The sequence below is a fragment of the Streptomyces sp. NPDC044704 genome (genome assembly GCF_056433525.1).
The window spans coordinates 113,673-171,343 of the sequence record NZ_JBWKGY010000003.1 but is presented as its reverse complement, the minus strand read 5'-3'; the positions used below and the strand labels follow the sequence as shown (position 1 = coordinate 171,343).

Here is a 57,671-nt window from a genome sequence, read left to right as displayed (position 1 = left end):
CACCCGTACGGGACGACCTGCCGCCCGCGCTCTTCGTGCACGGACTCGGCGGCTCCTCCCAGAACTGGTCCGTGCTCATGGAGCAGCTCGCCGGCACCGTCGACGGCGAGGCGGTCGACCTCCCCGGCTTCGGCTGGTCCCCGCCGCCCGCCGACCGCGACTACTCGGTGACCGCGCTCGCCCGGGCCGTCATCCGTCACCTCGACGCCGCCGGGCGCGGGCCGGTCCACCTGTTCGGGAACTCCCTCGGCGGGGCCGTCTCCACCCGGGTCGCGGCGGTCCGGCCCGACCTGGTGCGGACCCTGACGCTGGTCTCCCCGGCGCTGCCGGAGCTGCGCGTGCAGAGATCGGCCGTCCCCACCGCCCTGCTGGCGGTGCCCGGCATGGCCCCCCTGCTCGTGCGGCTCACCCGCGGGCTGACCGCCGAGCAGCGCACCCGGGGGGTGACGGGCCTCTGTTACGGAGACCCCTCCCGGGTGACACCGGAGGGGTTCGCGCACGCCGTCGAGGAGATGGAACGGCGGATGGCCCTGCCGTACTTCTGGGAGGCGATGACCCGCTCGTCACGGGGGATCGTCGACGCCTACACCCTCGGCGGGCAGCACGGGCTGTGGCGGCAGGCGCAGCGCGTGCTCGCGCCGACCCTGCTGGTCTACGGTGGCCGCGACCAACTGGTCTCGTACCGTATGGCGCGCAAGGCCGCCGCGGCCTTCCGGGGTTCGCGGCTGCTGTGCCTGCCCGAGGCCGGGCACGTGGCGATGATGGAGTACCCCGAGGTGGTGGCCGCCGCCTTCCGGGAGCTGCTGCACGACACCGACCGAGACGCCGAAGACGGCAAGGGCTGAGGACCGTGGGACGACATAGTCGCAAGGCCCCTTCCCCCGCCCCTGCCGCCGCCCGGCCGGAGCCCGCGCCGTACGAGGACCCGTACGAGGATCCGTACGGACCTCCCCCCGGCGCCCTCTACGAACCGCCGCCCTACGATCCGGCGCCGTACGATCCGCCGCCCTACGGGGCGCCCGCCCCCCACGACCGGGCCCAGGACCGCTACGCGCCGCCCCCCGCGTCCTACGAGGATCCGCCCGCCCCGCGCCGGGCGCCCGAACCCACCGTCATCCACCGGGGATACGCCCCCGCGGCCCGCCCCGGAGCGCGGCCCGGCGGCCGGCCCGAGCAGCGCGAACCGGGCGGGGCCTGGGGCGCGAACCCCTCGCCGGAGCCGGTGCGGGGCGCCGTGTACGGGGACTGGCGGGGGGTCCCGCGGACCACCGCGTACGCCCCGCCGCCGGTCCGGGACACCGACACCCCGCCCTTCGGTACGCCCGCCGCCGGCTTCCCCCGGGTCACGGCCCCGCCGCCGCGTGCGGCCGGGGCGCCGCTCGTGCCCGGGCCGAGGGAGCCCGGGCCGACCGAGTCCGAGGCGGCGCCGGAGTCCGGGGCGACCGCCGGGGACCGCCCCGGACCCGGGCGCGGCGCGAAGATCCGTACGTACACGGGGATGGCCGCCGCGGCCGTCACCACCGTCCTGGCCGTCGTCGTCGCGGGGCAGGTGGCCCTCGACGGCGAGTCCGCGGGCGGGGCGGCCGCGGCCGGCGACGACACTCCCGACCGCGTGAGCGAGTCGGCGGCCTCCCGCTCGGACGGCCGCCCGACGCCCGCCTCCCCGCCGCCGGTCGTGGCCGCGCCCGCGCCGCAGCTGACGTTCGAGCAGCAGATGGCGCTGCAACTGCCCATCGACGCCCAGCTGAAGGGCCCGGGCGCCTTCGACACCGTGCCCGGTGTGGTCAAGGCGCCCGGCAAGGGCAAGGTGGTGCGCTACCGGGTCGACGTCGAGCAGGGGCTGGGCCTGGACCACCAGCTCTTCGCGGAGGCCGTGCAGCGCACCCTCAACGACCCGCGCAGCTGGGCCCACAACGGCGCGATGACCTTCGAGCGGGTGCCGGGCGGCGAGGCCGAGTTCGTGATCACCCTGGCCAGCCCGGGGACCACCGGCGTCTGGTGCGCCAAGTCCGGTCTGGACACCACCGTCGACAACGTCTCCTGCGACTCCGCCTCCACCGAACGCGTGATGATCAACGCGTTCCGCTGGGCGCAGGGCTCGCCGACCTACGGCGCGGACCAGATGCTCGCGTACCGGCAGATGCTCATCAACCACGAGGTCGGGCACCGCCTCGGGCACGGGCACGTGAGCTGCCAGACGCCGGGCGCGCTCGCGCCGATCATGCAGCAGCAGACGAAATCCCTCGACATCAACAACATTCAGTGCAAGGCCAATCCCTGGGTTTTCCCCGGGGGTTGACGGGAACCGGCGGATCGGCGGCCGGTTCTTTCGTTGACAAGGTGTCCGCTGATCGGTAATTGTTCTCCGCATGTCGCACCACCACACCGTCTCCGCGAGCGCCGCCATCGAGCTGGCGCTCCTCGGTGTGGCCGCGCACAGCGTGGCCGACATCTTCTGTCGCTGACGCCTGCCTGAGCGCGCGACCCCGTCTCTGACCGTCCCGTCATCGACCGTCTCGCCGCGCCCGGGCCTTCCGCCCGCGGGCGCGGCCGCCTCGTTCCCTCCGGTTCCCGAACCTTTCGCCGACCGGTGACAGCTGCCCTCGCGTGGCCCTTTCCGCATTCCACTCCACGCCGAGAGGTACCCCTTTCCCATGCTTTCCGTCGGTCCAGCCCGTCAGTCCCAGATATCGCGCCGTGTGGCCGCGGTCGCCGTCAGCCTCGTACTGGCCGGGGGCGCCGCGGCGTGCGGGCCCAAGGACGCCGCGGAGAAGACCGGCGCCGGTGACAAGCCGGGCGCCACCGGGGGCGCCCCGCAGAAGGGCGGCACCCTGAGCGTCCTCAACAACGAGCCGCAGAGCGACTTCGACCCGGCCCGCCTCTACACCTCGGGCGGCGGAAACGTTCCCTCGCTGGTGTTCCGCACGCTGACCACCCGCAACCGCGAGGACGGACCGGCCGGCGCCAAGGTCGTCCCCGACCTCGCCACCGACCTCGGCAAGCCCAACGCCGACGCCACCGAGTGGACGTACACGCTCAAGGACGGACTCAAGTACGAGGACGGCTCCCCGATCACCACCGCCGACATCAAGTACGGCATCGAGCGCTCCTTCGCCGCCGAACTCTCCGGCGGCGCCCCCTACCTGCGGGACTGGCTCGTCGGCGGCGAGAGCTACGAGGGCCCCTACAAGGACGGCGGAAAGGGACTCGACTCCATCGTGGTGCCGGACGCGAAGACGATCGTCTTCAAACTCCGCAAGCCCGAGGGCGAGTTCCCCTTCCTCGCCACCCAGACGCAGTTCGCCCCCGTGCCCAAGGGCAAGGACACCGGAGTCAAGTACGAGGAGCACCCGGTCTCCTCCGGCCCGTACAAGGTCGTCAAGAACGAGGGCGACGGCGAGCACCTCACCCTGGAGCGCAACGAACACTGGGACGAGAAGACCGACGAGGAGCGCAAGGCCTACCCGGACAAGATCGACGTCCGCTCCGGCCTCGACGCGGCGGTCATCAACCAGCGGCTGTCCACCAGCTCCGGCCCGGACGCGGCCGCCGTCACCACCGACACCAACCTCGGACCCGCCGAACTCGCACAGATCGGCGACAACAAGGAGCTGGCCTCCCGCGTCGGCACCGGCCACTTCGGCTACGTCAACTACCTGGCCTTCAACCCGAAGGTCGCCCCCTTCGACAACCCGAAGGTCCGCCAGGCGATCTCGTACGCCGTCAACCGCACCAGCGTCATCAACGCGGCCGGCGGCTCCGCCCTCGCCGAGCCCGCCACCACCTTCCTCCCCGAGCGGGAAGCCTTCGGGTACGCGCCCTACGACCACTTCCCGGCGGGCAAGACCGGCGACCCGGCCAAGGCCAAGGAGCTCCTCAAGGAAGCGGGCTTCCCCGACGGCCTCACCATCACCCTGACCCACTCCACCGCCCAGAACCGGCAGACCAGCCCCGAGGTCGCCACCGCCGTCCAGCAGGCCCTCGCCGCCGCCGGGATCACCGTCAAGCTGGAGGGCCTGGAGAACAACGCCTTCAACGAGAAGCGCTGGGACGTCAAGAACACCCCCGGCTTCTTCCTCTCCCGCTGGGGCGCCGACTGGCCCTCCGGCGCCCCCTTCCTGGCCCCGATCTTCGACGGCCGGCAGATCGTCACCAACGGCTCGAACTACAACCACGCCCAGCTCGACGACCCGGCCGTGAACACCGAGATCGACGAGATCGCCAAGCTGACCGACCTCGCGGCCGCCGGCAAGCGCTGGGGCGCCCTCGACAAGAAGATCGGCGAGCAGGCCCTCGACGTGCCCCTGTTCCACCCGGTCTACAAGCGCCTCGTGGGCAAGGACGTCAAGAACGTCGTCATCAGCGACTGGACCGGCGTCCTCGACATCTCGCAGGTCTCCGTCAAGTGAGCGTCCTGATCGAAAAGCCGGTGTCCGCCGCCGGGGCCGTCACCCCGGCGGCGGGCGCCGCGCGCCAGGTCGTACGGCGCCTGCTGCGCCGCCCCGCGGCCCTCGCGGCCGCCGCCGTCCTGGCCCTGCTCGTCCTGCTCGCCCTCACCGCACCCCTGTTCGCCCAGCTCACCGGCCAGGACCCGAACGCCTACCACGACGAACTCGTCGACTCCGCACGCGGCGGCGTCCCCCTCGGCTCCTTCGGCGGCGTCTCCGCCGACCACTGGCTCGGCGTCGAACCGGGAACCGGCCGCGACCTGTTCACCCGCCTCCTCTACGGAGCGCGGGTCTCGCTGCTCGTGGCCCTCGGCGCCACCGCCGTGCAGATCGCCGTCGGCGTGGGCGTCGGCCTCGCCGCCGCCCTCGGCAACCGCTTCGTCAGCCAGCTCATCGGCCGCTTCACCGACGTGATGATCGCGCTGCCCATGCTGGTGATCGGCATCGCCCTCACCGCCGTCGTCCCGCCCGACTTCCCCCGCCCGCTGCTGCTCATCCTGATCATCGGGCTGCTCGACTGGGGCGGCACCGCCCGCATGGTGCGCGCCCAGACCCTCGCCCTGAACGGCCTCGACTTCGTCGAATCCGCCCGGCTCTCCGGCAACGGCACCCTGCGGATCGCCCGCCGCGAGCTGCTGCCCTCACTGGCCGCGCCCGTCATCACCCTCGCGGCGATCAAGGTCCCCACCGCCATGGTGGCGGAGGCCTCGCTGTCCTTCCTCGGGGTCGGCGTCAAGCCCCCCACCCCCTCCTGGGGGCAGATGCTGTCCAGCGCGCAGACCTGGTTCCGCGCCGACCCCACCTACGTCCTGCTCCCCGCCGGGCTGCTCTTCGTCACCGTGCTGGCCTTCACCGTCCTCGGCGACGCCGTCCGCACGGCCCTCGACCCGCGCGAAGGCTCGCGCCTGCGGGTCGGCACCAGAAAGGAGCGCAGGGCGTGACCCGCTTCGTGCTCAAACGGACCGGCGGCGCCCTGCTCGTCCTGCTCGCCCTGTCCGTCCTCATCTACGCCCTCTTCTACGTCGCCCCCGGCGACCCCGCCCGCCTCGCCTGCGGCGAGCGCTGCAGCCCGCAGCAGATCGCCCAGGTCCGCGAACAGCTCGGGCTCAACGACTCCGTGATCGTGCAGTACCTGCACTTCCTCCAGGGACTGCTGGCGGGCCGTGACTACTCCGGCGGCGCCGGACTGCTGCTGCACTGCGACGCGCCCTGCCTCGGCTTCTCCTACCAGAACGACCGGCAGGTCACCGAGCTGCTCCTGGAGCGGCTCCCCGCGACCCTGTCCCTCGCGCTCGGCGCGCTGGTCATCTGGCTCGTCGTCGGCGTCGGCACCGGGCTGCTCTCCGCGCTCCGCCGCGGCGGCCTCACCGAACGCGCCCTGACCGTCCTCACCCTGGCCGGGACCGGAACCCCGGTGTTCATCCTGGGCCTGCTGCTGCTCATGACGGTGTGCGCCTACCTCCAGTGGCTGCCGTTCCCGACCTACGTGCCGCTGACCGAGGACCCCGAACAGTGGGCCTGGAACATGCTGCTGCCCTGGGTCACGCTCGGCTTCTTCGAAAGCGCCAAGTACGCCCGGCTGACCAGGAGCTCCACCCTGGAGACGCTCGCCGAGGACCACATCCGCACCTTCCGCGCCTACGGCGTGGGCGAGCGGGCGATCGTCACCCGGCACGCCGTGCGCGGGGCCGTGGCCCCCGTGATCGCCCTGAGCGCCGTCGACTTCGGCACGATGATCGGCGGCGCGGTGCTCACCGAGTCCCTCTTCGGCATACCCGGCCTCGGCAAGACGCTGATCGACGGAGTGCGGGTCGTCGACCTGCCCGTGGTCGTGGGCGTCGTCCTCGCCATCGGAGCGGCGGTCGTCATCGCGGGCGCCGTCGCCGACCTGCTCTACGCCGTCGCGGACCGAAGGGTGGCCCTCGCATGACGGAACTCCTCGTCGAAGTGGACGACCTCGTCGTCGACTTCCCGGTCGGCGGACCCGGCGCACACGTACGGGCCGTCGACGGCGTCTCCTTCACCCTGGAGGCCGGCCGCGCCCTCGGCATCGTCGGCGAATCCGGCAGCGGCAAGTCCACCGTGGCCGCCGCCCTGCTCGGGCTGCACCACGGCACGGGCGCCCGCCTCTCCGGGACCGTCCGCGTCGACGGCACCGACGTGGCCACCGCCACCACCGCCGAACTGCGCCGGCTGCGCGGCGGCGCCGCCGCGATGGTCTTCCAGGACCCGCTGAGCGCCCTCGACCCGTACTACGCCATCGGCGACCAGATCGCCGAGGTCCACCGGATCCACGCCGGCGTCTCCCGGCGGGCCGCCCGGGCCCGGGCCGTCGAGGTCCTGGACCGGGTGGGCATCCCGGACGCCGTCCGGCGCGCCCGCGCCCGGCCCCACGAGTTCAGCGGCGGCATGCGCCAGCGCGCCCTCATCGCGATGGCCCTGGCCTGCGAGCCGAAGCTGCTCATCGCCGACGAGCCGACCACCGCCCTCGACGTCACCGTCCAGGCCCAGATCCTGGACCTGCTGCACGGGCTGCGCGAGGAACGCGGCCTCGGCCTGCTGCTCGTCACCCACGACGTGGGCGTCGCCGCGGAGAACGTGGACGACCTGCTCGTCATGCGCGACGGCGCCGCCGTCGAACGGGGCCCGGTCACCGAGGTCCTCTCGGCCCCCGAAGCCCCCTACACCCGGACCCTGCTGGCCGCCGTGCCCCGGCTGGACACCCCGCGCCCGACCCGGCTGCGGCCCGCCGACACCGAGGCCGCGCCCGTCGTCGAGGCCTTCGCGCTGAGCCGGGAGTTCGGCCGCGGCAAGCGCCGGATCGCCGCCGTCGGAGGCGTCTCGCTCGCCGTGCGCGCCGGGGAGACCCTCGGCATCGTCGGGGAGAGCGGCAGCGGCAAGAGCACCCTCGGACGGATGCTCGTCGGCCTGCTGCCGCCCAGCTCGGGCCAGGTCCGGCACGCGGGCACCGAGATCACCGGCATCGCCGCCGGCGCCCAGATGGTCTTCCAGGACCCGGTGTCCTCCCTCAATCCGCGCCGCTCCGTCGGCGAGTCCGTCGCCGACCCGCTGCGCGCCGCCGGGGAACGCGACGAGAAGGCCATCCGCTCCCGGGTCGGCGAACTCCTCGCCCGCGTCGGTCTGGAGGCCGGGCACTACGACCGCTACCCGCACGAGTTCAGCGGCGGCCAGCGCCAGCGCGTCGGCATCGCCCGCGCGCTCGCGCCCCGGCCCCGGCTGATCGTCTGCGACGAACCCGTCTCCGCCCTCGACGTCACCACCCAGGCGCAGGTCACGGCGCTGCTGGCCGAACTCCAGCGGGAGCTGGGCATCGCCCTCGTCTTCATCGCGCACGACCTCGCGGTGGTCCGGCAGGTCAGCGACCGGGTCGCCGTCATGCGCGGCGGCCTGATCGTCGAGGAGGGCCCCGTGGACCGCGTCTACGACCGGCCCGCCCACCCGTACACGCGCCGGCTGCTCGACGCCGTACCGGCCCTGGACCCCGCGCTGGCGGCCGGCCGGCGCTCCGCGCGGCAGGAGGCCTTCGCCTAGGGCGCCCGGGCGCCGGGAAGACACCCTTTCCTAGCGTGCTCGAACGCGAACCGTACGGGAAAGTTACGACTCTTCACCCCTTCCGGTGGCGCGACGGACAACCGTCCGTCGCGCCTTCGGCATATCCGCTTGAGTTCTTCCGCGGCGGGTCGCCGGGCCAACGGCGACCTCCTGAACGGGAGATCGGGGGTGCCACTCGTGCGGATCGCACTGCTCACGGAAGGCGGATATCCGTATGCGGCCGGAGAGGCGAGGCTGTGGTGCGACCGGCTCGTGCGCGGGCTCCCGCAGCACGAGTTCGAGCTCTACGCGCTGAGCCGCAGCGCCGGCCAGGAAGAGCGCGGCCGCGTCCCGCTCCCCGACCACGTCACCCGGGTACGGACCGCACCGCTGTGGGCCCCCGCCGACGACGGGCGCACCCACTCCCGGCGCGAGCGGCGCCGCTTCGCCGAAGCCTTGGGGGACCTCGTCCGGGGCGTCTGCGCCGGCCAGGCCGACCCCTTCGCCACCGGGCTCTACGCCCTCGCCGAACTCGCCCGCGAACAGGGCGGGATGTACGCGGCGCTGCGCTCGGAGACGGCCGTGCGCACCGTCGAGTCGGCCTGCCGGGCACCCGGCGCGGGCCGCGCCGTACGTGCGGCGCAGGTACCCGACCTGCTGGAGTTCGTCGACGAACTGGAGCGCGCGCTGCGCCCGTTGTCCCTCGACTGGTACGAGGACTGCGGCTCCGGACTCGGCACGGCCGACGTCTGCCACGCCGCGGCCGGCGGGGTCGCGGCCATCCCCGGCCTCCTGGCCAAACGCTTCTTCGGGGTCCCGCTGCTGGTCACCGAGTACGGGGTCCAGCTCCGCGCCCACTACCTGGCCGACCCCGACGGCGCCCGGCCCGCGCTGCGCGCCCTCCTCGCCGCCTTCCACACCCGCCTCGCCGGCGAGATCTACGCCCGGGCCGACCTGCTCACCCCCGGCAACGCCCACGCCCGCCGCTGGCAGGAACGCTGCGGCGCACCCCGGGAACGGCTGCGGACCGTGTACCCGGGGATGGAGGCGGAGCGATTCGCCGCCGTCGGCGAGGACACGGAATCCGGCGACCCCGACACCCTGGTGTGGGTCGGCAGGATCGAGCCGGCCAAGGACCTCATCGCCCTGCTGCACGCCTTCGCCGAGGTCCGCAAGGCCGCCCCGCGGACCCGGCTGCGGATCTTCGCCACCTCCGTGGCCCCCGGCGCCGTGTCCGTCGACTACCTCGCCGACTGCCGCTCCCTGGCCGCGCAGCTCTTCCCCGACGAGGCCGCCGACGCCCGCACGGTGGGGGAGAGCCCCGTCACCTTCGAGGAGGTCGGCGGTCCCGAGGCCCCCTCCCCGGCCGACGCCTACGCCGCCGGGCGGATCGTGGTGCTGTCCTCGGTGATCGAGGGCTTCCCCATCACCCTCGCCGAAGCCATGTTCTGCGGCCGGGCCACCGTCTCCACCGACGTCGGCGCCGTCTGCGAGGTCATCGGCGGCACCGGACTCGTCGTCCCGCCCCGCAACCCCCGCGCCCTCGCCGACGCCTGCCTCGCGCTGCTGGGGGAACCCGAACGGGCCCAGCGGCTCGGCGCGGCCGCCCGGGCCCGGGCCCTGGAACTGTTCACCGTCGAGCAGAACGTCACCGCCTTCCAGGACATCTACCTCCGGCTCCTGGCCCGCGGCTCCGCACGGCCCGACGGGGAGATCCCCTTCGAGCAGCCCGCCGAAGCCCGGGTCCCGGGGCACTGGACCACCCCCACCTGGGCGGCCCCCGGCTCCACGGGCGGCCCCTCCGGGATCACGGAGGCCGCCGTATGACCGCCCTCGACCCCGGCCCCGCCCCAGCGCCCGGCCCCGCCGCCGCCCCCGCCCCCGCCGAGGAGGCCGGGCCGTCCCCGCGGACGGACCCCGCCGGCTCCGCCGCCCCGTCCCTCCGCGGCGGCCCCGCCGGCTCCGCCCCGCAGGCCCCCCGCCGGCGGACCGCCGGCGGTGACCCCGTCAAAACCCTGCTGCACCGGCACCGGGAGCTCTGCGAACGGGCCGTCGACCCGCTGGAGATCGCCGCCGGGCTCGAAGCGCACGGCATCACCGACCGCACCGCCGCCCGGTTCCGGCACCGCGACGTCTTCTCCCTCGCGGAGGAGCTGTACGCCCGCACCCCGCGCGACGACGACCGCCCCGCCCCGCCCGCCCGGATGCCGGCCGGCCCCCGCGCGCTGCGCGGCTTCGGGTACTCCCTGCTGCCCGGGGCCCTCGCGGTCGGCGCGGCCGCCGCCGGGACGCCGTGGGCGGGACCCCTCGCGGCGCTCGTCACCGCCGGGGCCCTCGTGTGGCCCGGGCGCAGCGCCGGCGGACGGTTCCCCTACGCCGCCCACCTGCTCGCGGCCGCCGCCGTCGGCTGGGCCGCGCACCTGCACGGACCGGCCCTCGGCGCCGGCCTCGCCCTGGCCGTCGCCCCCGGGTACCTGGCCGGAGTCCTCTTCGCCGCCCGGGCCCGGCGCCGGCTCGCCGCGAGCCGGGCCCTGGAGGACTTCGCCGACGGGGCGCGGCCCCTGCTCGCCGGGACCCTCCTGCTGTTCACCGCGGCCGCCACGGGGGCGGCCGCGGTGACCGGAGCCCCCCTCGCGCAGGCCGTGCCGCTCGCGGTGCTGCTGTTCCTGGCCCGCCTGCTGCTCGGCCACGGCGCCCACCGCGCGCCCGTGGCCGCGGCCCTGGTCCTCGCCCTGGTCCCGTCCCCGGCGGTGGTGTCCGCCGCCGCCGCGGGACTCCTCGTACACGCCTTCCTCGCGCTGTCCCGTGCCTCGGCACACGCGCGTCCCTGAGCCTTCGGAACCGACGCCGGAGCGCCGTACCCCGATACCGACCCCACCAGCCAAGGAGAAACAGGATGACCGGCCAGCCAAACAACCAAGGGGCGGCGCGATGAGGGTGCTGCTGATCGGAGCCAACGGTTACCTCGGACGCTACGTCGCGGACCGGCTGCTCGCCGACCCCGCCGTCCAGCTCACCGCGCTCGGCCGCGGCGACGACGCCGACGTCCGCTTCGACCTCGCCACGGGCAGCCCCGGCGCGCTCACCCGCTTCCTCGACGCCGTCCACCCGGGCGTCGTCATCAACTGCGCGGGCGCCACCCGCGGCGGCGCCCGCGAACTCACCCGGCACAACACCGTCGCCGTCGCCACCATCTGCGAGTCGCTGCGCCGCAGCGGCTGCGGGGCCCGGCTCGTCCAGCTCGGCTGCGCCGCCGAGTACGGGCCCAGCCAGCCCGGCTCGTCCACGGCCGAGGACGCCGTCCCGAGACCCGGCGGACCGTACGGCGTCAGCAAGCTCGCCGCCACCGAACTCGTCCTCGGATCGGGCCTGGACGCCGTCGTCCTGCGGATCTTCTCGCCCGTCGGCCCCGGCACCCCCGCCGGCTCCCCGCTCGGCCGGCTCGCCGAGGCCATGCGGCGCGCCATGCAGTCGGGGGACGGCGAGCTCAAGCTGAGCGGCCTCGGCGTGCAGCGGGACTTCGTGGACGTACGGGACGTCGCCCGGGCGGTGCACGCCGCCTCCCTCTCCGCCGCCCAGGGCGTCGTCAACATCGGCACCGGCCGCGCGGTCCGGCTGCGCGACGCGGCGGCCGTCCTCGCCCGGGTCGCCGGGTACGGGGGCGCCCTGCACGAGCTCGACCTGCCCCAGCAGCACGCGCACCCCGGCCGGCCGCCGGGCCTGGCCGCCATCGGCTCGCCCCGCTCCGAGGCGACCCCCGAGCAGCTCGCCGGCAGCGCCCCGCAGCCCTACCCGTACCCGGACGGCTGCGGCGCCTGGCAGCAGGCCGACGTCCGCACCGCCCGCGACCGGCTCGGCTGGCGGCCCCGGATCAACCTGGAGGAATCCCTCGCGGACATCTGGATGGAGGCGGCGTGCCGCATCTGACCACGCCGCCGGGAACCCCGGCGGACGCCGCGACCGGGGCCGGCCGCCTCGGTCTCGGCGCCCCCGGCTACGCACATCCCCTGCTCGCCCCCGTCGAATGGGCCGAGCTGACCCGCCCCGGGACCCCCCTGCACTGGGCCGTCCTCAACGTCACCGACGGCCCGGGCGGCCGGCCCGACCCGCACTGCTCCGAGGCCTCCGCGAAGCTGCGCGGTCCGGGCGGCGACGGACCCCGGCTCCTCGGACATCTCGCCCTGCGGGGCGGAAGCCGGTCGTTCGGGGAGCTGGTCTCCGACGCCCACCGCTTCCGCGACTGGTACGGGGTCGGCGGCTTCTACCTCGCCGACGCCCCCGCCGACCGGTCGGAACTCGCCTCCGTGCGCCGGGTCGTGGAGACCCTGCGGGGGCTGGGCGAGGACCTGCGGATCGTCCTCGGGCACGGCACCCACCCCTGCGAGGGCTACGCCGAGGCCGCCGACCAGCTGGTCACCTTCTCCGGGGCCTGGGCCGACTACCGCTGGTCGCAGGTCGCGGAGTGGACGGCCGAGTACCCGCCGGAGCGGTTCTGCCACCTCGTCCACGGCGTGCCCCGCACCCACCTGGAGGAGGCCGTCCGGATCGCCCGCTGGCAGGGCGCCGGGACCATCTGGTTCACGGACCGGCGGGGTGCCGGGGACCGGGACCCCTGGGCCTCGATGCCCGGGTACTGGGACGAAATCGTCTCGCGGATCGGACCGGGTGTCTCGGAATGAAGAGGGGCGTGGCAGTGTTACGGGGAGAACAACCGTTGAGACATACCCATCTACGGAGTCCCCGTGTCGCTGCCACCCCTGGTAGAGCCAGCTGCTGAGCTCACCGTTGACGAGGTCCGTCGGTACTCCCGCCACCTGATCATCCCGGATGTCGGGATGGACGGCCAGAAGCGCCTGAAGAACGCCAAGGTGCTGGCCGTGGGCGCGGGCGGCCTCGGCTCGCCCGCCCTCATGTACCTGGCCGCGGCCGGCGTCGGCACGCTGGGCATCGTGGAGTTCGACGAGGTCGACGAGTCGAACCTGCAGCGCCAGATCATCCACAGCCAGGCGGACATCGGCCGTTCCAAGGCCGAGTCGGCGCGCGACAGCGTGCTGGGCATCAACCCGTACGTCAACGTGGTCCTTCACGAAGAGCGGCTCGAAGCCGAGAACGTGATGGAGATCTTCAGCCAGTACGACCTCATCGTCGACGGCACGGACAACTTCGCCACCCGTTACCTGGTCAACGACGCCTGCGTGCTGCTGAACAAGCCGTACGTGTGGGGTTCGATCTACCGCTTCGACGGCCAGGCCTCGGTCTTCTGGTCCGAGCACGGACCCTGCTACCGCTGCCTCTACCCGGAGCCCCCGCCGCCGGGCATGGTCCCGAGCTGCGCCGAGGGCGGCGTGCTGGGCGTGCTGTGCGCGTCCATCGGGTCCATCCAGGTCACCGAGGCCATCAAGGTCCTCACGGGCGTGGGCGAGCCGCTGGTCGGCCGCCTGATGATCTACGACGCCCTGGAGATGCAGTACCGCCAGGTCAAGGTCCGCAAGGACCCCGACTGCGCGGTCTGCGGTCCGAACGCGACCGTCAAGGAACTCATCGACTACGAGGCCTTCTGCGGCGTCGTGTCGGAGGAGGCCCAGGAGGCCGCCGCGGGTTCGACGATCACTCCCAAGCAGCTCAAGGAGTGGATCGACAACGACGAGCCGATCGAGATCATCGACGTCCGCGAGATCAACGAGTACGAGATCGTCTCGATCCCCGGCGCGAAGCTGATCCCCAAGGGCGAGTTCCTGATGGGCACGGCCCTCCAGGACCTGCCGCAGGACAAGCGCATCGTCTTGCACTGCAAGACGGGTGTCCGCAGTGCGGAAGTCCTGGCCGTCCTGAAGTCCGCGGGCTTCGCGGACGCCGTCCACGTCGGCGGCGGCGTCATCGGCTGGGTCCACCAGATCGAGCCCGAGAAGCCGGTCTACTAGAACGCCCCGGAGGGGCCGTACCGCGCCCGCGGTACGGCCCCTCCGGCGTTTCAGGCGCTCTGCGACGCCGGGGCCTGCGGTGTGACGGGCGTCCCCGTGGCGTCCGGGACCGCGGTGCAGACGGAGCCGGCGGCCGGCACCTTCCCGTCCAGCAGGTAGCCGTTCACCGCCTTCTGCACGCAGGGGTCGCCGCTGTTGTACGCGCCGTGCCCCTCGCCCTTGTACGTCAGCTCCACGCCCACGCCCTCGCCGAGCCGCTCGGCCATCTTGCGGGCCCCCTCGTACGGGGTCGCCGGGTCGCCGGTGTTGCCGATCACCAGGATCGGGTCCGCGCCGGGGGCGGACACGTCCGGGGTGTCCCAGGCGCCCGCCACGGGCCAGTCGGTGCAGCTCAGCATGGCCCAGCCGAGGAAGTCCCCGAAGACGGGCGACGCCGCCCGGAACGCCGGGAGCTTGGCCTTGGCCTGCTCCAGCGTGACGCGCTCCTTGGAGTCCGCGCAGTTGATGGCCGTGTTGGCGGCCCCGATGTTGCTGTAGCGCCCCTGCTGGTCCCGGCCGTTGAGGGCGTCGGAGAGGGCCATCAGCAGCTGGCCCTGCCCGCCTTCCGCCTCGTCCAGGCCCTGCTCCAGCAGCGGCCACAGCTCCTTGGAGTACAGGGCCTGCGCGATGCCGTTGGTCGCGGCCCCGTCGGTGAGCTGCCGGTCGCCGATGCCCGTGATGGGTTTGGCGGCCAGGGACTTCTGGAGCTTGATGATGTTGTCCTCGATCTCCTTCGCGGTGCTGCCCTGGAGGCGGCAGGCGTCGCCGCGGTCCACGCAGTCCTGCGCGAAGTTGCCGAGGGCGAGCTGGAAGCCCTTGGCCTGGCCGAGCGAGCCCTCCTCGGAGGTCTTCGTCGGGTCCACGACGGCGTCGAAGACGGCCCGGCCGACGTTCTTCGGGAAGAGGTGGGCGTAGACCCCGCCGAGTTCGGTGCCGTAGGAGATCCCGAAGTAGTTCAGCTTCTCGTCGCCGAGGGCCTGGCGGATCCGGTCGAGGTCGCGGGCGGCGTTCTCCGTGCCGACGTACGGCAGGACCTTGCCCGACTTCGTCCGGCAGGCCTGCTGGTACCCCTTGATGCCGTCGACGTAGGCCTTCTCCTGCTCGGGTGTGCCGGGCGAGGAGTCCTGGGCGTAGTACGCGTCGAGCTGCTTGTCGTCCAGGCAGCGGACCGGGGTGCTGCGGCCCACCCCGCGGGGGTCGAAACTGACCAGGTCGTACCGGTCGCGCAGCGCGTCGTACTCCTTGGCCGCGCCGGGGAGGGTGGTGATGCCCGAGCCGCCCGGGCCGCCGAAGTTGAAGACGAGCGAGCCGATCCGGTTCTTCTTGTCGCGGGCCTTGGCGCGGATCAGGGCGAGGGGGATCGTCTCGCCCTCGGGCTTCGCGTAGTCCAGGGGCACGTCGAGGGTGGCGCACTGCCAGTCCTTGCCGGGCGTCTGCCCCCCGCCCTCCAGGGCGGTGGGGGCCTCGCACTCGCCCCACTCCAGGGGTTTCGCACCGGCGGCGTCGGCCTCCGGTTTCTCCCCGTCGCCGCCGCCGGAACAGGCGGCCGTGGTGAGCAGCGCGGTGGCGAGGGCGGCGGCAGCGGCGGTCCGCAGGGCGTTTCTCGGCATGTTCCCCATCCTGCGCGGGGCGTGGCGGCTCCGCCCGCGCCGTGGGCCGTTCGGGTGCCCGCCGGCCCGCCCCGCCGGGGGCGGGGTCAGGCCGCCAGGATCTCCTTCGCGGCGCTGCGGCCGGTCGCCACGCAGGCGGCGACGCCCACGCCCTCGTAGGCCGCGCCGCACACGGCGAGGCCGGGGAGCTTCCCGACCGCCCCGCGGATCCGGTTCACCCGCTCGCGGTGGCCGACGCCGTACTGCGGAAGGCCCCGGTCCCAGCGGGTCACGCGGGCGGCCAGGGGCTCGCCCATGGGGCCCACCGCGTGGTGGAGTTCGGCGATCGCGGTGCGCACCAGGTGGCGGTCGGGCCGGTCCAGGAGCTCTTCCTCGCCGATCCGGCCGATGGACGCGCGGAGCACGAACACCGAGGGCGCCGCGTCGTGCAGCCAGGCCCATTTGTTGGAGAGGAACGAGGCGGCCTTGAGGGCGTGGCCGTCCACCGGCGGGACGAGGAACCCGTTGCCCTCCGGCAGGAAGTGGGCCCGGGTGCGGGAGAAGGCCATGGTGACGACGGCGGTCGAGGCGTGCGGGATGGCCGCGAGCTCCTCCTCGGCGAGGGGGGAGTGGGGCCGCAGCAGCTCGGCCGCGGCGAAGGCCGGGAGCGCCAGGATCACGGCGTCGGCGTCCATCGTGAGGGGGCCGTCGGCGGTCATCGCCAGCACCCGCCAGCCGCCGTCCGGCAGGCGGTGGAGGGAGCGTGCCGTCGTCCCGGTCAGGATGCGCGCACCGCACGCCCGGGCCACGGCCTGCGGGAAGCGGCCGGTGCCGCCGGCCACGCCCTGGACGGCCACCGCGGCCGGGCGGGGGGCGCCCGCGGCCTTCATGCGGCGCAGGGCGGGCAGCAGCGGGGTGCCCTGTTCGGCGAGGGCGGCGATCCGGGGCATCGCCGCGCGCAGCGAGAGCCGGTCGGCGCGGCCGGCGTAGACCCCGCCCAGGAGGGGTTCGACCAGCCGGTCGACGGCCTCCCGGCCGAGGCGGGCGCCCAGGTAGGCGCCGACGGAGCAGTCGCCGGTGAGCGGGGAGGCGGGGAGGGTCTCCTCCCGGCCGGCCCGCAGGACGCCCTCCGGCGAGAGCAGCCCGGTGCCGGCCAGGGCGGCCGGGTCGGTGGGGATGCCCATGACGTGCCCGGCCGGCAGGGGGCGCAGGGCGCCGTGGGTCCAGACGGTGGTGGGGGCCTGTTCCGGGTCGCGGAGGGCGTTGCCGAGTCCGACGGCGGCGGCCAGTTCCACGGCTTCCGGGCGCAGGGCCATCAGGGATTCCGCGCCCTCGTCGACGGTGATGCCGGCGATGGTGCCGGTGCGGAGTTTGCCGCCGACCTTGGCCTGGCCCTCCAGCAGGGTGACGTCCGCGTGGCCGCGCAGCTGCCAGGCGGCCGCCAGACCGCTGATGCCGCCACCGACGACGATCACTGAACGCATTGTCTTCTCCTGTGACCGTGGTCCTGCGACCGTGGACGATATGTTCCCTTATGAAACATATGGGAGGGGCGGGGGTCGCCGCTTCGTGCTTTCGGCCAGGGCTTCCACCTCCCGCCGGTACGGGAAGCTGCCGGGCTCGTAGGCGCAGTACGGATCCTCCTCCAGCACGTCCCCGGTGGAGCCGTACGCCCGCGACCGAGAGCCTCCGCACACCGTCTGGAACTCGCAGGCCCCGCACCTGCCGCGCAGCAGCGACGGATCGCGCAGCGAGGTGAACAGCGCCGACTCCCGGTAGACGGAGGTCAGCGGGCGTTCCTTCACGTTGCCGCCGGACAGCGGCAGGAAACCGCTCGGGTGCACTTCGCCGGTGTGCGAGACGAAGACGAAGCCGCGCCCCGAGGAGACGTCCATCGGGGGCCGGCGCACGGTCCGCCGGGCGCCCTCGAAGAAGCCGAGGCCGGTGGCGCGGGCGCGCAGCCGCCCGTACAGCGGACCGAGGGCGGGGCGCTCGCCGCGCGCGTCGAGGACGGCCCGCTGGAGCGCGACCCGGCGGAAGTGGTGGCCCTCCGTGGTCTTGGTGGCCATCACGGCGCCGCAGTCGTACAGGAAGTGCAGTACGTCCTCGATCTCCGCCGGGGTCGGCGGGTCCAGACCCTCCGCGCGTCCCGTCGGCACCAGCAGGAAGCCCGACCACAGCATCGCGCCCTCGCGCCGCACCAGGGCGGCGATGTCGGCCAGGTCCTCCAGGCTGTCCCGGGAGACCGTGGTGTTGATCTGCACCTTGAGGCCCAGCTCGCGGGCGGTCCGCCAGCCCTCCAGGGTCCAGTCGTACACCCCCGGGACGCCCCGGAAGGCGTCGTGCCGGGCGGCGGTGGACCCGTCCAGGGACAGGGAGAGGGCCACCGCGCCGGCGTCGCGGACGGCTTCGAGGCCGGCCCGGGTCAGGGTGGGGGTGCCGGAGGGGGAGACGGCGACCCTGAGGCCCAGGGAGGTCCCGTACGCGATCAGGTCCGCGAGGTCGGGGCGCTGGAAGGGGTCCCCGCCGGTGATCACGAACAGCGGGCCGGGCTTCCCGAAGGCGGCGGTCTGGTCCATCACCCGGCGGGCGTCCGCCCCGTCGAGTTCCCGCGGGTCCCGGGCCGTCAGCGCCTCGGCCCGGCAGTGCAGGCAGGTCAGCGGGCAGGCCCGGGTGGCCTCCCAGATCACGAGGAAGGGGCGTTCGGCGACCGCGTGCCGGGGCCGGCGCACGACGGCGGGCGGCCGCCCGGCACCGGCCGGGGGCCGCGCCGGGTCGGCGGAAGGCTTCACGACACCCGCTCCCAGCCCCGCTTCTGCGGGCGGTTCGCCAGCTGCTCCGGATCCCGGCGCCGGTAGACGACGTACGGCCGGACCAGGTACTTCAGCGGGGCGGAGAACATGTGCACCAGCCGCGAGTACGGGACGAGCGCGAAGAGCGCGAAGCCGAACAGGACGTGCAGCCGGAAGGCGAGCGGGGCGCCCGCCATCAGGTGGTAGTCCGGCCGCAGGGCGAACAGGCTGCGGAACCAGACCGAGACGCCCTCGCGGTAGTTGTAGCCGCCGGTCTGCCCGGTCGAGTTGAGGACCGTGGCCGTCAGCCCGAGGAGCATCGCACCGAGCAGGCAGGCGTACATCACGTGGTCGCCGCGCAGGGTCGCCCGGCGGACGGCCGGCACCGTGAAGCGCCGGTACACCAGGATCCCGACGCCGGCGGCGGCCGCGACGCCCGCGACGGCGCCGGTGGAGACGGCCAGGAGGTGGTAGGCGTGGTCGTCCAGGCCCACCGCGTCGGTCCAGCCCATCGGGATCAGCAGGCCCACGACGTGGCCCACGACCACGAAGAGCATGCCGAAGTGGAAGAGCGGGGAGCCGATCCGCAGCAGTCGCGACTCGTGGACCTGCGAGGAGTGCGTGGTCCAGCCGAACTGGTCGAAGCGGGCCCGCCAGAGCGTGCCGGCGACGAGCAGGGCGATCGAGACGTACGGCAGTACGCCCCACAGGAGGAGGTCCATCAGGCCGTCTGCCTTTCGGTGGTGGGCCAGGGGAGGTCGGCGGTCCGGCCGGACGGGAAGCCGGCCGTGAGCGCCGCCGGGAAGTCCTGCGGCGGGTCGATGCCCGGGCCGAAGGGTTCGAGGGCCGAGCCCGCGCCCACCAGTTCCTGCGGGGGACCGTTCCTCGCGAGCGCCTTCGCCTCCGCGCGGCTGCGCGGCGAGGGCCCGGGCAGGGTGGCGCAGACGGCCTCCAGCACCCGGGCGTACGGGGACCCGGACTCGGCGAGCGCGAGCCGCAGCAGTTCCAGCCCGGCCCGGTGCTCCTGGAGCAGCTCGGTGCCGGCCTCCTCCCGGAGCGCGGCGAACTCCAGGGCCACCGGCAGGAAGTCGGGCAGCTCCTCGCCCGCGTACTCCAGCCCGAAGTCCCGGTAGATCCGCTTCAGCCGGACGAGGGAGAGCCCGCGCCGGCGCGTGTCGCCGTCGGTCCACCAGGTGAGGTAGAGGCAGCGCCGGTTGCGGGTGTCGAAGGTGTCGGAGTACCGCGCGCACAGCTCGACGGGGCCGAGCTCCTCGGCGCCGTCGAGGAACGCGCCGAGCAGTCCGGCCGGTCCGTCCGGTGCCCCGGCGAGGGCCGCGCGCAGGCGGGGGAGTTCGTCGTGGAAGCGGTCGCCGGGGTACTGCAGCGCGCAGCCGGCCACGAGCCGCACCAGGCCGTCGGGTGTCACGAACTCCTCCTGGTGGGGCTGAGGTTGAGCATCACGCGGGGTTCGGGTTCCCCGCCGACCGGGCAGGCGGCGTCCAGCGGGTGGGTCCCGGCGAGGGCGTCGGCCTCGGCGCGGGCGGCCGTCGGGACCACGAACCGGTCCTCGATCTTGGCGATGGCCAGCAGCCGGAACATGTCCTCCATCTCGGGGCCGGTCAGGCCGACCGCTCCGGCGATCGACTCGTCCCTCGGCTCGCCGAGGTTGATCCTGCGCATGTAGGCGCGCATCGCCGCCATCCGGCGCAGCACGGCCTCGACGGCGTACGTGTCGCCCGCCGTGAGGATCGCGGCCAGGTACTCGACGGGGATGCGCAGCGCGTCGATCGCCCCGAAGAGGTTGCCGGCGTCCTCGCCGTCGCTGCCGGTGGCGGCGACCGCCTCGACGACGGGGGACAGCGGAGGCACGTACCAGACCATCGGCATGGTCCGGTACTCCGGGTGCAGCGGCAGGGCGACCTGGTAGGTGGCGATCAGGTCGTAGACGGGGGAGTTCCGGGCCGCCTCCAGCCACTCCTCGGTGATGCCGGCGGCGCGGGCGGCGGCGGCCACGGCCGGGTCGTGCGGATCGAGGAAGCACTCCACCTGGGAGGGGTACAGGTCGTGCTCGTCCTCGACGGCCGCGGCCCCGGCGACCTTGTCGGCGTCGTAGAGCATCACGCCGAGGTAGCGCATCCGGCCCACGCAGGTCTCGGAGCACACCGTCGGCATGCCGACCTCGATGCGCGGGAAGCAGAAGGTGCACTTCTCGGCCTTGCCGGTGCGGTGGTTGAAGTACACCTTCTTGTACGGGCAGCCCGTCACGCACATGCGCCAGCCGCGGCACCCGTCCTGGTCGACGAGGACGATGCCGTCCTCCTCGCGCTTGTACATCGCACCGGACGGGCAGGACGAGACGCACGCCGGGTTCAGGCAGTGCTCGCAGATCCGGGGGAGGTAGAACATGAAGCTCTGCTCGAACTCGAAGCGGATCTTCTCGCCCACCTCGTCGCGGATCTTCTCCACGATCGGGTCCCTCGGGGCGTGCGCGGGGGCGCCGCCGAGGTTGTCGTCCCAGTTCGGACCCCATTCGACCTTGTCGACGGGCTCGCCGGTGATCTGCGAGACGGGCCGGGCGGTGGGCAGGTCGTCGCCCGCCGGGGCCTCGGTGAGGTTCTTGTACTCGTAGGTCCACGGCTGGTAGTAGTCGTCGATCTCCGGCAGGTGGGGGTTGGCGAAGATGCCGCCGAGCTTCTTCAGCCGGCCGCCCGCCTTCAGCCGCAGCCGGCCGGAACGGGTGCGCTCCCAGCCGCCCTTCCACTTCTCCTGGTCCTCCCAGCGGCGCGGGTAACCCTGGCCGGGGAGGGTCTCCACGTTGTTGAACCAGACGTACTCGGTGCCCTGCCGGTTGGTCCACGCCTGCTTGCAGGTGACCGAACAGGTGTGGCATCCGATGCACTTGTCGAGGTTCATGACCATCGCGACCTGTGCCATCACGCGCATGGGACTAGTACTCCACCTTCTGGTCGCGGCGGCGGATGACCGTCACCTCGTCGCGCTGGTTGCCGGTCGGGCCGAGGTAGTTGAAGGCCCAGGTCAGCTGGGCGTAGCCGCCGATGAGGTGGGTGGGCTTGAGCATCACCCGGGTCAGCGAGTTGTGGATGCCGCCGCGGCGGCCGGTCTTCTCCGTCTTGGGGACGCCGACCGTCCGCTCCTGCGCGTGGTTCATGTAGACCGTGCCGGGAGGCATCTTGTGGGAGACGATCGCGCGGGCGGTGACCACGCCGTTGCGGTTGACTGCCTCGATCCAGTCGTTGTCCGCGACCCCGATCGCGGCGGCGTCCTGCGGGAACATCCACACCGTCTGACCGCCCCGGCCGAGCGTCATCATGTAGAGGTTGTCCTGGTACTGGCTGTGGATCGCCCACTTGTTGTGCGGGGTCAGGTACCGGACGGCGACCGTCTTCTCGTCGACGACGCCCAGTTCGGGCTCCCCGTACAGGGTGTGCATGTTCAGCGGCGGCTTGTAGACGGGGAGGGACTCCCCGACCTCGTGCAGCCAGTCGTGGTCGACGAAGAAGTGCTGGCGGCCGGTGAGGGTGTGCCAGGGCTTCAGGTGCTCGGTGTTGACGGTGAAGGCCGTGTAGCGGCGCCCGCCGGCCTCGGAACCCGACCATTCGGGAGAGGTGATCACCGGGACGGGGCGGGCCTGGGTGTCCGCGAAGGTGATCCGCTTGCCCTCGGCCTCGGCGGCCAGGTGCGCCATGTGCGTGCCGACCTGCTTCTCCAGGGTCTCGAAGCCCTGGGTGGCCAGCCGGCCGTTGGAGGTGCCGGACAGGGAGAGGATCGCCTCGCAGGCCCGCCCGGCGGTGTCCAGGCGCGGGCGGCCCTCCGCGACCCCGCTCCGGACCAGGCCGTTCTTCTCCCCGAGGTAGGCGATCTCCTCGGTCACGTCGTAGGTGATCGCCTTGGTGGTCACGCCGAGCCGGTCGACGAGCGGGCCGAGCGCGGCGAACTTCTCGCCGACCGCCCCGTAGTCGCGTTCGACGACCGCCAGGTTGTACATGGTGCGCCCGGGCACGGGTTCGCACTCGCCCTTCGACCAGTCCAGGGCCACCCCGCCGGGCTGGGCCATCTCGCCGCCCGCGGTGTCGTGCTGGAGCGCGGTCGCGACGAGGTCCCTGCGGACGCCGAGACGGGTCCGGGCGAGCTCGCCGAACCGGCGGGCGATCGCGAGGAAGGCGTCGTAGTCGGAGCGGGCCTGCCAGGGCGGGTCCACGGCCGGGGTGAAGGCGTGCAGGAAGGGGTGCATGTCCGTGGAGGACAGGTCGTGCTTCTCGTACCAGGTGGCCGCCGGGAGGACCACGTCCGACAGCAGCGTCGTGGACGTCATCCGGAAGTCCATGGACATGAGCAGGTCCAGCTTCCCCTCGACGTCCTCCTCCCGGTACGTGACGTCCCTGGGCGCGCAGCGCGGGCCGTCGTGGGGGAGGTTGGAGTGGGTGCCGAGCAGGTGCTTGAGGAAGTACTCGTTGCCCTTGGAGCTGGATCCGAGCAGGTTGGCCCGCCACACGTTGAGCACGCGGGGCCAGTTCCGCGGGGCGTCCGGGTCCTCGCCGGCGAAGCCGAGCGTGCCGTCCTTCAACTCCCGCACCGCGTCGGCCACCGGGTCGGCGGCGGCGCCCAGGTCGAGGGGGTTGCGGTCGAAGGTCGGGTACGAGGGCATCCAGCCCATGCGGGCGCTCGCGGCCAGGCAGTCCGCGCCGGTCATCCCCGTGAAGGCGCCCGTCGCGAGCGGGGAGGCCAGCGCCTCGGCGGGCAGGGTGTCGTAGCGCCACTGGCCGGTGTGCAGGTAGAACCAGGCCGCGCCGATCATCTGGCGCGGCGGGCGCGACCAGTCGGAGGCCGCCGCGAGGGTCGCCCAGCCGGTGACCGGACGGCACTTCTCCTGGCCGACGTAGTGGCCCCAGCCGCCGCCGTTGCGGCCCTGGCAGCCGGTGAGGGTGAGCAGCGCCAGGAAGGCGCGGTAGATCGTCTCGGAGTGGAACCAGTGGTTGGTGCCGGCTCCCATGAGGATCATGCAGCGGCCGTTCGACCGCTCGGCCGTCTCCGCGAACTCCCGGGCCACGCGCACCGCCTGGGCGGCGGGGACCGAGGTCAGCGACTCCTGCCAGCCGGGGGTGCCGGGCTGCGAGGCGTCGTCGTAGCCGGCGGGCCACTCGCCGGGCAGGCCCGCGCGGCCGACTCCGTACTGGGCCAGCATCAGGTCGAAGACGGTGGTGACGAGGCGGTCGCCGAGCCGGCGCACGGGCACCCCGCGGCGGACGGTGCCGCCGCGCTCGTCGTCCTCGAAGCGCGGCAGGACGATCTCGGCGCTCCCGCCCTCCCCGAGGAGCGTGAGGCGGGGCACGGTGTCGCCGAGGTCCAGGTTCCACTCGGGCGTCTCGTTCTTCCCCCAGCGGTGCCCGAGCGTGCCGTTCGGCACGACCGGCTCGCCGGTGACGTCGTCGACGAGGACGGTCTTCCACTCCGCGTTCTCGGTGTCCTGCCCGAGGTCGGCGGCGGTGACGAACTTGCCCGGCACCAGGCCCTGTTCCGTCTCCCGGAGCGAGACCAGGAACGGCAGGTCGGTGTACCGGCGGACGTAGTCCGTGAAGAAGGGCGTCTCCTTCTCGACGAAGAACTCCTTCAGGACGACGTGGCCCATCGCCAGGGCCAGCGCGCCGTCCGTACCGGGGTGCGGGTGCATCCACTCGTCGGCGAACTTCGTGTTGTCGGCGAAGTCCGGCGAGACCGTGACGACCTTCTGGCCCCGGTAACGGGCCTCGGCCATCCAGTGCGCGTCCGGGGTGCGGGTGACGGGGACGTTCGAGCCCCACATCATCAGGTACGCCGCGTCCCACCAGTCGCCCGACTCGGGGACGTCCGTCTGGTCGCCGAACACCTGCGGCGAGGCCACCGGGAGGTCGGCGTACCAGTCGTAGAAGCTGAGCATCGGGGCGCCGATGAGCGAGTGGAAGCGGGCCCCCGCCGCGTGCGAGGCCATCGACATGGCGGGGATCGGGGAGAAGCCCGCGACCCGGTCCGGGCCGTGCTCCGCGATCGTGTGCACGTGCGCCGCGGCGATGATCTCGGTCGCCTCCTCCCACGAGGCCCGCACCAGACCGCCCTTGCCGCGGGCCCGCTGGTAGGCGCGGCGGCGTTCCGGATCGCGCTGGATGTCCGCCCACGCCCCGACCGGATCGCCCAGGCGGGCCTTGGCCTCGCGGTACGCCTCCAGGAGCGTGCCGCGCACGAGCGGGTAGCGGACGCGGGTGGGGGAGTACGAGTACCAGGAGAACGAGGCTCCGCGCGGACAGCCGCGGGGTTCGTACTCCGGCCGGTCCGGGCCGACGGACGGGTAGTCGGTCGCCTGGGTCTCCCAGGTGATGATCCCGTCCTTGACGAACACCTTCCAGCGGCAGGAACCGGTGCAGTTCACGCCGTGCGTGGAGTGGACGACCTTGTCGTGGCTCCAGCGGTCGCGGTAGAAGGCCTCGGCGGCCCGCCCGCCCGTCCGGCGCACCGTCCGCAGGTCGTCGGACACCTCGGCGCGGGTGAAGAAACTGCCCGCCCTGATGAGCGAATCGACGGCGTCCTCATGCGCCTTGTTCTCCTGACGCTCGTGCAAGGCGACCCTCCAGGGCGGGAAACGGGACCGGAAACGGGACCGGGACCGGGAACAGGACCGGACGGTCATCGGACAGTCCGGGAGGAAACGGGCCCCGAAACGACGCTACGCCCGCCGGACCGGCCGAACCGGTGACAAAGGTCCCCTCTGTCCGTGACCTCCTTCCGCACTTTCACGGGCCCAGTGGATGCCACGCTGGAAGCGGCCCAACTGCGCCGGGCCACAGGCGAATCACGCGGAAGAACGCGACATCCAGGAGGGCGTGGCCGTGGCACGCGACGAGTACCGCTGGATCCCCGACCAGCACGGGGCGTGGGCGATGCTGGCCGTGCCCTTCCTCGCGGGCACCTTCCTCGCGCCCCGGCCGGGCGGACAGCACGGGCTGCTCCTCGCCGCCTGGCTGCTCGCGTACGCCGCCGTCTTCCACGCCCAGCAGTGGCTGCGGCTGCGGGCGCGCGGGCTGCGCTCCGCGTCCCGGCACGGCCGTCCGGCGCTGGTGCTCGGCGCGGCCGCGGCGGCGGCGGGCCTGCCCCTGGTGGTGCTCCACCCCCGGCTGCTGCTCGCGGGCGCGGCGGCGGCGCCCTTCGTGGCGGTGAACACCCGCTACGCCCTACGGGGCCGCGAGCGGGCCCTGGTCAACGGCCTGGCCGCGGTGGTCCCGGCCTGCGGCATGCTGCTGGTCGCGGGCGGCCTCGGCGGGGCGGACCTCGCGGCGCTCTGGCGGCCGGCGCTGGCCTGCCTGCTCTACTTCGCCGGCACCGTCCCGTACGTGAAGACGATGATCCGCGAACGCCGCTCCCCGGCCTACCGCCGCGGCTCGGTCGCCTACCACGCGGCGGCCCTGGCCGCCGCGACCGCGCTCTCGCCCTGGCTGGCGCTGCCCTTCGCCGCCTGCCTCGCCCGAGCGGCCGCCCTGCCGGGCCGCGGCCTGAAACCTCCACTGGTCGGCGCGGTGGAACTCGCCCTGTCGGCCGCCCTCCTGGCCACCCTGCTGCTCGCGTTCTGACCCGCGGCCGCGCCCGCGCCACCCCGCTCCGCGCGGGACGGCCCGGCACGACCGGCAAGATCCGGAAGAGAGGGGCCTAGTGCCGTGGCCGGGAAGGTTTGCCGGGTCGCGGCGTCCGGTGCGGTGCATCTCAAGGCGGAGGGCCACGGCTCGTACTGGACGTACCTCCGTGGTCCGACAACGCGGAGAGGTGCCGTGCCGGGCGTCGCGACCCGGTGGACCTTTCCGGTCACGGCACTAGATGGCTTCCTTGGCCTAGATGGCTTCCTTGCGGGTGAGGAAGTTGAACGAGATCCACCCCGGCAGCACCGGCAGCCAGAAGGTCATCGTGCGGAACAGCAGTACCGCCGAGAAGGCGACGTCGCCCTGGAGGCCCGCCGCGACCAGGCCCAGCGTCAGCGTGGTCTCCACCGCGCCGATGCCGCCCGGGGTCGGCGCAGCCGAACCGAGCGCGTTGCCGGCCAGGAAGACCACCGCGATGCTCGCGTAGCTGATGGCCTCGCCTCCGCCGAAGGCGCGGATCGAGGCGTCCAGGCACATCACGAAGCAGCCGGTCAGCAGCAGCATGCCGCCGATGCCGGTCATGAGCTTCTGCGGCCGCTGGAGCACGTCCAGCATGCGCGGCACCACGCCCGCGAACAGGGCCCGTACCCGGGTCACCACGAACTTCCGCAGGAACGGCACCGCCGTCACCACCAGCACCAGCACCGCGACCGTCAGCAGACCCGCGATGACCGTCCGGGACGGCGTCATCTCCGGGGTCTTCTCGGTGCCCGTCAGGTAGCCGAAGGACAGCAGCAGCAGGATGTGGCTCGCCAGCCCGAACAGCTGCGAGGCGCCCACACTGGCGACCGCCAGCCCCGGCCGGACCCCCGCCCGCTGCAGGAACCTCGTGTTCAGCGCGACCCCGCCGACCGCCGCCGGAGCGACGAGCTTCACGAAGGACCCCGCCACCTGCGCGACCACGGTCCGCAGGAACGACACCCGCTCGGGCACGAAGCCCAGCAGGCTCATCGCCGCCGCGAAGTAGCTCAGCGCCGAGAAGCCGAGCGCCGCCCCGACCCAGCCCCACTGCGCCTCGCCGACGATCTTCGCGAAGTCCACGTGGGCCAGCTGCGTCAGCAGGAAGTACGCGCCGAAGGCGCCCGCGATGAACGAGACCAGCGTCCGCGGCCGGATCCGCTCCAGCCGGGCCGGCTCCACCGGCGCCTGCGGGCGGATCAGCAGCACCTGCTGGCGGATCTGGCTCAGCAGGTCCTCCTCGCGGGCGTCGTCCAGCGCGTCGTCCAGGGCCCTCTTCTCGGCCTTCCGGGCCGCCGCAGGCGTCGCCGCCGGGGCCGAGGCGTCCGCCTCGCGCGCCGCCTTCGCCGCCCGCGAGGACTCCAGTACGGCCTCCCGCTGCCGGTCGGCCCGCTCGCGGGCCAGCTTGCGCAGCGTCGCCCGGGTCGAACGGCTCAGCGCGATCGGCTGGAGCAGCGGCAGGCAGTCCGCCACGGTGTCCGGGCCGAGTACCGACACCGCCGAGGCGACCGAGCGCTGCGCGCCGACCCGCAGGCCGAGCGTGGTCAGGAGCTGCGCGATGTCCATCCGGAGCACGAGGTCACCGGCCGCGATCTCGCCGCCCCGCAGGTCCGTGAGGATGACCTTGCCGGAACGATCCACCACCAGCGCGTCCCCCGTGAGCCGGCGGTGCGCGATCCTGCGCGACTGGAGGGCCCGTACCTGCTCCCAGGCGTTGCGGCTCAGCTCGTCGGTGATCTCCTCGTCGGAGAGCGAGTCCAGGGTGCGTCCGCCCAGGTGCTCGTAGACGAGCATCACGGCGTCCGGCCCCAGCTCGGAGGTCGCGATCAGCTTCGGGGCGTTGGCCCCGGCAGCGATCGCGGCGTACGCGAGCAGGGCCTCCTGCTCCAGCGCCTGGCGCAGCGACTGGAGGCTGCGCCGGGTGGTGATCCCGCGCAGGGTCAGCCGTCGCCACACCCGGTAGAAGAAGCCGTGCGCCTGCTGCTCACGGTCCACGACGGTGACGTCCAGCGGCGGACCGTCCTCCAGCGTGACGTGGTAGCGCCGGCCCCGGTCGCTCGCCTCGGAGCCGTTGTCCGTCCCGTCGCCGGTCTCCGCGCGCATCGCGCTGACCGGCTGGAAGCCGACCCGGCGCAGCCCGGCGAGGAGGTTCTGCCCGGTGGGCCGCACGTTCGGCGAGCCGACGGCGTACAGGGTCCCGTACGCGACGCTCCAGCCGATCAGCACGGTCAGGATGATCGAGAAGGGTGTGGTGTACCCGCCGACGAGCATCGCGAAGGCGTCGAGCAGCAGCACCACCCACAGGGCCACGCGCCAGCGGGGCCGGCGCGTCATCCCGACGGCGGTCATGTACGCGATCACGGGCGCGAGGTAGCCGTGCACGGGATCGGTGAGGGTGTCGCCGATGCCCGTGGACTGGGTGAGGGCCTCCTGGATGGCGCCCGGGGCGGCCCGCGAGACCCACAGGTCGGTGGCGAGGGTGACCCCGTGCGCGAGGACGGCGGCGAGCACGCCGTCGGCGATGCGCAGTCCGTCGCGTTTGATCAGCCGTTCGATGGCGAAGGCGACCGGGACCAGGAGGACCGCGATGCTCGACACCAGCCCGGCGACCTTGATCAGGAGGGCGGGTGCCTGGCCGGTGCTGTTGCTGATGTCCTGTTCGAGGCCCGCGGTGGTGCCGTGGGCGAAGGTCGCGATGCCGAGGACGACGGCGATGCCGAGGATGCCGGCGAGGAACCGTACGAGGTCGGAGGGGCGGTGCACGCGGGCGGCGAGCAGCGGCTCGTCCACCTCCACCTGGTCGGCGGCCGTCGGCGCGTGGCCGTGCGGCTCGTCCTCGTCGGCGGGGTCCGCCGCAGGGCCGGGGCCTTCGCCCGGGCCTTCGCCGGGGCCGGCTTCCGGAGCGGCCCCGGGGGCCGGGCCGGTCCCGGGGTGCGTTCCCGAGCCCGGGCCGCGCGCGGGAGGAGCCAGCGCGCCCGGGCGCGCCGGGGCGTCCGGACGTGCGGCGCGCACGTCGCGCGCGCCGTCGTCCGGGTGCGCGCCCTCGTCCTTCGACGCGCCGTCCGGAGGGCTCACACCCTGCTCCTTCGCCGTCACATCCGTCTCTTCTTGATCACGTATCACCAGTCACCGCCCGGAAGATGGTGGCACGGACCGACGGCCCGGCGGGGCATCAGGGTGCGCGCCGGTATGGAACCGAAGCTTCCGTCCGGATGTCGGTGGCATCCGGCAGCATGTCCCGGATGAGCGAAGAGCTGCCCGCCTACGCGGAGCGGGTGCTGGAGGCGGCCGAGCGGATTCCGCCCGGCCGGGTGATGACGTACGGGGACGTCGCGGAGTGGCTCGGCGAGGGCGGACCGCGCCAAGTCGGGCGCGTCATGGCCCTGTACGGAGGAGCCGTGCCCTGGTGGCGGGTGGTGCGGGCGGACGGGAAACCCCTCCCGGGCAGCGAGCGGCGGGCCCTGGAGCACTACCGCACCGAGGGCACCCCGCTGCGCGAGACCCCGTCCGGCGAGCCGCGCCTGGCCATGCGGCGGGCCCGCTGGGACGGGCGCGACGGACGGGACGGAGGCGACGAGGCTCACACCTGACAGCTTCGGCCATGCGGAGCGGGGGCGGGCGGTCGAAGGCCCGTACGGGGGACGACACCCGGGGCCTCCGGGGCGACGTCCCGCCCTCCCGGGACGGACTGCGGCGGCCGCCGCGATTGGCGTAGCGTTGCCCCTTCGGCGTACGCGACGGGTGCGGCCACCGCAGTCCCCGCCGCCGCCACCACCGCAGCAACCGCAGACCCACCAGGACCGGCACCTCACGTGATCACCTCTTCCTCCGGCCGCTCAGAGCGGCGTACGCGGACCCCTGACGCGTACCGCCTGGTGCGCACCGGGCCGGAACAGGTGGCTCCCCCTGTCCTGGACGCAGCCCAGCGCGCGGTGGTTGATCACACCCGGGGACCACTGCTCGTCCTGGCCGGACCGGGCACGGGCAAGACCACCACCCTCATCGAGGCCGCCGCCGCCCGCGTCGAGGCCGGCACCGACCCCGCCCGCATCCTCATCCTCACCTTCAGCCGCAAGGCGGCCGTGGAACTCCGCGACCGGGCCGCCCTGCGCCTCGGCGGCGCCCGCGCCCCGCAGGCCACCACCTTCCACTCCTTCTGCTACGGCCTCGTCCGCGCCCACCAGGACCACGAGCTCTTCGCCGACCCGCTGCGACTGCTCTCCGGCCCCGAGCAGGACGTCATGGTCCGCACCCTGCTCGAAGGCCAGCGCCGCCTCCGCTCCATCCGCTGGCCGGACGACCTGCGCGCCGCGCTCACCACCCGCGGCTTCGCCGACGAGGTCCGCGCCGTCCTGGCCCGCGCCCGCGAGCTCGGCCTCGGCCCGGCCGCGCTCGACTCCTTCGCGACCCGCACCGGCCGCCCCGACTGGAAGGCGGCCGCCGCCTTCCTCTCCGAGTACCTCGACGTCCTCGACCTCCAGGGCGCCCTCGACTACGCGGAACTCCTCCACCGCGCCGTCCTGCTGGCCGAGGGCACCCCGTCCGTCGCCTCCGCCCACGACGTGATCCTCGTCGACGAGTACCAGGACACCGACGCCTCCCAGCTGCGCCTGCTGCGCGCCCTCAACGGCCCCGCCGGCACGCTCGTCGCCTTCGGCGACCCCGACCAGTCGATCTACGCCTTCCGCGGCGCCGACATCAACAACGTCCTCGACTTCGAGTCCGCCTTCCCGGGCGCGGCCGTACGGGCCCTCACCGTCGGCCGCCGCTCCGGCTCCGCCCTGCTCGCCGCCACCCGCCTGCTCACCACCCGCATGCCCGTACCGCGCCTGCCGTCCGCCGCCGTCAAGGCGCACCGGGCCCTACAGCCCGTGCGGGAGGGCGGTCGGGTCGAGGTGTACACGTACCCGACGGCCGGGTCCGAGCTCGACAACATCGCGGACGTCCTGCGCCGGGCCCACCTGGAGGACGGCGTCCCCTGGCGGGACATGGCCGTCCTGGTCCGCGCCGGCGGCCGCACCCTGCCGGCCATGCGCCGCGCCCTCATCGCGGCCGGAGTCCCCGCGGAAACCGACGCCGCCGCGACCGCCCTGCGCCACGAACCGGCCGTCGCCCCCCTCCTGACGGCCCTGCGCATCACGGCCACGGCCGCCACGGCCCCGCCGGCCGGTTCCGGTTCCGGTTCCGCCGAGGGCGGGGACCCCGCGGATGGTGGTGGTGCTGGTTCCGGTACCGGGCCGGACCCCGCCCCGGTGCGGGAAGCCGAGCCCGTTGCGGACTCCGCCGGGCGCCCGGCGGATACGGAGCCCCCCGCCCCGGCGGCCGGCTCCGCCGGTCCCGTCGAGGGCCCGGGCTTCGTCGCGGGCGAGGGCGAGGGCGAGGGCGAGGGCGAGGGTGAGGGCGCGGGTGAGGGCGACGGCCCGGCGGCCGGCCCGGTTCCGGACGCCGGGACGGTCGCGGACGGCGCCGGTGACGGCAGTGGCGGCGGAGCCGTGGGCTGGGTCGGGGTCGAGGACGCGCTCACGCTGCTCGGGTCCCCGCTCGGCGGCATGGACGCCGCCGACCTGCGCCGGCTCGGGCGGGCGCTGCGGGACGAGGAACGGGCCGCCGGTGTCACCGCCCCCGCACCCTCCGACGTCCTGCTGGCCCGGGCCCTCGCCGAGCCCGAGCGGCTCACCGCCCACGACCCCGCCTACGCCCGCGGCGCGCAGCGCCTCGGCCTGCTCCTGCGCAAGGCCCGCGAACTCCTCCAGGGCGGCGGCACCGCCGAAGAGGCCCTGTGGACCCTGTGGGACGGCACCCCCTGGCCGCAGCGCCTGGAACGCGGCGCCCGCCGCGGCGGCGCCGCCGGCCGCAACGCCGACCGCGACCTCGACGCCGTCTGCGCCCTCTTCGACAACGCCGCCCGCGCGGAGGACCGTACGGGCGGCCGCGGCGCGCTCAACTTCCTCGAACAGCTCGAAGCGGAGGACATCGCCGCCGACACCCTCACCACCCGGGCCGTCCGCGGCGACGCCGTCACCCTGATGACCGCCCACCGCTCCAAGGGCCTGGAGTGGGGACTCGTCGTCGTCGCCGGAGTCCAGGAAGGACTCTGGCCCGACCTGCGCCGCCGCGGCTCCCTCCTCGAAGCCGACCGCATCGGCCTCGACGGCCTCGCCGAACCCCTCACCCCCGGCGCGCTCCTCGCGGAGGAACGCCGGCTCTTCTACGTCGCCGCCACCCGCGCCCGCCACCGCCTCGTCGTCACCGCCGTCAAGGCCCCTGCCGAGGACGGCGACCAGCCCTCCCGTTTCCTCACCGAACTCGGCGTCACCCCCAAGGACGTCACCGGCCGCCCCCGCCGGCCCCTAGCCGTCCCCGCCCTCGTCGCCGAGCTGCGCGCCACCACCGTCGACCCCGACGCCTCCGAGGCCCTGCGCGACGCCGCCGCCCGCCGCCTCGCCCGCCTCGCCGCGCTCACCGACGACGAGGACCGCCCCCTCGTTCCCGCCGCGCACCCGCAGCGCTGGTGGGGCCTGTACGAACCCACCCGCTCCACCGTCCCGCTGCGCGACCGGGACCGGCCGGTCGCCCTCTCCGGCAGCGCCCTGGACCAGCTCGCCAACACCTGCTCCCTCCAGTGGTTCCTCGGCCGCGAGGTCAAGGCCGACGCCCCCTCCACCGCGGCCCAGGGCTTCGGCAACGTCGTCCACGTCCTCGCCGACGAGGTCGCCTCCGGCCGCACCCCCGCCGACCTCGCCGTCCTGATGGAACGCCTCGACTCCGTCTGGGACGCCCTCGCCTTCGACGCGCCCTGGAAGTCCCGCCAGGAGAAGGACAACGCCCGCGCCGCCCTGGAACGCTTCCTGCGCTGGCACACCACCGACCGCGGCGGCCGCGCCTCCGTCGCCACCGAGCACGACTTCGACGTCACCCTCGACGCGGGCGAGTACGCCGTGCGGATCCGCGGCTCCATGGACCGCGTCGAAGCCGACCCGCAGGGCCGCGCGTACGTCGTCGACTTCAAGACCGGCAAGGCCGCACCGACCAGGGACGAGGTCGCCCGGCACCCCCAGCTCGCCGTCTACCAGCTCGCCGTCCGCGAGGGCGCCGTCGACGAGGTCTTCGACGGGCTGCGCCCCGAACCGGGCGGCGCCGAACTCGTGCAGCTGCGCCAGGGCGCCGCCAAGAAGGACGGCGGCGACGAGATCCCGAAGGTCCAGGCCCAGCAGGCCCTCCACGACGGCCCCTCCGGCGCGTGGGTCGGCGACCTGCTGGCCACCGCCGCCGGACGGGTCCTCGACGAACGCTTCGCCCCCGCCACCGGCGAACACTGCAACCGCTGCTCCTTCCGCGGCGCGTGCAGCGCCCGCCCCGAGGGCCGCCAGACCGTGGAATGAGACGGCGGCGAGGAGTGTCGGTGCGGGCGGCTAGCCTTTTGAGGTGACCGCGTACGAGTCCGGGCGCGCGCCCGTCCTCACCGATCCCGAGCAGCTCAAGGAGCTCCTCGGGATCCCCTTCACGCCCGAACAGATGGCCTGCGTCACCGCCCCGCCCGCCCCCCAGGTCGTCGTCGCGGGCGCCGGCTCCGGCAAGACCACCGTGATGGCCGCCCGCGTGGTGTGGCTCGTCGGCACCGGCGCCGTCGCCCCCGAACAGGTCCTCGGACTGACCTTCACCAACAAGGCCGCCGGGGAACTCGCCGAGCGCGTCCGCAAGGCCCTCGGCCGTGCCGGGATCACCGACCCGGACCCCTCCCCGGCCGACGTGGAGTCCGGCTCGGCGGGCGGTGAGCCCCGCATCTCCACCTACCACGCCTTCGCCGGGCAGCTCCTGAAGGACCACGGCCTGCGCATCGGCCTGGAGCCCAGCGCCCGGCTCCTCGCCGACGCCACCCGCTTCCAGCTCGCCGCGAAGGTGCTCCGCGAGGCCCCGGGCCCGTACCCCTCCCTCACCAAATCCCTCCCCGACCTGGTCGGGGACCTCCTCGCCCTCGACGGGGAACTCTCCGAGCACCTCGTCGACCCGCCCGTCCTGCGCGCGTACGACACCGCCCTGCTGGACGCACTCGCCGACGCCAAGCTCACCAACGAGGACCTCCGCAAGGTCCCCGAAGCCGTACGCGGCCGTCTGGAACTGCTGGAGCTCGTCTCCCGCTACCGCGCCGCCAAACGCTCCCGCGACCTCTTCGACTTCGGCGACCAGATAGCCCTCTCCGCACAGCTCGCCACCACCCGGCCCGAGGTCGGAGCCCTGCTGCGCGAGGAGTTCCGGGTCGTCCTGCTCGACGAGTACCAGGACACCTCCGTCGCCCAGCGGCTGCTGCTGTCCGGTCTCTTCGGCGGGGGCACGGGGCATGCCGTCACCGCCGTCGGCGACCCCTGCCAGGCCATCTACGGCTGGCGCGGAGCCTCCGTCGCCAACCTCGACGACTTCCCCGAGCACTTCCCGCACGCCGACGGCAGCCCCGCCACCCGCCTCTCGCTCAGCGAGAACCGGCGCAGCGGCGGCCGCCTCCTCGACCTGGCCAACGGCCTCGCCGCCCCGCTGCGCGCCATGCACGAAGGGGTCGAGGCGCTGCGCCCCGCGCCGGGCGCCGAACGCGACGGCTCGGTCCGCTGCGCGCTGCTGGAGACCCACGCCGAGGAACTGGAGTGGCTCGGCGACTCCGTCGCCCACCTGGTGCGCACCGGGAAGGAACCGGGCGAGATCGCGGTGCTGTGCCGGTCCGCCGCCGACTTCGCGCGGATCCAGGCCGTCCTGGTGGCCCGGGACGTGCCGGTGGAGGTCGTCGGCCTGTCCGGGCTGCTGCACCTGCCCGAGGTCGCCGACCTGGTCTCCGTCTGCGAGGTGCTCCAGGACCCCGGGGCCAACGCCGCCCTGGTCCGGCTCCTCGTCGGCCCGCGCTGGCGGATCGGACCCCGCGACCTGGCCCTGCTCGGGCGCCGGGCCCGGCAGCTGGTCGCCCGCCCGTCCGGCCCCGGCTCCGGCCCCGACGGCCGTCTCGCCGCGGCCGTCGAAGGAGTCGACCCGGCGGAGGTCGTCTCCCTCGCCGACGCGCTGGAGACCTTCCTCGACGGCTCCGGCCAGACCCCCGACGACCTCCCCTTCTCGGCGGCCGCCCGCGTCCGGTTCGCGCACCTCGCACAGGAACTGCGGGACCTGCGGCGTTCCCTCGCCGACCCGCTGATGGACGTCCTGCACCGGGTGCTCGCCGCGACCGGGCTGGAGGTGGAGCTGTCCGCGTCCCCGCACGCCCTGGCGGCCCGCCGCCGGGAGACCCTGTCCCACTTCATGGACGTCGCCGCCGGCTTCGCCGCCCTGGACGGCGAGGCGACGCTGCTGGCCTTCCTCGGCTTCCTGCGCACCGCCGCCCAGTACGAGAAGGGCCTCGACCACGCCCTGCCCGGCGGGGAGAACACCGTCAAGGTCCTCACCGCCCACAAGTCCAAGGGGCTGGAGTGGGACGTGGTCGTCGTCCCCGACCTGTGCGCCGGGTCCTTCCCGAAGGAGAAGCCGCCGGAGGCCTGGACCTCGTACGCCAAGGTCCTCCCCTACGGGCTGCGCGGCGACGCCCCCACCCTGCCGGACGACCCGGCCTGGACCTCGGCCGGCCTGAAGTCCTTCAAGGCCGCCCTCAAGGAGCACAAGGCCGTCGAGGAACTCCGCCTCGGCTACGTGACCTTCACCCGCCCGCGCTCCCTCCTGCTGGCCTCCGGCCACTGGTGGGGCCCGACCCAGAAGAAGCGCCGCGGCCCCTCCGGCTTCCTGACCGCCCTGCACGACCACTGCGCGGCCGGCTTCGGGGAGATCGAGGCCTGGGCGGAGGAACCCGCCCCGGACGCCGAGAACCCGGCGCTCGCCGCGGAATCCGTCGCCGAGCACTCCTGGCCGCTGCCCCTCGACCCCGACTCGCTGGCCCTGCGCCGCCGGGCCGCCGCCCTGGTCGAGGCCCACCTCGCAAACCGCCCCGAACCGGCCCCCGCACCCGGCCCCGAGTCCGACCCCTACCTCTGGCCCCCGCACTGCGAGGACCCGACGGACGAAACCCCCTGGCCGGACCCCCCGGAAGACACCCCCTGGCCGGCCGGGCCCGCCGTACCCGCCGCCCGCGCCGACGGCCCGGGGCCGCTTTCCGACGACCCCTGGGCCGGGGAGCACGCCGTACCCGCCGCCCGCGCGGGGGCGCCCGAGCCGCTTTCCGACGACCCCTGGGCCGGGGAGAGCGCAGCGGACGGCGCGCCGGCCGGGGGCGGGGACGATCTGTGGGCCGGGGACGGGGACCTGTGGCCCGCCCGCCGCCCGTCGGCCGGGCCGAGCCGGGGGGACGACGACCCCTGGGCCGCGGAGCCCTGGGCGGCGGGAGCCGGCCCCGTCCCCCGACAGGCCGGCCGGGCCACCTTCACCCCCGAAGAGGCCCGCGCCATCGCCTCCTGGGACCGTGACCTCGACGCCCTCGAGGGCGAGCTCCGCCGGGCCCGCGCAGCCGTGCGCGACGTCGAGTTGCCCTCCGCCCTGTCCGCGAGCCAGCTGCTGCGACTCGCCGCCGACGAGCAGGGCTTCGTACGCGATCTCGCCCGCCCCATGCCCAAGCCCCCGCAGCCCGCCGCGCGCCAGGGCACCCGTTTCCACGCCTGGGTCGAGTCCCGCTTCGACGAGCTGCCCCTGCCGCACCTCGACCTCCTCGACCCCGTCGCCGAGCTGCCCGGCTCCGACCAGGAGATCGCCGACGAGGCCGACCTCGACTCCCTCAAGGCCGCCTTCGAGCGCAGCGAGTACGCCGAGCGCACCCCGTACCGGATGGAGGCCCCCGTCCAGCTGACCCTCGCCGGCCGCGTCATCCGGGGCCGCATCGACGCCGTCTACCGGAATCCCGACGGCTCGTACGAGGTCGTCGACTGGAAGACCGGCCGCACCACCCAGGCCGACCCCCTCCAGCTCGCCGTGTACCGGCTCGCCTGGGCGGAAGCCACCGGCACCCCCCTCGACCGGGTCGGCGCCGCCTTCCTCCACGTCCGCAGCGGCCGCGTGATACGCCCCCGCGACCTGCCCGACCGGGCCCGCCTTGAGCGGATCCTCCAAGGCAAATCGGGCACCGACGATGCCCCCCGGGCGGACGGCTAGGCTCGTGGGCATGAGCGAGATCCAGGCGGACAGCGTCGTCCGCGCGTACATCGACACCCACCGCACGGCCTTCCTCGGCGACCTCGCCGAGTGGCTGCGGATCCCTTCCGTCTCGGCCCAGCCCGAGCACGCGGACGACGTACGCCGCAGCGCCGACTGGCTCGCCGCCAAGCTCGCCGAAACCGGCTTCCCGGTCACCGAGGTCTGGCCGACCGACGGCGCCCCCGCCGTCTTCGCGCACTGGCCGAGCGAGGACCCGGACGCGCCCACCGTCCTCGTCTACGGACACCACGACGTCCAGCCCGCCGCCCTCGCCGACGGCTGGCACACCGAGCCCTTCGAGCCCGTCGTCAAGGACGGCCGGATGTACGGGCGCGGCGCGGCCGACGACAAGGGCCAGGTGTTCTTCCACACCCTCGGCGTCCGCGCGCACCTCGCCGCGACCGGCGCCGCCCCCGCCGTCCACCTCAAGCTCCTCATCGAGGGCGAGGAGGAGTCCGGCTCCCCGCACTTCCGGGACCTCGTCGAGGCCCGCGCCCAGCGCCTCGCCGCCGACGTCGTGATCGTCTCCGACACCGGCATGTGGTCCGAGACGACCCCCACCGTGTGCACCGGCATGCGCGGCGTCGCCGACTGCGAGATCGACTTCCACGGTCCCGACCAGGACATCCACTCCGGTGCCTTCGGCGGGGCCGTGCCCAATCCGGCCACCGTCGCCGCCCGCCTCGTCGCGGCCCTGCACGACGCGGACGAGCGGGTCACGGTCCCCGGCTTCTACGACCACGTCACCGAGCTGACCGACGCCGAACGCCGGCTGATCTCCGAGCTGCCCTTCGACGAGGCCGAGTGGCTCCGCACCGCCAAGTCGCACGCCGCCGCGGGCGAGGCCGACTACTCCACCCTGGAGCGCGTCTGGGCCCGCCCGACCGCCGAGGTCAACGGCATCGGCGGCGGCTACCAGGGCCCCGGCGGCAAGACGATCGTGCCCGCCTCCGCCCACCTGAAGCTGTCGTTCCGCCTGGTGTCGGGGCAGGACCCGTACGAGATCGAGGCGGCCGTCAAGGACTGGGTCGCCGCGCAGGTCCCCGACGGGATCCGGCACTCCATCACCTTCGGCGCACCCACCCGGCCGTGCCTGACCCCGCTGGACCACCCGGCGCTGCGGTCCGTCGTGCGGGCCATGGAACGCGCCTTCGGGCAGCAGGTCCGCTTCACCCGCGAGGGCGGCTCGGGGCCGGCGGCCGACCTCCAGGACGTCCTGGACGCGCCCGTCCTCTTCCTCGGGATCTCCGTACCCTCCGACGGCTGGCACTCGCCGAACGAGAAGGTCGAACTCGACCTGCTCCTCAAGGGCGTGGAGACCACCGCCTACCTGTGGGGCGACCTGGCCGAACACTGGAAGACCGGCTGAGCCCGCCCGCACACCCACCCATCGCCGCGCCTGCCTTGTCCCACCACCGGGGGAGTTGGAAGTACCTGTGAGCACCCGTACCGAGCGTCCGATCACGCTGGCCGCGCCGAGCGGAATCGACCGCGCCGCCCACCACCGCCTCGACGAGGCGTGGCTGGCCGCCGCCTGGAGCCACCCGACGACCCGCGTGTTCGTCGTCTCCGGCGGCCAGGTCCTCATCGACGACACCCCCGACGGCGGCACCGGCATCGTGATGACCCCGGCCTTCGAGGCCCCGGTCACCGAGACCCACCGCTACTTCCTGGGCACCGACGAGGACGGCGTACGGTACTTCGCGCTCCAGAAGGACTCCCTGCCGGGCCGCATGGACCAGTCGGCCCGCCCGGCCGGACTGCGCGAGGCCGGGCTCCTGCTGAACCCGCGCGACGCCGGGCTGATGGTGCACGCCGTGGCGCTGGAGAACTGGCAGCGGATGCACCGCTTCTGCTCCCGCTGCGGCGAGCGCACCGTGGTCGCGGCCGCCGGGCACATCCGCCGCTGCCCTGGCTGCGGCGCCGAGCACTACCCGCGCACCGACCCCGCGGTGATCATGCTGGTCACCGACGACCAGGACCGTGCGCTGCTGGGCCGCCAGGTGCACTGGCCGGAGGGCCGCTTCTCGACGCTCGCCGGGTTCGTCGAGCCGGGCGAGTCGATCGAGCAGTCGGTGATCCGCGAGGTGTGGGAGGAGGCGGGCGTCAAGGTCGGCGAGGTCGAGTACGTCGCGAGCCAGCCCTGGCCGTTCCCGTACAGCCTGATGCTGGGCTTCACCGCACGGGCCGTCACCTCGGAGATCACCGTCGACGGCGAGGAGATCGAGGAGGCCCGCTGGTTCTCGCGCGAGGACCTGGCCGAGGCGATCGAGCGGGGCGAGGTCACGCCCCCCGCCGGCGGCATCTCCATCGCGGCCCGGCTGGTCGAGCTCTGGTACGGGAAGCCGCTGCCGCGCCCGACGGCGTAACGTTCGTCACAGTCACAGTCACAGTCACAGTCACCGTCGCACTCACGGTCGCAGTCACCGGTACAGCAGAAGGCCCCCGCCGACGGGCGGGGGCCTTTCCGAGACCGCGACGGACCGCGGATCAGACGGCGAGGGCCTGCTTGACCTGGGCCAGGCTCGGGTTCGTCATGACGGACTCGTTGCCGCCGGCCGACTTCACGAGCACGGTCGGAACCGTCTGGTTGCCGCCGTTGGCCTTCTCCACGAACGCCGCGGACGCGGGGTCGAGCTCGATGTTGATCTCGTTGTACGCGATGCCTTCCCGGTCCAGCTGCTTCTTCAGCCGGTTGCAGTAGCCGCACCAGGTCGTGCTGTACATCGTGACGGTGCCCGTGTCCTGCATGCTGCGCTCTCCTTCGTGGGGGCCTCGGTGGTCCGAGTACTCGAACGCACGGGACCGCCGTGCCATTCCCGGCCCCCGCACCCGGCCCCGCACCCGGCCCCCCGCCCTCCGTACCGGTACGACGGATCCGCGGGGCCTGTGGACGGATTTCCCGCCCGCCCCACCGGACCTGGCAGCATGGCGGGGTGACAGCAGCAACGCACTCCTCAGCCTTCCCGGACGGCCCGGGCACCGGCGCGGCCGATGCCGACGCCGTGCTCCTGGGTCTCGACCCGGAGCAGCGCGAGGTCGCCACGACCCTGCGCGGACCGGTGTGCGTGCTGGCGGGCGCGGGCACCGGCAAGACCCGTGCCATCACCCACCGCATCGCCTACGGCGTCCGGTCCGGCCAGCTCATGCCGGCCAGCGTGCTGGCCGTCACCTTCACCAACCGCGCCGCCGGCGAGATGCGCGGACGCCTGCGCACCCTCGGCGCGGACGGCGTCCAGGCCCGCACCTTCCACTCCGCCGCCCTGCGCCAGCTCCAGTACTTCTGGCCCCGGGCGGTCGGCGGCGAGGTGCCCCGGCTGCTGGAACGCAAGATCCAGTTCGTGGCGGAGGCCGGAGCGCGCTGCCGCATCCGCCTCGACCGGAGCGAGCTGCGGGACGTCACCGGCGAGATCGAGTGGGCCAAGGTCACCCAGACCGTGCCCGCCGACTACCCGGCCGCCGCCCTCAAGGCGGGCCGCGAGGCCCCCAGGGACATGGCCGAGATCGCCCAGATCTACGGGACGTACGAGCAGCTCAAGCGCGACCGCGGCATGATCGACTTCGAGGACGTGCTGCTGCTGACCGTCGGCATCCTCCAGGACCGCCACGACATCGCCGAGCAGATCCGCAGCCAGTACCAGCACTTCGTGGTGGACGAGTACCAGGACGTCAGCCCCCTCCAGCAGCGCCTCCTCGAACTGTGGCTCGGCGACCGCGACAGCCTCTGCGTCGTCGGCGACGCCAGCCAGACGATCTACTCCTTCACCGGCGCCACCCCCGACCACCTGCTGAACTTCCGCACCCGGTACCCGCAGGCCACCGTGGTGAAGCTGATCCGCGACTACCGCTCCACCCCCCAGGTCGTCCACCTCGCCAACGGGCTGCTGAACCAGGCCAAGGGCCGGGCCGCCGAGCACCGGCTGGAGCTCGTCTCCCAGCGCGAGCCCGGCCCCGACCCGGTCTACGCCGAGTACCCGGACGAACCCGCCGAGGCCGAGGGCGTCGCCCGCCGCATCCGCGACCTGATCGCGGCCGGAGTCCCCGCCGGCGAGATCGCCGTGCTCTACCGCATCAACGCCCAGTCCGAGGTCTACGAACAGGCCCTCGCCGACGCCGGGGTCCCCTACCAGCTGCGCGGCGCCGAGCGCTTCTTCGAGCGCAGCGAGGTCCAGAAGGCCGTCCTCGCCCTGCGCGGCGCCGCCCGCTCCGGCGGCAGCAGCGACCCGCTGCTGGAGGACGTCGTCGAGCTGGGCTCCCAGGTCCGCGCCGTACTGAGCTCCACCGGCTGGACCAGCGAGCCGCCGGCCGGCTCCGGCGCCGTGCGCGACCAGTGGGAATCCCTGGCCGCGCTGGTCCGCCTCGCCGAGGACTTCGCCCGGAGCAGGCCGGGCGCCACCCTGGCCGACCTCACGCGCGAGCTCGACGAGCGGAAGGCCGCGCAGCACGCCCCGACGGTCCAGGGCGTCACCCTCGCCTCGCTGCACGCCGCGAAGGGCCTGGAATGGGACGCCGTGTTCCTCGCCGGCCTCACCGACGGCATGATGCCCATCACCTACGCGAAGACCGACGAGCAGGTCGAGGAGGAGCGCCGGCTCCTCTACGTCGGCGTGACCCGCGCCCGGCACCACCTGACGCTCTCCTGGGCCCTCTCCCGGACTCCCGGCGGCCGGGCCTCCCGACGCCCCAGCCGCTTCCTGAACGGCCTGCGGCCGGGCTCGGCGGCCCCGGGAACCGGCCCCGGCACCGGAGCCGACCGTGGCGTCCGCAAGCGCGGCCGCCGCGGCCCCGCGCTGTGCCGGGTCTGCGGCAAGACCCTGACCGAGGCCGGGGAGATCAAACTGATGCGCTGCGAAGACTGCCCGTCCGACATGGACGAAGGACTCTACGAGCGGCTGCGCGACTGGCGGGCCGGCCAGTCGAAGGCCCAGGGACTGCCCGCGTACTGCGTCTTCACGGACAAGACGCTGATGGCCATCGCGGAGGCCGCGCCCTCCGAGGCGGGCGAGCTCTCGATGATCTCCGGCGTCGGTGGCCGCAAGCTCGACCGGTACGGAGCGGATGTCCTGGCCATCTGTGCAGGCCAGGAGCCTGCGGGCGAGGATCCTGACGACGCGTAGAAACTCGTCGGAAAAATAGTTTGCACATGCCCAGCGAATCCCCATAGGTTCTTAGCAACGGAAACGGTGGCTTCTCCGAAGCCCTGGATCCGTGCTGTACTTATCCGAATACGCATGGGACTGGCCTTCGGGCCGGGTCCCCGAGACGCCGAGAGGAGGCGAGACCAGTGACCAGCTTCATGACCTTCACCAAAATGACCGATCGCTCGGTCGACGCTTCCTGCCTGCTCGGTTCCGTCTCGATCCTGGGCACCGGTCTGTCCGCGATTTCCGCCGGCAGCCCCGCCCTGCTCGCGACCCTTCCGGTCAGCGAGCGCAATGAGCGACCGACCAAGGCACTGGTGGCAGTAGCGGAAGCCCAGGCGCATGGCGCCTATGGCTTCGCGGCCGCAGCCGGTGCCGGAGCTCGGACGAAGCAGACGACGAAGCAGCAGCACCTGATGTGGGCCTTCCGCGGGCTCGAACCCTGGAGTGATCCAGTCTGATCGCAAGATCAGGCCGGCGCCTTCAGGGCCGCGGAACCCCACCAGGGATCCGCGGCCCTTCTGTTTGTCCCCGAACGGGGATGACGGAGCGAAGGGGCCTCGGGACTGGCAGAACCAGCCGCACCCGGCCAACCGGCCGGAACGACTAGACGAACAAGACGAGGAAGAAAACACCGTGCAACTCGAAGCGCACGCCCCGTCCGCACCGCAGACCCAAACGATCTCCCCGCCCGCAGTCCCGGAGGACTCCACCTTGACCCCCCTCACCGCGCTCACCGCGCTCGACGACGCCATCGAGAACCTCGGCGTCCCGGTTCCCTGCCGCACCTTCGACCCCGAGGTCTTCTTCGCCGAGTCCCCGGCCGACGTCGAGTACGCCAAGTCGCTCTGCGGCACCTGCCCCCTCGTCGAGGCCTGCCTCGCCGGGGCCAAGGAGCGCCGCGAGCCCTGGGGCGTCTGGGGTGGCGAGCTCTTCGTCCAGGGCGTCGTCGTCGCCCGGAAGCGGCCGCGTGGCCGTCCGCGCAAGAACCCGGTTGCAGCGGCATGACCGCCATCGGAACCATCGACCGCCCTCTGACGCACGACCCCCTGAAGCAGGCCCTCATGTCCCCCATCACCACCACGAGCGAGCAGCCGCACGGCTCCGCCACCGCAGACTTCATCACCGCCGGCGCGATCACCTCGCGTCAGAACAGGACCCGCGAAATGCAACTCATCCCAGAAGCCCTGGCCCGTGCCCATATGGACGACCGCATGCGTGAGGCGGACGCCGAGCGTCAAGCCCTGCGCCTGGTCGCCGCCCGGCGCATGCAGCGTCGAGCCGAGCGCGTGTCCCTGCGCGCCCGGCGCGCGCTGGCCATGGCCGTCATGCACTAAGAGCTGACGCAGCCGAACGAACAAGAACCACCGGGGGGACCGGTCCGAAGGGAGCGGTCCCCCCGGTGCGTTGCGCGTGCCGGCCGGGGCCCGCGGGGATATCGTCTGGAGGTGGACCAGCCGACTCCCCACCCCGCCCCGCGGGGGCCCGAGGCCCAGCCCGTCGCCTGCGCGCGCTGCGGCACCACCGCCCCCGACGGCGCCCCGCCCACCTGGACCTGCTCCGTGGAGAACGGGACCAGGCAGTACTTCTGCGTCGACTGCGCGCGGGCCAACCTCCGCGCCATCGAAGGCCGGCTCGACTCCTCCTGGTGGTGACCCCCGGGCCGCGCCCGGGGCCGGCTCCGCTCCCTACGCGGGCCCGTCCTCCGGCGCGAACCCCGGGAGCCAGGCGTCCAGTTCGTCCCGCAGCCGCACCGTCGCGCCCAGCTGGCACAGCACCCCGATGGTGCTCAGCGTCACCCGGTGGATCAGCAGGTACGACGGCGGCAGATTGATCTGGCGCCCCAACTGGTGCGCGGGGGAGCGGGGATCGGCGATCCGCGCCGCCTGGCCGCGCAGCCACGGCCGGGTGAAGGTGAACTCCTCGGCCTCGGCGGGCTCGATGATCGGCTTGAGGTAGTCGAGCACGGCCTCCGGGTCGAGGTCGATGGAATCCCGCACGAACCCCTCCGCCCGCAGGTGCCCGTAGACCCCCTCGGCATCACCGTCCAGCGTCATCCGCAGGGACCGGCCGATGGGCTTGGGCCAGCCGCCGGGCAGCCGGTCGACGGTGCCGAAGTCCAGTACGCCCAGCCGCGTCCGGCCGTCCGCCCCCGCTATCAGGCGGAAGTTGCCCGGGTGCGGATCGGCGTGCAGGAGCCCCGTCCGGGCCGGGCCCGAGAACAGGAACCGGGCCAACAGCTGCCCGGCGCGGTCGCGTTCCTCCTGGGTTCCGTCGGCGATCACCTCCGACAGCGGGGTGCCCTCGATCCACTCGGTCACCAGCACCTCGTCGCCCTGGTGCACGACGTCCGGCACGACCACGTCCGGGTCGTCGTCGAAGGCGTCCGCGTGCGTGCGCTGGGCCTCGGCCTCCAGCTCGTAGTCCAGTTCCTCCGCGACCCGGTCGCGCATCTCGGTGATCAGCGGCTTGATGTCCATGCCGGGGACCAGCGGCCCCAGCAGTCCGGCGAAGCGGCCCAGCTGCTTGAGGTCGGACAGCAGCGCCTCACCGGCCCCCGGGTACTGGACCTTGACCGCCACCTGCCGTCCGTCGTGCCACACCGCCCGGTGCACCTGCCCGATCGAGGCGGCCGCGGCCGGCTTGTCCTCGAACTCCTCGAACAGCTCGCGCCAGTCCTCGCCCAGACGCTCCGCCAGCACCTCGTGGACCCGGGCCGCCGGCAGCGGCGGGGCCGCCTCCTGAAGCTTGGTCAACGCCGCCCGGTAGGGCCCGGCGATCTCCTCGGGCAGGGCCGACTCGAACACCGAAAGGGCCTGCCCGAACTTCATCGCGCCCCCCTTCAGTTCACCGAGCGTGCGGAACAACTGCTCGGCGGTGCGCTGCTGGAGCTCACGGGCGACGATCTCGGCCGACTTGCCGCCGATCCGCTTGCCCAGCCCCCAGGTGGCCCGGCCCGCGAACCCGAGTGGCAGCGCGGCCAGCTTGACGGTACGGGTGACCGCCTTCCGGGGAAGATCAGACATGCGCCCCTCCAGTTCCCAGACAGCTGCGCCGCAAGCGGCGGTTCAAGGCGATCCACGGTTCCGACGCATCCTGTCATGGCCGACTCCGGCGGTCCGCGCCCGATCCTGCCCCGGCGTCCTGCAGCGCCGCTCGACCGTCGCCGTCGCCGTCGCCGTCGCCCGCACCGCCGCCCAGGCCCGGTGGCCGGGGCGGAGCCGGCTCGCGTGCCGTCGCCGCCCCGCAAGGGCAGTCCGGATGAGGCCACACCGCCGAGCGGTCCCAGGACAGACCCGGCAGCGCGGCCTCCCAGCGGGCGCCCGCCGAAGCGGGCACCTCCCCGTCGAGGAAGGACAGGGCGTGGGCCGCCGCCAGGCCGGCCACCGCCGTCGAGAGGGCCAGATCGCAGGCGGCCGTCGCGCGGCGGCGGTGCGCCGAGCGCCACTGGACCAGCATCCGCGGCCAGGCCGGGTCCCGGTCGACCCGGTCGCGTTCCATGCACCCCGCGCAGGCCGTGGACCCCGGCAGCACCAGTGGCCCCACCAGACCGGTTGCCTCCAGTACTCCCGCGTAGAGGTGCGGGGTGCCGGTGGCCACCCAGTCGGCCGCCGTGTGCGGATCGGGCGCCCAGGACTGCAACCCGTCCCGGGGCGCGACCACCACCAGGGCGAGCCCCGGCTCCGGCCCCGCCGGCTCCCCGGCCCGGGGCCCCCGCCCCGGGGCCGCGTCCCGCACCAGCGCCCCCGCCGCCTCGGCCCTCAGCCGCCCGACACTCGCGGGACCCAGCCCGCCCGGAGCCACGTCGGCCGGCAGCACCCGGCCCCCGTCGAGCACCTCGACCCGCCCCACCCCCGCTCCCGCCAGGACGGCGGCGATGACCGCCCCCACCCGTCCGCTCCCGCGCACCTGGACCCGTATCGCCCTGCGCGCCGCGGCGCCCCGTAAGTCACCACCGGGCTCCCGGTGCACCAGCGACAGCGAGCCCAGGTCGGGCCCCAGCCGCTCCAGGGTCTCGGGCCGCCGCCGGACGGCCTGGGCCCGTGGCCCGCCCGCGGTGACGTCGTCGAGCAGCCCCGCCCCCGCGAGCCGCCGCACCAGCTCGTCCACCCGCCCCTCGGGCAGACCCATCCCGGCGCCCTCCGCCCGCAGCAGGTCCATGCTCCGCGTCCCGTCGATGCGGTCGATGAGCGAGCCGGTGGCCGTGTCCACCGGACCGAGCACCACCGCGTGGGCGGGAGTCACCCCGAACTGCACCGTCTGCAGATCGCGCCAGGCCCGTGCCAGCGCGGGTTTCACCTTCGGATACACGACAGCCCCCTTCGATGCGCGGATCCCGCCGGGGGGATCCGCCCGTCCCGATTCACCGCTTTCGATCACCATGCCCGCACGTCGCGCGACGTGCGGGAATTCGTCCACAGGCGAGGGGTATTAGGCATATGAGATGGAGAAAAGGGGTGTTTCTGGAATTCGCAACGAATCGATCATGTTCGAACCGCGGACGCGCGGGACTTCCGCCACGGCGACCGGGTACCTTCGAGGCGTGTCCGCCGATCCACCGCAGCGCGCCGTCGAAGTCCGCCGGAGCGCGCGCCGCCGCAGGACCGTATCCGCCTACCGCGAGGGTGACCGTACGGTCGTCCTGATCCCTGCCCGGATGTCCGAGGCGGAGGAGCGCCGCTGGGTGGGGGTGATGCTGGACAAGCTCGCCGCCCAGGAGAGCAAGAGGACCCTCGGCGACGCGGAACTCACCGAACGCGCCGCGCGTTTGTCCGAGCAGTACTTCAGCGCCCGTGCCCGCCCCCGCTCGGTGCGCTGGGTGACCAACCAGAACACCCGCTGGGGATCCTGCACCCCCGCCGAGGGCAGCATCCGGCTCTCGCACCGGCTCCAGGGCATGCCCGAGTACGTGGTCGACTACGTGCTGCTGCACGAGCTGGCCCACCTCCTCGTGCCCGGCCACGGCCCCCGCTTCTGGGAGCTGCTGGAGGCCTATCCGAAGACCGAACGGGCCCGCGGTTACCTCGAAGGAGTGGTCGCGGCGGAACGCCTGCCGAAGGTTCCGGCAGCCCGCGAGGAATGACCCCGCGCCACGCGAGCGCACGCCGCGGTACGCGTTTGTACCGGGTCGGTACCGACTTGGCCGGATGTCGGCCGGAGCCGTTAGCCTGAGCGGCACGCATGCAGCGGCAGGCATTCACAGTCGGAATGGGGGACGGTCGGACGTATGGCCAGGGAATTCCAACGCGGCCACAAGGCCAAGATCAGTGATCTGACGGCGGGTACCGATCTGTACGTGGGCGTCCAGATCTCCGGGCCCGGACTCACCTTCGACATCAGCTGCTTCGGCCTCGACGCGAACGAGCAGCTCTCGGACGACCGCTACTTCGTCTTCTTCAACCAGCCGAAGTCGCCGGAAGAGTCCATCCAGCAGCTCGGCGCGCAGGCCGGCGACACGGAATCCTTCCGGGTGACGCTCGACCGGATCCCGTCGTCCATCCACCGGCTCTCCTTCTCCGCCACCCTCGACGGCGCCGGGCAGATGTCGCAGATCGGCCCCGGCTACATCCGGATCGTCGCCGGCGGCGAGGAAGTCGTCCGCTACGCGTTCAACGGCTCCGAGTTCAGCACCGAGCGCGCGCTGATGATCGGCGACTTCTACCTCAAGGACGTGTGGCGCTTCGCCGCCGTCGGCCAGGGCTTCGACGGCGGCCTCGCCGCGTTGCTCCAGCACTTCGGCGGCGAGGTCGCCGAGGAGGAGCCGCAGCAGGCCGCCCAGCCGGCACCGCCGCAGGGCGCCGCGCCCGGGTTCGCCCCGCCGCCGCAGGGCGCCGCCCCGGCCCCGTCGTTCGGCGCGCCCGTCCAGCAGCAGCCGCCCGCCCCCGCGCCGTCCTTCGGCGCCCCGGCACAGGCGCCCGCCCCGCAGGCACCCGCCCCGCAGGCACCCGCCCCGCAGGCGCCCGCCCCGCAGCAGCCCCCGGCCCCCGTGCACACCGCCCCGACCATGGTCGCCCCGCTGGCCCCGGCCGCGCCCTACGGCCAGCCGCCGCACCCCCCGCAGCAGCCCGGCCCGCCCTCGTACGGCCAGCCGCCGCAGCCCTCGTACGGCGGCCAGGTGCCGCCCCCGGCCCCCGCGCCCTACGGCCAGCAGCCGCCGCAGCCCGCGTACGGCCAGATCCCGGGCCAGCAGCCGCCCCCGTACGGGCAGCAGCCCGGCTACGGCCAGCAGGCTCCCTACGGCCAGGCCCCCCAGGCCGCCGGTCCCGGAGCCGGTCTCGCGGCCGCGCTCCAGCCGTACAAGGAGGCGCCCACGGGCGCCCGCTGGACCCCGCAGAACCAGCAGCTCATGCGGGTCGACCTGTCGATGGGCGGCCAGGCCGTCCTCGCCCGCCAGGGCAGCATGGTCCTCTACCAGGGCAAGGTCGACTTCAGCTACAAGGGAGCCGGTTTCGCGGGCCGCATCGTCGGCAACGCCACCGGCCAGGAGATGCAGCTGATGCGCTGCACCGGCCGCGGCCAGGTCTTCCTCGCCGAGAACGGCGCCCACCTGCACGCCATCGAGCTCCAGGGCGACGGGATCTGCGTCTCCGCCGAGAACGTCCTCGCCTTCGACGAGTCGCTCCAGCACGAGGTCCGCCGCATCGAGGGTCACGGCATTCCGGGCGGGGCCCTGTTCACCATGCTCTTCCAGGGCTCGGGAACGGTGATCGTCAAGACGCAGGGCGTCCCCGTCGTCCTGCCCGTCACCCCGACCACGTTCGCGGACAGCAACGCCATCGTCGCCTGGTCGGCCGCCTCCCAGGTGATCATTTCCAGCCAGGTCCGGCTGCGCCGCAACGCCTACCCCGGCCACAGCGGGGAGACCGTGAACCTCCAGTTCCGCGGCGCTCCCGGCAACTTCATCGTCGTCCAGCCGTACGAGGTCTGAGGGAGCCCGTCATGAACGCAACGAACCAGCAGCTCGCGGGCTACGCCCCCACCCCCGTCACGGCCCGCATGGAGAACCACGGCCGGGCCATGCTCAAGGTCGCCATGCAGAGCGGCCAGGACCTCTTCGCCCGCACCGGCTCGATGGTCGCCTACGAGGGCTTCGTCCAGTACGAGCCCAACCCGCCCGCCGTGCGCCAGATGGCCTCCCAGTGGCTGACCGGCGAGGGCGCCCCGCTCATGAAGGCCACCGGCGACGGCCTGCTCTACCTCGCCGACTACGGCGCCGACGTCGTCTGCATCAACCTCAACAACGACGCCCTGTCCGTCAACGGGACCAACCTCCTCGCCTTCGACGCCCACCTCCAGTGGGGCGTCGAGCGGGTCAAGGGCATGGCGAAGTTCGCCGGCCAGGGCCTGTTCAACGTCCAGATCGCCGGCACGGGATGGGTCGCGATCACCTCCCGCGGCACCCCGATCGTGGTCGACTGCGGCCGCGGCGAGGACGAGACGTACGTCGACCCGGACGCGCTCGTCGCCTGGTCCCCGAACCTCAAGGTCAAGGGGAAGCGCAGCTTCAAGGCCTCGTCGATGATCGGCCGGGGCAGCGGGGAGGCCTACCAGATGGCCTTCTCCGGCACGGGCATCGTCGTCGTACAGCCCAGCGAGGACAGCACCGACCGGCTCCGGGCCCGGGGCTGAGGGGGAGCGGACACATCATGCAGAGCGCACTTTTCGGCTACGCGGAAGCGCAGTCCCAGGACCGGTACACCGTCCAGAACCCCCAGCTCCTGCGGGTCTCCCTGAGCGGCACCGACGACGTTCTCGCCCGCAAGGGGGCGATGGTCGCCTACCAGGGCATCATCGACTTCGACGGGGAGTACCAGAGCAGCGGCCAGCGCACCGCCCGCGCCCGCACCGGCGAGGGCCTGGACCTCATGCGCTGCTCCGGGCAGGGCACCGTCTACCTGGCCAACCTCGCCCAGTACGTCCACGTCGTGGACGTGGACCAGGACGGCCTCACCGTCGACAGCAGCTACGTGCTGGCCCTGGACTCCACCCTGCACACCGAGGCCATCGCGGTGGACAGCCAGTACGGCATCTCCGGCTCGGGCAAGTACCAGCTCAACATCAGCGGCCGCGGCAAGGTCGCCCTGATGACCTCCGGGCAGCCCCTGATGATGCAGGTCACCCCGGACAAGTACGTCAACGCCGACGCCGACGCGATCGTCGCCTGGTCCACCTCGCTGCGCGTGCAGATGCAGGCCCAGACCCACTCCACCGGGGTCTGGCGGCGCCGCGGCAACACCGGCGAGGGCTGGGAGCTCAGCTTCCTCGGCACCGGCTTCGCGCTGGTGCAGCCCAGCGAGGTCCTGCCGCCGCAGAACGCCCAGATCGGACAGGGCGCCGCCGCGCAGTTCGGGATGGGCCAGCACGGAGCCCACTCCCAGAACCAGAACAACGCCTGGAACTGACGGACGGCACCGCGAACGCGCCGGAGGGGCGGGCCCGCACGGGCCCGCCCCTCCGGCACGTCACGCATCACGCGTCACGGCACGTCGCCTCAGGCGCCGAGCCGCTCCCGCGTCGCCTCCACCAGCCGCACGACCGAGGTGTCGGCCACCGCCGCCACCTCCTCGTACGGGAACCAGCGCAGGTCGAGCGACTCCTCGCTGATCTCCGCGACCGCGTCGGCCGGAGCCAGCGCCGCGTACTGCACGTCCAGGTGCCAGTTGCACGGCGCCGGGATCGGATGCCGGTCCAGCCGCAGCGGCCCGCCCGGCAGCAGGGTCAGCCCGGAGGCGATCCCCGACTCCTCGACGGCCTCGCGCAGCGCCGCGTCGGCCAGCGTGGCGTCACCGGGCTCGCAGTGGCCGCCCATCTGCAGCCACAGGCCGAGCTTCTTGTGCAGGGTCAGCAGCACCCGGCCGCGCACCGGGTCGACGACCAGGGCGCTGCCCGTGACGTGCCCGGCCGTGCAGGGCTTGTAGACCCCGTCCGGATGGGCCGCCAGGTGCTCCAGGTACAGCTCGCGCAGTTCCGGCTGGCCCTCGTACCGCTTCAGTACCAGGACCGCGTCTTCGTGCAGGCTCACTTCTTCTCTTCACCCTCGTCGTCGCGACGGTCACGCTTCTCGGCCGCCTCGCCGAGCATCTTGTCGATCTCGGAGAAGTCGAGCTGCTCGCGGTGCACGAACCCGTCCGGGTCGTCCAGGTCGGAGGCCGTCGGCAGCATGTCCGGGTGCTCCCACAGCCCGTCGCGGCCGTCCACGCCCCGCGCGTCGGTGAGCGAGGCCCACAGCCGGGAGGCGTCCCGCAGCCGGCGCGGACGCAGCTCCAGGCCGATCAGCGTCGCGAAGGTCTGCTCCGCCGGACCGCCCGAGGCACGGCGCCGGCGCATCGTCTCGCGCATGGCGTCCGCCGAGGTCAGCCGGGGCTTGGCCGCCTCGTGCACGACCGCGTCCACCCAGCCCTCGACCAGCGCGAGAGCCGTCTCCAGGCGGGCCAGGGCGGCCTTCTGCTCCGGAGTGTCCTCCGGCTGGAACATGCCGCCCTGCAACGCCTCCTGGAGCTGCTCCGGGTTCGACGGGTCGAGCTGGCCGACCACGTCCTCCAGCTTCGAGGTGTCGACCTTGATGCCCCGCGCGTAGCCCTCCACGGCCCCGAACAGGTGCGAGCGCAGCCACGGAACGTGCGCGAACAGCCGGGCGTGCGCCGCCTCGCGCAGCGCCAGGTACAGCCGTACCTCGTCCGAGGGGACGCCCAGGTCCTTGCCGAAGCCCTCGATGTTCAGCGGCAGCAGCGCCGCCCGCCCGGCCGGGCCCAGGGGCAGCCCGATGTCGGTCGAGCCGACGACCTCGCCCGCGAGCACGCCCACGGCCTGGCCGATCTGCTGGCCGAACATGGCCCCGCCCATGGAGCGCATCATGCCGAGCAGCGGGCCCGCCATGGCCTGCATCTCCTCGGGCAGCACCCCGCCCATCGCCGCGCCGACGCGCTCGGCGACCGGGTCCACCAGCTCCTTCCACACCGGGAGGGTCGCCTCGACCCACTCGGCGCGGCTCCACGCGACGGCCGCGTTGGCCCCCGACGGCAGGGAGGTGACGCCGTCCAGCCACAGGTCGGCCAGGCGCACGGCCTCCTCGACGGCGGCCTTCTCCGCGAGGCCGACGCTCGTGTCCTTCACGCCGTCCGCCGTGCCCTGCGCGACGGTCTGGCGGGCGATGTCCTTGGCCATGTCCCAGTTCACGGGACCGCCCTCGTAGCTCAGCATCTGGCCGAGCTGCTGGAAGGCCGCACCGAGGTCATTGGGGTTCATCGAACCGAACATCGCGGCGAACGGATTGTCCGCGCCGCCCGGAAGACCGGCGGGGTCGAACCCGAACGGATTCGCGGGGCCGCCCTGGCCGCCCTTCTTGCCCTCGTCGCCGTTCTCCGGCTCCTCCGGCGGAAGGCCGAATCCGAATGGGGTGTCGCTCACGGGTTTCCTCGGCTCGTAGGGCCGCCGGCGGGAGCCGACGGCGATGGTCCGGCAACACCACCCAGCCTAGACACCTGACCCGCTTCCGGGCTCGGTGCTCCGCCGACTCCTGGGCTGCGGCAGGATGGACATCACCTGGTGGGTACGCGTCACGGCGCGTCCCTACTGAAGACAACCGCTGGAGACGCCCGGTGAGTTCCCCAGATCCGCATGCTCGCGCGCCGCACGACGCCGAAAACCGCCCTGAACCAGGCGACAGCGCCCCCGGCGTTCGCCAGCCGCGAAACCAGGCCGAGCCCCGGCGCCGCAGCCCCGTGATCGCGGTGACCGGTGCCGCGTCCGGAGTGGGCGCGGCCCTGGTGGCCCGCCTCGTCGCATCCGACGAGGTCAAGCAGGTCGTCGCCATCGACGAGCGGCGCGGGGACTGCGCCGAGGCGCACTGGCACCTCCTCGACGTGCGCGATCCCGCGATCGCCGAGAAACTGCGCGGCGCGGACGTGGTCGTCCACCTCGCGCTCGACCTCGACCTGGAGACCGACCCGGCGACCCGTACCGCGTACAACGTGCGCGGGACCCAGACCGTCCTGACCGCCGCCGCGGCGGCCGGCGTCCACCGGGTCGTGCTCTGCACCTCGGCGATGGTCTACGGAGCGCTCCCCGACAACGACATCCCGCTCTCGGAGGACTCCGAGCTGCGGGCCACCGCCGAGGCCACCGGGGTCGGCGACCTGCTGGAGATCGAGCGCCTGGGCCGCAGGGCCCCCCGCGCGCACCCCGGCCTCAACGTGACGGTCGTCCGCCCGGCGGTCCTCGTCGGCGGCACCGACACCGCCCTGACCAGGTACTTCGAGTCCCCGCGCCTGCTCGTCGTCGCCGGATCCCGGCCCACCTGGCAGTTCTGCCACGTCGAGGACCTGGTCAGCGCCCTGGAGTACGCGGCGCTGGAGAAGGCCGAGGGCGAGCTGGCCGTCGGCTGCGAGGGATGGCTGGAACAGGAGGAGGTCGAGGAGCTGAGCGGCATCCGCCGCATGGAGCTCCCCTCGGCCGTCGCCCTGGGCGCCGCGGCCCGGCTCCACCGGATCGGCCTGACCCCCTCACCGGCCGGGGACCTCGCGTACACGATGCACCCGTGGGTCGTCAGCGTCAGCGGACTGCACGCGGCGGGCTGGCGGCCGCGCTGGACCAACGAGGAGGTGCTGGCCGAGCTGCTCCAGGAGGTGGCGGGCCGGCACACCGTCGCCGGCCGGCGTCTGGGCCGCAAGGACGCCGCCACGGCCGCCGGAGCCGCCGGAGCGACGGTCGCCCTGCTCGGAGCGGCCGCCGCCGTCCGCCGCGCCCGCAAGCGCCGCGGCATCTGACCCCGCGCCCGCCCGCCCGCCTGCCTTCCCGCCCGCCCGCCGCGCCCGGAACCGTCCGCGCCGGGCCGTGCGGGGCCCGGTTCCTGTAGGAGACTCCCAACCCCGCGGGCCCGGACCGGGCGAATCGGCTATTCCGCCACGTCAGCGGCTAGGGCACGATGGAAGACATGGCACCGCACTTCGACCACCCCGGCGAGCAGGCCGCTCCGGACCCGATCCGGCTGCTCGCGATCCGTGAGACCCCGCTGTCGATCGACGAGGTATTCCAGGCCGTCGGCGACGACTCGACGGGCGGCACGACCCTGTTCGTCGGCACGGTGCGCGACCACGACGGCGGGGCCGACGTCGACTCGCTCGGCTACTCCTCGCACCCGACGGCCGAGGCCGAGATGCGCCGCGTCGCCGAGCGCGTCGTGGCGAAGTTCCCGGTCCGCGCCCTCGCGGCCGTCCACCGCATCGGTGACCTGGCCGTGGGCGACCTGGCCGTGGTCGTCGCCGTCTCCTGCCCTCACCGCGGCGAGGCCTTCGAGGCCTGCCGGATGCTCATCGACGACCTCAAGCACGAGGTCCCCATCTGGAAGCACCAGACCTTCAGCGACGGCACCGAGGAATGGGTCGGCGCCTGCTGAATCCGGGGCCGGCGGCCGCTCAACCCCCCGGGCGCGGGGTTGCCCCCGCAAGGGGGTAGCCTCACACCCGTTCGGCCGCGCAACACGCCCTCGATTTGCGTAACCCCTTTCCGGGCACGAGCGTTGAAGCCACCAACGACACGTACTTTCGGGGCAGGGAGGCACGTCCATGGCATCACTGGCGTGGTTGCTGATTCCGCTGTTCGCCGCGATCGGAGCGGCGATATGGGGCAGCTGGGCGGCCCGCGACCGCACACAGGGCGACATATCCGAACTCGCCGGCTACGCGAGGTTCCGTGAGGCCATGGGCAAGGCCGATCAGGCCCGGACGAAGGAAAAGGCGCACTCCGGTTCCGACGCCGTCTGAGCGTCCCGGGGGTCCCGCTGAGAATCCTCTGAGAGTTCCGCGCACGGCCCCCGTACGGACCGGCCCCAGGGGCCGCCCGCCGAGGCCGTCCCGTACTGTCGATTCATGCCACGCCGCACCGCGACGATGCTCGCCTCCACCCTCATGCTGTTCGCGCTGCTCTGCGTCGGGGTGTTCATCAAGGTCCCGTACTCCGAGATGAGCCCGGGCCCGACGGTGAACACGCTCGGCGACTCGCGCGGCGAGCCGGTCCTGAGTATCTCGGGGCACAAGACGTACCCGACCAGTGGCCACCTCAACATGACCACCGTCCGCGTCACCGGCGCCGACTACGACATGAACCTGCTGGAAGCGGTGTACGGCTGGATGGCGGGCGACAACATCGTCGTCCCGCACGAGAACCTCTACCCGAACGGCAAGACGGACAAGGAATCCACGCAGGAGAACGCCGAGGAGTTCAGCCAGTCGCAGGAGAGCGCCAAGGTCGCCGCGCTCAAGCAGCTGGGCATCCCGGTCACCGCCCGCGTGATCGTCTCCTCCGTCGTCAAGGCCAGCCCCTCGGAGGGCAGGCTGCACGCGGGAGACGTGATCAGGTCCGTCGACGGCGCCGCGGTCACCGACCCCGCCGACGTGGCCAAGCTCGTGACGAAGCACAAGCCCGGCGAGCCGGTCGAGTTCACCATCGTGCCCGCCGCGGAGGCGGCCGAGGCGGAGCGCGCGGGCCGCGAGCCCACCACCACGGCCAAGGTCACCATCACCGCGGGCAAGGCGGAGGGCGACGGGCACGCCATCGTCGGCATCCGGGCCGGGACCGACCACACCTTCCCGTTCCCGATCGACATCAAGCTCGCCGACGTCGGCGGCCCCAGCGCGGGCCTGATGTTCGCCCTCGGCATCGTCGACAAGCTGACCGCGGAGGACCTGACCGGCGGAAAGTTCATCGCGGGCACCGGCACCATCGACGACACCGGCAGGGTCGGACCGATCGGCGGCATCCAGATGAAGACCATCGGAGCCCGTCAGGCCGGGGCCGAGTACTTCCTGACCCCGGCCGAGAACTGCGCCTCCGCCGCCTCGCACGTGCCCGACGGGCTGACCCTGGTCAAGGTCTCCACCATCGACGACGCCACGAAGGCACTGGAGAAGATCTCCAAGGGCGACACCGCGGGCCTCCCGCGGTGCACCACCCGCTGACCGGCAGGATCCGGAAGAGCCGGCCTAGTCGAGGAAGGTCGCGGCCAGCGCCTCGGCCAGGCCCGGCACCAGGCTCGCGCCGGTCAGCACCTCGCTGGAGGAGTCCTTCTCCCGCAGCCGCACGGCCGACTCCCGCGAACCGTCGCGCAGGACGCCCACGGTCAGCCGGACCTCCTGCCGGTCGGGATGCCCGGCGACCCACTTGGCCAGCTGCTTGTCGCCGAGCCCCTCCGGTACGGAGGCCTCGGCGGACGGCGGCAGCATCAGCCGCTCCACCGTCAGCGCGCACCCGACGATCGCGGCCGGCCAGGCGATGGTCCCCAGGAACTTGTCCAGCGGGGTCCCGGCCGGCACCGAATCCTGCTCGATGGGCGTGAGCTGGCTCTTGCCGGTGTCGTCCTGGTCGAGGCCGAGCTGGCGTGCGAGCCCCGGCTCCTGCTTGCGCAGCCGGGCCGTGTCGACCAGGGCGAACAGCCGGGCCGGCTTGTCCCAGCCGAGGGTGGCGGCGTACTCGTCGATCTCCAGGACGGCACGGGTCAGCGGGCTGGCGGCCATCGGGGTGCCGGGGGAAGGCGAAAGGTTGGACATGGACAACATCCTGCCTCCTTTCTCCCCGATACCGGGAACTGACTAAAGCCTCAGTAAGTTGCATGAGTGGGCCCTACCATCGGGGGCCCAGCTCCGGATTCTTCTCAGTACCCGGAATCAGTACCCAGACTCAGCGACTTTCGAGGTGCGCACCTTGGCTTTCCAGATGCCGGACCGCGGCGGAGGCCCCTCCGGGCCACGGATGAGAGTCGGCCGCCCCTCCAGGCGCGCCCGGACTCTTCTGACGACCCTGGGCGTCCTGGCCGTCCTGGCCATGGCGTTCATCATGTTCGCCGGTTTCTGGACGGACTGGCTCTGGTTCCGCTCCGTCAAGTACTCCACGGTCTTCACGACCACCCTGTGGACCAAGATCGGCCTCTTCGCCGTCTTCGGCCTGCTGATGGCGGGTGCCGTCGGGCTGAACATCTGGCTGGCGCACCGGCTGCGGCCGCCGCTCAGCGCGATGTCGCTGGAACAGCAGAGCCTCGACCGCTACCGGATGAGCATCGCCCCGTACAAGAAGTGGCTGCTCCTGGGCATCGCCGCGATCGTCGGGCTGATCGCGGGCGCTTCGGCGGCCGGCCAGTGGAAGACCTGGCTGATGTACGTCAACGGCGTGCCCTTCGGCCGTAAGGACCCCCAGTTCAACCTGGACGTGTCCTTCTACACCTTCGACCTGCCCTGGTACCGCTTCCTGCTCGGCTTCGGCTTCGCCGCGGTCGTGCTGTCGGTGATCGCCGCCGTCGTCGTGCACTACCTGTACGGCGGTCTGCGCGTGACCAGCCCGGGCGCCCGGGCCACCGCCGCGGCCACCGGGCACCTGTCGGTGCTGCTCGGCCTCTTCGTCACCTTCAAGGCGAT

At 73.5% G+C, this 57,671-nt stretch carries 46 protein-coding genes (2 of these 46 cut by a window edge); 32 read left to right on the top strand and 14 right to left on the bottom strand.

Going from position 1 to position 57,671, the window contains the following annotated elements:
* From AC07B0_RS08225 to moeZ, 12 genes are all read left to right on the top strand, one after another.
* A protein-coding gene (locus AC07B0_RS08225) for an alpha/beta fold hydrolase (RefSeq protein WP_356874587.1) crosses the window boundary here: on the top strand, positions 1-845 show its 3' portion. Its footprint begins 136 nt before the window's first position; 845 of the gene's 981 nt are visible here — the last part of the coding sequence; its start codon lies off the left edge, out of view; it ends in the stop codon at positions 843-845.
* Between the two features lie 5 nt (positions 846-850).
* The gene (locus AC07B0_RS08220; protein ID WP_478897333.1) at positions 851-2,299 is read left to right on the top strand and encodes a DUF3152 domain-containing protein; all 1,449 of its coding nucleotides are present in this window, start codon (positions 851-853) and stop codon (positions 2,297-2,299) included.
* A gap of 70 nt (positions 2,300-2,369) precedes the next feature.
* Positions 2,370-2,465, top strand: coding sequence for an Ms4533A family Cys-rich leader peptide (locus AC07B0_RS08215; protein WP_356874583.1), 96 nt, complete (start codon positions 2,370-2,372; stop codon positions 2,463-2,465).
* Between the two features lie 189 nt (positions 2,466-2,654).
* Positions 2,655-4,409, top strand: a complete 1,755-nt coding sequence (locus AC07B0_RS08210; protein WP_467290272.1) for an ABC transporter substrate-binding protein — start codon at positions 2,655-2,657, stop codon at positions 4,407-4,409.
* Positions 4,410-4,414: 5 nt separating this feature from the next.
* Positions 4,415-5,389: an ABC transporter permease gene (locus AC07B0_RS08205; protein WP_478897596.1), complete on the top strand. Its 975-nt coding sequence runs from the start codon at positions 4,415-4,417 to the stop codon at positions 5,387-5,389.
* The gene (locus AC07B0_RS08200) at positions 5,386-6,378 is read left to right on the top strand and encodes an ABC transporter permease (RefSeq protein ID WP_356874577.1); all 993 of its coding nucleotides are present in this window, start codon (positions 5,386-5,388) and stop codon (positions 6,376-6,378) included. Before AC07B0_RS08205 ends, AC07B0_RS08200 begins: the two co-directional genes overlap by 4 nt.
* Positions 6,375-8,000 (top strand): ABC transporter ATP-binding protein, encoded by a 1,626-nt coding sequence (locus AC07B0_RS08195; protein WP_356874575.1) that lies wholly within the window; start codon positions 6,375-6,377, stop codon positions 7,998-8,000. Before AC07B0_RS08200 ends, AC07B0_RS08195 begins: the two co-directional genes overlap by 4 nt.
* 198 nt (positions 8,001-8,198) lie before the next feature.
* Positions 8,199-9,827, top strand: a complete 1,629-nt coding sequence (locus AC07B0_RS08190; protein WP_478897330.1) for a DUF3492 domain-containing protein — start codon at positions 8,199-8,201, stop codon at positions 9,825-9,827.
* A complete protein-coding gene (locus AC07B0_RS08185; RefSeq protein WP_478897329.1) occupies positions 9,824-10,831 on the top strand; it encodes a hypothetical protein in 1,008 nt (335 codons plus the stop codon). Before AC07B0_RS08190 ends, AC07B0_RS08185 begins: the two co-directional genes overlap by 4 nt.
* 100 nt (positions 10,832-10,931) lie before the next feature.
* Positions 10,932-11,927 (top strand): NAD-dependent epimerase/dehydratase, encoded by a 996-nt coding sequence (locus AC07B0_RS08180; RefSeq protein ID WP_356874569.1) that lies wholly within the window; start codon positions 10,932-10,934, stop codon positions 11,925-11,927.
* Positions 11,915-12,679, top strand: coding sequence for a spherulation-specific family 4 protein (locus AC07B0_RS08175; protein WP_478863338.1), 765 nt, complete (start codon positions 11,915-11,917; stop codon positions 12,677-12,679). The genes AC07B0_RS08180 and AC07B0_RS08175 overlap by 13 nt, the downstream gene beginning before the upstream one ends.
* A gap of 63 nt (positions 12,680-12,742) precedes the next feature.
* A complete protein-coding gene (gene moeZ / locus AC07B0_RS08170) occupies positions 12,743-13,921 on the top strand; it encodes an adenylyltransferase/sulfurtransferase MoeZ (RefSeq protein ID WP_363053164.1) in 1,179 nt (392 codons plus the stop codon).
* Between the two features lie 50 nt (positions 13,922-13,971).
* On the opposite strand, the gene AC07B0_RS08165 is transcribed toward moeZ, so the two are convergent.
* From AC07B0_RS08165 to AC07B0_RS08135, 7 genes are all read right to left on the bottom strand, one after another.
* Positions 13,972-15,570: an alpha/beta hydrolase gene (locus tag AC07B0_RS08165; protein WP_478863337.1), complete on the bottom strand. Its 1,599-nt coding sequence runs from the start codon at positions 15,568-15,570 to the stop codon at positions 13,972-13,974.
* Between the two features lie 86 nt (positions 15,571-15,656).
* Positions 15,657-17,033 carry a protoporphyrinogen oxidase gene (hemG, locus tag AC07B0_RS08160; RefSeq protein ID WP_356874563.1) on the bottom strand — a complete coding sequence of 459 codons (1,377 nt, stop codon included), beginning with the start codon at positions 17,031-17,033 and terminating at the stop codon, positions 15,657-15,659.
* A 48-nt stretch (positions 17,034-17,081) separates the two neighbouring features.
* Positions 17,082-18,341, bottom strand: a complete 1,260-nt coding sequence (locus AC07B0_RS08155; RefSeq protein WP_478897326.1) for a TIGR04053 family radical SAM/SPASM domain-containing protein — start codon at positions 18,339-18,341, stop codon at positions 17,082-17,084.
* A complete protein-coding gene (gene narI / locus AC07B0_RS08150; RefSeq protein WP_478897324.1) occupies positions 18,338-19,063 on the bottom strand; it encodes a respiratory nitrate reductase subunit gamma in 726 nt (241 codons plus the stop codon). The genes AC07B0_RS08155 and narI overlap by 4 nt, the downstream gene beginning before the upstream one ends.
* Positions 19,063-19,767, bottom strand: coding sequence for a nitrate reductase molybdenum cofactor assembly chaperone (gene narJ / locus AC07B0_RS08145; RefSeq protein WP_469376744.1), 705 nt, complete (start codon positions 19,765-19,767; stop codon positions 19,063-19,065). The genes narI and narJ overlap by 1 nt, the downstream gene beginning before the upstream one ends.
* Entirely contained in the window at positions 19,764-21,284 is a 1,521-nt protein-coding gene (gene narH / locus AC07B0_RS08140) for a nitrate reductase subunit beta (protein ID WP_469376746.1), read from the bottom strand. The genes narJ and narH overlap by 4 nt, the downstream gene beginning before the upstream one ends.
* 4 nt (positions 21,285-21,288) lie before the next feature.
* Positions 21,289-24,951, bottom strand: a complete 3,663-nt coding sequence (locus AC07B0_RS08135) for a nitrate reductase subunit alpha (RefSeq protein ID WP_478897322.1) — start codon at positions 24,949-24,951, stop codon at positions 21,289-21,291.
* Between the two features lie 268 nt (positions 24,952-25,219).
* On the opposite strand from AC07B0_RS08135, the gene AC07B0_RS08130 reads away from it, so the two are divergent.
* Complete coding sequence (locus AC07B0_RS08130; RefSeq protein WP_478897320.1) at positions 25,220-25,957, top strand: YwiC-like family protein; 738 nt, start codon at positions 25,220-25,222, stop codon at positions 25,955-25,957.
* A gap of 255 nt (positions 25,958-26,212) precedes the next feature.
* On the opposite strand, the gene AC07B0_RS08125 is transcribed toward AC07B0_RS08130, so the two are convergent.
* Complete coding sequence (locus AC07B0_RS08125; protein ID WP_478897318.1) at positions 26,213-29,101, bottom strand: lysylphosphatidylglycerol synthase transmembrane domain-containing protein; 2,889 nt, start codon at positions 29,099-29,101, stop codon at positions 26,213-26,215.
* A gap of 89 nt (positions 29,102-29,190) precedes the next feature.
* Here AC07B0_RS08125 and AC07B0_RS08120 point away from each other — a divergent pair, with 89 nt between their 5' ends.
* The 5 genes from AC07B0_RS08120 to nudC all read left to right on the top strand — a co-directional run bounded on the left by AC07B0_RS08120 (position 29,191) and on the right by nudC (position 39,495).
* Positions 29,191-29,568, top strand: a complete 378-nt coding sequence (locus tag AC07B0_RS08120) for an MGMT family protein (RefSeq protein ID WP_467290300.1) — start codon at positions 29,191-29,193, stop codon at positions 29,566-29,568.
* A 285-nt stretch (positions 29,569-29,853) separates the two neighbouring features.
* Positions 29,854-33,360 carry an ATP-dependent helicase gene (locus AC07B0_RS08115; protein ID WP_478897594.1) on the top strand — a complete coding sequence of 1,169 codons (3,507 nt, stop codon included), beginning with the start codon at positions 29,854-29,856 and terminating at the stop codon, positions 33,358-33,360.
* Positions 33,361-33,403: 43 nt separating this feature from the next.
* Entirely contained in the window at positions 33,404-37,084 is a 3,681-nt protein-coding gene (locus AC07B0_RS08110) for a UvrD-helicase domain-containing protein (protein ID WP_478897316.1), read from the top strand.
* Between the two features lie 10 nt (positions 37,085-37,094).
* Positions 37,095-38,495 carry a dipeptidase gene (locus AC07B0_RS08105; protein ID WP_478897314.1) on the top strand — a complete coding sequence of 467 codons (1,401 nt, stop codon included), beginning with the start codon at positions 37,095-37,097 and terminating at the stop codon, positions 38,493-38,495.
* Positions 38,496-38,550: 55 nt separating this feature from the next.
* On the top strand, positions 38,551-39,495 hold the full coding sequence (nudC, locus tag AC07B0_RS08100) for an NAD(+) diphosphatase (RefSeq protein ID WP_356874540.1): 945 nt from the start codon (positions 38,551-38,553) through the stop codon (positions 39,493-39,495).
* Between the two features lie 121 nt (positions 39,496-39,616).
* On the opposite strand, the gene AC07B0_RS08095 is transcribed toward nudC, so the two are convergent.
* The gene (locus AC07B0_RS08095; RefSeq protein WP_356874538.1) at positions 39,617-39,877 is read right to left on the bottom strand and encodes a mycoredoxin; all 261 of its coding nucleotides are present in this window, start codon (positions 39,875-39,877) and stop codon (positions 39,617-39,619) included.
* A 185-nt stretch (positions 39,878-40,062) separates the two neighbouring features.
* Here AC07B0_RS08095 and AC07B0_RS08090 point away from each other — a divergent pair, with 185 nt between their 5' ends.
* The 5 genes from AC07B0_RS08090 to AC07B0_RS08070 all read left to right on the top strand — a co-directional run bounded on the left by AC07B0_RS08090 (position 40,063) and on the right by AC07B0_RS08070 (position 43,922).
* Positions 40,063-42,243, top strand: a complete 2,181-nt coding sequence (locus AC07B0_RS08090; RefSeq protein ID WP_478897312.1) for an ATP-dependent DNA helicase UvrD2 — start codon at positions 40,063-40,065, stop codon at positions 42,241-42,243.
* Positions 42,244-42,422: 179 nt separating this feature from the next.
* Positions 42,423-42,728: a hypothetical protein gene (locus AC07B0_RS08085; protein ID WP_356874665.1), complete on the top strand. Its 306-nt coding sequence runs from the start codon at positions 42,423-42,425 to the stop codon at positions 42,726-42,728.
* A 175-nt stretch (positions 42,729-42,903) separates the two neighbouring features.
* Entirely contained in the window at positions 42,904-43,275 is a 372-nt protein-coding gene (locus tag AC07B0_RS08080; protein WP_478897310.1) for a WhiB family transcriptional regulator, read from the top strand.
* Positions 43,272-43,604, top strand: coding sequence for a hypothetical protein (locus tag AC07B0_RS08075; RefSeq protein WP_356874533.1), 333 nt, complete (start codon positions 43,272-43,274; stop codon positions 43,602-43,604). Before AC07B0_RS08080 ends, AC07B0_RS08075 begins: the two co-directional genes overlap by 4 nt.
* Before the next feature lie 111 nt (positions 43,605-43,715).
* On the top strand, positions 43,716-43,922 hold the full coding sequence (locus AC07B0_RS08070; protein ID WP_356874531.1) for a hypothetical protein: 207 nt from the start codon (positions 43,716-43,718) through the stop codon (positions 43,920-43,922).
* 33 nt (positions 43,923-43,955) lie between these two features.
* Here AC07B0_RS08070 and AC07B0_RS08065 read toward each other — a convergent pair whose 3' ends face one another.
* Together AC07B0_RS08065 and AC07B0_RS08060 are read right to left on the bottom strand one after the other, a co-directional pair.
* A complete protein-coding gene (locus AC07B0_RS08065; protein ID WP_467290347.1) occupies positions 43,956-45,293 on the bottom strand; it encodes an ABC1 kinase family protein in 1,338 nt (445 codons plus the stop codon).
* A 73-nt stretch (positions 45,294-45,366) separates the two neighbouring features.
* A complete protein-coding gene (locus AC07B0_RS08060; RefSeq protein ID WP_469376760.1) occupies positions 45,367-46,578 on the bottom strand; it encodes a TOMM precursor leader peptide-binding protein in 1,212 nt (403 codons plus the stop codon).
* A 175-nt stretch (positions 46,579-46,753) separates the two neighbouring features.
* On the opposite strand from AC07B0_RS08060, the gene AC07B0_RS08055 reads away from it, so the two are divergent.
* From AC07B0_RS08055 to AC07B0_RS08040, 4 genes are all read left to right on the top strand, one after another.
* Complete coding sequence (locus AC07B0_RS08055) at positions 46,754-47,350, top strand: M48 metallopeptidase family protein (protein ID WP_469376762.1); 597 nt, start codon at positions 46,754-46,756, stop codon at positions 47,348-47,350.
* Positions 47,351-47,494: 144 nt separating this feature from the next.
* Positions 47,495-49,195 (top strand): TerD family protein, encoded by a 1,701-nt coding sequence (locus AC07B0_RS08050; protein ID WP_478897307.1) that lies wholly within the window; start codon positions 47,495-47,497, stop codon positions 49,193-49,195.
* Positions 49,196-49,206: 11 nt separating this feature from the next.
* Positions 49,207-49,896, top strand: a complete 690-nt coding sequence (locus AC07B0_RS08045; RefSeq protein WP_356874521.1) for an AIM24 family protein — start codon at positions 49,207-49,209, stop codon at positions 49,894-49,896.
* Between the two features lie 17 nt (positions 49,897-49,913).
* Positions 49,914-50,669, top strand: coding sequence for an AIM24 family protein (locus tag AC07B0_RS08040; protein ID WP_356874519.1), 756 nt, complete (start codon positions 49,914-49,916; stop codon positions 50,667-50,669).
* Between the two features lie 89 nt (positions 50,670-50,758).
* On the opposite strand, the gene AC07B0_RS08035 is transcribed toward AC07B0_RS08040, so the two are convergent.
* Both AC07B0_RS08035 and AC07B0_RS08030 read right to left on the bottom strand, forming a co-directional pair.
* Positions 50,759-51,289, bottom strand: coding sequence for an NUDIX hydrolase (locus AC07B0_RS08035; RefSeq protein ID WP_356874517.1), 531 nt, complete (start codon positions 51,287-51,289; stop codon positions 50,759-50,761).
* Positions 51,286-52,674: a zinc-dependent metalloprotease gene (locus AC07B0_RS08030; RefSeq protein ID WP_356874515.1), complete on the bottom strand. Its 1,389-nt coding sequence runs from the start codon at positions 52,672-52,674 to the stop codon at positions 51,286-51,288. The genes AC07B0_RS08035 and AC07B0_RS08030 overlap by 4 nt, the downstream gene beginning before the upstream one ends.
* Before the next feature lie 191 nt (positions 52,675-52,865).
* Here AC07B0_RS08030 and AC07B0_RS08025 point away from each other — a divergent pair, with 191 nt between their 5' ends.
* The 4 genes from AC07B0_RS08025 (at position 52,866) to AC07B0_RS08010 (ending at position 56,222) form a co-directional block, all read left to right on the top strand.
* Complete coding sequence (locus tag AC07B0_RS08025; RefSeq protein ID WP_356874513.1) at positions 52,866-54,032, top strand: SDR family oxidoreductase; 1,167 nt, start codon at positions 52,866-52,868, stop codon at positions 54,030-54,032.
* A 167-nt stretch (positions 54,033-54,199) separates the two neighbouring features.
* Positions 54,200-54,661 carry a molybdenum cofactor biosynthesis protein MoaE gene (locus AC07B0_RS08020; RefSeq protein ID WP_356874511.1) on the top strand — a complete coding sequence of 154 codons (462 nt, stop codon included), beginning with the start codon at positions 54,200-54,202 and terminating at the stop codon, positions 54,659-54,661.
* 169 nt (positions 54,662-54,830) lie between these two features.
* A complete protein-coding gene (locus tag AC07B0_RS08015) occupies positions 54,831-55,028 on the top strand; it encodes a hypothetical protein (protein ID WP_281211018.1) in 198 nt (65 codons plus the stop codon).
* A 105-nt stretch (positions 55,029-55,133) separates the two neighbouring features.
* Positions 55,134-56,222, top strand: a complete 1,089-nt coding sequence (locus tag AC07B0_RS08010) for a YlbL family protein (RefSeq protein WP_356874508.1) — start codon at positions 55,134-55,136, stop codon at positions 56,220-56,222.
* 24 nt (positions 56,223-56,246) lie between these two features.
* Here the strand turns inward: AC07B0_RS08010 and AC07B0_RS08005 are convergent, their stop codons facing one another.
* The gene (locus tag AC07B0_RS08005) at positions 56,247-56,819 is read right to left on the bottom strand and encodes a PPA1309 family protein (protein WP_356874506.1); all 573 of its coding nucleotides are present in this window, start codon (positions 56,817-56,819) and stop codon (positions 56,247-56,249) included.
* A gap of 157 nt (positions 56,820-56,976) precedes the next feature.
* Here AC07B0_RS08005 and AC07B0_RS08000 point away from each other — a divergent pair, with 157 nt between their 5' ends.
* On the top strand, positions 56,977-57,671 hold the beginning of the coding sequence (locus AC07B0_RS08000; protein WP_356874663.1) for a UPF0182 family membrane protein. It continues 2,188 nt past the right edge of the window; the window shows 695 of its 2,883 coding nt (coding positions 1-695); the start codon lies at positions 56,977-56,979; its stop codon lies off the right edge, out of view.

Coding starts and splice junctions, on each gene's coding strand:
- AC07B0_RS08215 (WP_356874583.1), top strand. CDS start 2,370: ATGTCGCACCACCACACCGTCTCCGCGAGCGCCGCCATCGAGCTGGCG.
- AC07B0_RS08210 (WP_467290272.1), top strand. CDS start 2,655: ATGCTTTCCGTCGGTCCAGCCCGTCAGTCCCAGATATCGCGCCGTGTG.
- AC07B0_RS08195 (WP_356874575.1), top strand. CDS start 6,375: ATGACGGAACTCCTCGTCGAAGTGGACGACCTCGTCGTCGACTTCCCG.
- AC07B0_RS08185 (WP_478897329.1), top strand. CDS start 9,824: ATGACCGCCCTCGACCCCGGCCCCGCCCCAGCGCCCGGCCCCGCCGCC.
- AC07B0_RS08180 (WP_356874569.1), top strand. CDS start 10,932: ATGAGGGTGCTGCTGATCGGAGCCAACGGTTACCTCGGACGCTACGTC.
- AC07B0_RS08165 (WP_478863337.1), bottom strand. CDS start 15,570: ATGCCGAGAAACGCCCTGCGGACCGCCGCTGCCGCCGCCCTCGCCACC.
- hemG (WP_356874563.1), bottom strand. CDS start 17,033: ATGCGTTCAGTGATCGTCGTCGGTGGCGGCATCAGCGGTCTGGCGGCC.
- narI (WP_478897324.1), bottom strand. CDS start 19,063: ATGGACCTCCTCCTGTGGGGCGTACTGCCGTACGTCTCGATCGCCCTG.
- narH (WP_469376746.1), bottom strand. CDS start 21,284: ATGCGCGTGATGGCACAGGTCGCGATGGTCATGAACCTCGACAAGTGC.
- AC07B0_RS08120 (WP_467290300.1), top strand. CDS start 29,191: ATGTCGGTGGCATCCGGCAGCATGTCCCGGATGAGCGAAGAGCTGCCC.
- AC07B0_RS08105 (WP_478897314.1), top strand. CDS start 37,095: ATGAGCGAGATCCAGGCGGACAGCGTCGTCCGCGCGTACATCGACACC.
- AC07B0_RS08095 (WP_356874538.1), bottom strand. CDS start 39,877: ATGCAGGACACGGGCACCGTCACGATGTACAGCACGACCTGGTGCGGC.
- AC07B0_RS08085 (WP_356874665.1), top strand. CDS start 42,423: ATGACCTTCACCAAAATGACCGATCGCTCGGTCGACGCTTCCTGCCTG.
- AC07B0_RS08075 (WP_356874533.1), top strand. CDS start 43,272: ATGACCGCCATCGGAACCATCGACCGCCCTCTGACGCACGACCCCCTG.
- AC07B0_RS08065 (WP_467290347.1), bottom strand. CDS start 45,293: ATGTCTGATCTTCCCCGGAAGGCGGTCACCCGTACCGTCAAGCTGGCC.
- AC07B0_RS08055 (WP_469376762.1), top strand. CDS start 46,754: ATGTTCGAACCGCGGACGCGCGGGACTTCCGCCACGGCGACCGGGTAC.
- AC07B0_RS08050 (WP_478897307.1), top strand. CDS start 47,495: ATGGCCAGGGAATTCCAACGCGGCCACAAGGCCAAGATCAGTGATCTG.
- AC07B0_RS08045 (WP_356874521.1), top strand. CDS start 49,207: ATGAACGCAACGAACCAGCAGCTCGCGGGCTACGCCCCCACCCCCGTC.
- AC07B0_RS08040 (WP_356874519.1), top strand. CDS start 49,914: ATGCAGAGCGCACTTTTCGGCTACGCGGAAGCGCAGTCCCAGGACCGG.
- AC07B0_RS08020 (WP_356874511.1), top strand. CDS start 54,200: ATGGCACCGCACTTCGACCACCCCGGCGAGCAGGCCGCTCCGGACCCG.
- AC07B0_RS08015 (WP_281211018.1), top strand. CDS start 54,831: ATGGCATCACTGGCGTGGTTGCTGATTCCGCTGTTCGCCGCGATCGGA.
- AC07B0_RS08010 (WP_356874508.1), top strand. CDS start 55,134: ATGCCACGCCGCACCGCGACGATGCTCGCCTCCACCCTCATGCTGTTC.
- AC07B0_RS08005 (WP_356874506.1), bottom strand. CDS start 56,819: ATGTTGTCCATGTCCAACCTTTCGCCTTCCCCCGGCACCCCGATGGCC.